Below are 54861 nucleotides of genomic sequence, written 5' to 3' on the forward strand. Positions count from 1 at the left end.
ACCGGCGATCAGGCGCATGTTCAGCGCTGCCGCCTGGCTGAACAGCGTATCGACCGACTGCGGATGCACGGTGCCGAACACCAGCGCGGTGGTAGTGCCGTTGCTCAACAACTCCCGCAGAAAGAAGGCCGACATCGCATCGGCGTGCTGCTCGCAGCCGTAACGGCTTTCGGTCGGGAAGGTATAATTGTTTAACCAGTCCAGCAGTTGATCGCCATAGGCGCCAATCATTTCGGTTTGCGGATAGTGGATATGGGTATCGATAAACCCCGGTACGATCGGTTTGTCGCGATACTCCGTGACCGCGAAGCCCGGTGGCAGCAGCGCCTCGCCCTGCTGCCAGCTGCCGAACCAGACGATGACGCCGTCGTTCAGCAGCAGCAAACCGTCGGGAACATGCCGCAGGCGTTCCTCGAGCTGTTGCGGCGCCTCCACACAGGCGGCGATATCAAAAAAATTGCCACGAATAGCCGTGGTGAATTGCAGTGCCATTATTTTCTTCCTTGTGACGGCCGGCCAAGCTCACCCGCATAATAACTTGCGATGATGAAACAAGGCCTTTTTTACCCAAACATAAAGACCGGATTAAGCATAGCAAGCCGTGTGCCAATAGGCGGTCATAAAATATATTTTTATTCAAAAACAGAGTGATACTAATTCAACCAAAGAAAACCAACCGATAAAAAAGAATAAAACGCGTGGCGGTCTTCAACGGCAGACGAATAGCAACCGTTTGCTTGCCGAAATAACACCGCGCCGCTGCACCTTTATTGGGCAAGCGGATAATTTCGCGGCCGTGACGTTTATTCCAACACGATGCAAAGCGGTCTGGCCCATTCCGCAGGCCACCCGACAAACTTGAAACGATAACCATTCTCAATTATCATCCGCGCATCTTTTTGACCAGCAATGCGAAAACCATGTCCGCCACCGCTTCCGCCCCGCACACCGCGCTGTCGCGCCTTTACGCCACCCATCATGCCTGGTTGCAGGGATGGTTGCGCAGGCGGCTGGGCTGTGCGTTCGACGCGGACGATGTGGCGCAGGACACCTTCATGCGCCTGCTGAAAAGCGACGCCGCGGCGACCCTGCGCGAGCCGAAAGATTTTCTGGTCACCGTCGCCAAGCGGGTGATGGTCGATCTGTTCCGCCGCAGAACGCTGGAACGCGCCTATCTGGAGATGCTGGCGCTGATCCCGGAAGGCTACGCCCCGTCGCCGGAGCAGCGCCAGAGCCTGCTGGAAAGCCTGCAGCAGATCGACGCCATGCTCGATGGCCTGGGGCCGAAGGTAAAACAGGCCTTTCTGTTGTTGCAGCTCGAAGGTCTGGGCTATGCGGACATCGCCGCGCGCCTTGGCGTGTCGGTCAGTTCGGTTAAAAAATACATGGCCAAGGCCACCGAGCATTGCCTGCTGTTCAGCCTCGAAAACGACATTTATTCATGAGCAACGCCATCACCCCCGAGCAGCGCCAGGCGCTGAAAATGGCCGCACACTGGTATGCCCTGCTGTGCGATGAGCACGTCACCGAACGCCAGCGCCAACAATGGCAAGCCTGGCACCAGCAGCATGACGATCACCGCTGGGCCTGGCAGCGCGTCGAAGCGCTGCAGAGTCAGTTGCAGGGCGTGCCGGGCAAGTTCAGCTACCGTGCGCTCGATCGCGCCGACCGCCAGTCGGCGATCGATCGCCGCACCCTGCTGAAGAGTCTGCTGTTGCTGCTCGGCGTGGGCGGCGGCGGATTCTTCTACCAGTCGCCGCTCGGCCGGGAGCTGCGCGCCGACTACCGCACCGCCACCGGCGAAATCAAACCCATTGTGTTAAGCGACGGCACCCAACTGGTGTTGAACACCGCCAGCGCGGTAGACGTGCATTACGACGATCGCCAACGGTTGATCCGCTTGCACGCCGGAGAAATCAGCCTGGTGACCGGACGCGATCCCCGGCCGCTGTGGGTACAAAGTCCGCAGGGGGCGATGCGCGCGCTCGGCACCCGCTTTTTGGTGCGTGAGAGCGGCGGCGAGACGCGCCTGACGGTGCTGGAACACGCGGTCGAGGCGCAGCTGGCGCAAAACGCGCAACAAAAGCGCCGGGTGAACGCCGGAGAACAGATCAGCTTCAGCACCACGGCCTTCAGCGACAAACAACCGGCCACGACGGAGGACGGCTGGCTGCGCGGCGTGTTGAGCGTCAGCCAGTGGCGGCTGGACCGGGTGATCGCCGAACTGGCGCGCTACCGGCGCGGCCACCTGAGCTGCGATCCGGCCATCGCCGGCCTGCGCGTCAGCGGCAGTTTCCCGCTCAACGATACCGATCGCGCCCTCGCCCTGCTCAGCCAGACCCTGCCGGTGCGCCTGCAGAGCTTTACCCGCTATTGGCTGCAAATCGTCCCCGCCTGAATCTTTTTAAATAAAAATGATAAAAAATCGCATTCTTGATTGTCCCTTTTGCTTCGCTCATCCGACTCCCAGGAAAACACTGCAGCAATAAATAAAAAATGATTCAGGAGAAGGTATGAACAACGCTTGGGGAAAGGTCGCTCCGGCTTCGCTTTGGGGAAAACGGGCCACGCCGCTGGCCGTGGCCATTGGCCTGGTCTTCGCTGCACCGCAGATGGCGAGCGCCGCCAGCGCCGCTGCCGCCTATCACATTCCGGCCGGTGAGCTGGACGGCGCGCTGAATGCGTTCGCCGCGCGCGCCGGCATCGCGCTCTCGGTGGACGGCGCACTGACCGCCGGTAAACGTTCGCCGGGCCTGAGCGGCAGCTACGGCGTCGATGACGGCCTGAACGCCCTGCTGGCGGGCAGCGGCCTGCAGGCTAAAGCGCTCGGCAACAACGGCTACACGCTGGCCAAACTGCCGCAGCCGCAGAAAGAAGAGGACATCACCGTGGTCGGCGACTGGTTGGCGGAAGGCCGCCAGATCGACGTGTTCGAACATCCCGGTGCACGCGACGTAGTGCGCCGCGAAGACTTCGTCAAAACCGGCACCACCACCGTGCGTGAAGCGTTGAACCGCGTGCCGGGCGTAGTGGCGCCGGAGAACAACGGCACCGGCAGCCATGACATGGCGCTGAACTTCGGCATTCGCGGCCTCAATCCGCGCCTCGCCAGCCGCTCCACCGTGCTGATGGACGGCATCCCAGTGCCCTTCGCCCCTTACGGCCAGCCGCAGCTGTCGCTGGCGCCGGTCTCGCTCGGCAATATGGATGCGATTGACGTGGTGCGCGGCGGCGGCGCGGTGCGCTACGGGCCGCAGAGCGTCGGCGGCGTGGTTAACTTCGTCACCCGCGCCATCCCGAAAACCTTCGGCATGGAGGCCGGCATGCAGGGGCAGCTCAGCCCGACCTCGCGCCAGGATCACCCGAAAGGCACCGGCAACCTGATGATCGGCGGCACCGCCGACAACGGCTTCGGCGCGGCGCTGCTCTACTCCGGCACCCGCGGCAGCGACTGGCGCGAGCACAGCGCGACCAAGATTGACGACGTGATGCTGAAAAGCCGCTACGCCCCGAACGAGGTGCACACCTTCAACAGCCTGCTGCAATACTACGAAGGCGAAGCGGACATGCCGGGCGGCCTGAGCCGGGCGGACTACAACGCCAACCCATTCCAGTCGACGCGCCCGTACGACAAGTTCTGGGGCCGCCGCCAGTTGGCCAACTTCGGCTATCAGTATCAGCCGGATCAACAGCATAAGTTCGACGTGCAGAGCTTCTACACCTACACCCTGCGCAGCGGCTATCTGGATCAGGGTAAAAACCTGACGCTGTCGCCGCGCGAATACTGGGTACGCGGCGTGGAACCGCGCTACAGCCAGAGTTTCCGCTGGGGCGATTCGGCGCATGAGGTCGGCGTCGGCTACCGCTACGTCAGCGAATCCACCCACGAGCTACGCTACACCAGCAAGGCCAGCACCGGCAGGCTGCCGTCCACCGCCAGCCCGTACGATCGCGACACCCAGTCCGGCACCGAGGCGCACGCCTTCTATATCGACGATCGCATCGACATCGGCGACTGGACTATCACGCCGGGCATGCGCTACGAGTACATCAAGTCGTATCAGAACAACTACATCAAGAACAACCGCCTCGACGTTAGCTATAACGCGCCGCTGCCGGCGTTGAACGTGATGTATCACCTGAACGAATACTGGAACCTGTACGCCAACACCGAAGGCTCCTTCGGCACCGTACAGTACAGCCAGATGGGCAAAGCGGTCGACAGCGGCAAGATTGAACCGGAGAAGGCGCGCACCTGGGAGCTGGGCACCCGCTACGCCGGCGATGCGCTGACCGGCGAGATCGGGCTATTCCTGATCAACTTCAACAACCAGTACGACTCCAACCAGGTGACCGACAGCGTGACCGCGCGCGGCAAAACCCGCCACGCCGGGCTGGAAGGCAGCCTGCGTTACGATCTGTCGCAGCTGACGCCGAAACTGGACGACCTGACCGCCTACGCCAGCTACGCCTACGTCAACGCCACCATCCGCGAAGACGGCGGCTACAAGGGCAACCAGGTGCCGTTCTCGCCTAAGCATAAAGGCACGCTGGGGCTGGACTACACGCCGGGCAACTGGGCGTTTAATCTTAACGGCGAGTTCCAGTCCAGCCAGTTCGCCGACAACGCCAACACCGTGGCGGAAAGCGCCGACGGCAGCACCGGCCGCATTCCCGGCTATATGCTGTGGGGCGTGCGCGCCGCCTATGATTTCGGCCCGGAAATGGCCGGTCTGAATCTGGGCGTCGGGGTGAAAAACCTGTTCAACCACGAGTATTTCACCCGCGCCTATGACGACAACAACAAAGGTCTGTACATCGGCCAGCCGCGCACGATCTATCTGCAAGGTTCGGTGAAGTTCTGATCTTCAGCGGCGGGTGCGGTTAACCGTGCCCGCCGCCTTTCCCATCAACGTGACGATGTCACATAAAACCACTCCTCCGCGCCGCCGCAACGGCGAAAAATAAGTCGCTTCTGACGCCAATACGCGTAGTATCGACGATCCGCCCCGATTTATGGGCGCGGATTTTTTGCCGTTCTGGCCTGAAAAGCGAGGGAATAAGATGAATCATAATGACCTTTCTCAGTGCCGCGTGGACACCGACCGTTTGTTGATTGCCCCCTTTACCGCAGCAGACGCCGACGATGTTTACCAGGCGATCACCCCCACTCTGACGCGCTTTATGACCTTTGAGCCGGAAGCGTCACCGGAAGATTTCGCCAACGTCTGGCAAGGCTGGCTGCCGCTGATGCGCGAAGGCGAAGAAGTGATCTTCGTCGCCCGCCGGCGCGAAGACCGAGAGTTCGTCGGCGTCGGCGGCGCACACAACCTGCGCAGCCACACCCCGGAGCTGGGCATCTGGGTCAAAGAGAGCCTGCATGGCCAGGGTTACGGCCGCGAAATCGTTGAGAGCATCGCGCGCTGGGTCAGCGAACGCTTTCAGCCGCAGCACCTTATCTACCCGGTGGCCGAACAGAATACCGCCAGCCGCCGCCTCGTCGAGTCGCTGGGCGGCGTGCTGGCCGGCCGCTGCGAACGCATCAAGTATGACGCCGTGGTGTACCACCTGCCGCCTCAGCGCTAATCAGCATCGGGCCGCCGGCCCGGTGTGACCTTTTTTTCTTTCCGCCGTGATAACCGCTGCCACTGCCTGCGGCTTTGTGCTAATGATAGAGGTATGTAGGGTAAAAACAGTTGAGGAACAGCAACATGATTATTTTTGTTACCGGCGCCACCTCCGGTTTCGGCGAGGCCATTGCGCGCCGTTTTATCCGTGAAGGCCACCAGGTGATCGCCGCCGGGCGCCGCCTTGAGCGTCTCGAAGAGCTGCAGGACGAATTAGGGCAAGCGCTGCACATCGTGCGGCTCGACGTGCGCAACCGCGCCGCCATTCAACAGGCGATCGAGGCACTGCCGGCCGAGCTGCGTCAGATCGACGTACTGGTGAACAACGCCGGGCTGGCGCTGGGGCTGGAGCCGGCGCACAAGGCCAACGCCGATGACTGGGAAACCATGATTGACACCAACGCCAAAGGGCTGGTGAACATGACGCGCGCACTGCTGCCGGCCATGGTCGAGCGTAACGTCGGCCATGTGATCAACATCGGCTCCACCGCCGCCAACTGGCCTTACGCCGGCGGCAACGTGTACGGCGCCACCAAGGCATTCGTCAAACAGTTCAGCCTGGGCCTGCGTGCCGATCTGCACGGCACGCGTATCCGAGTGACCGATATCGAGCCGGGCCTGGTGGGCGGCACAGAGTTTTCCAACGTGCGCTTCAAGGGCGATGACGGCAAGGTCAATAAAACCTACGAAGGCGCCGATGCGCTGACGCCGGAAGACATCGCCGAGTCGGTGTTCTGGGTCGCGACCCTGCCGGCGCGCGTCAACATCAACACGCTGGAAATGATGCCGGTCAGCCAGTCCTTCGCCGGGCTTAACATCCACCGCGGCGCCTGATCCCTGGCGGCGGGAGGCGACTCCCGCCCTATTTCCTCAGGCCGCGCGCCAGCCGGAAACGATGATCAGCATGCCCACCAGCGCCACCCCGGCGCCCACCCAGTCCAGCGCAGACAGCTTCACCCCGTCCACCACCCGCAGCCACAGCAGCGCCGTCGCCACATACACGCCGCCGTAGGCCGCGTAGACCCGCCCGCTGGCCGCCGGATGCAGCGTCAACAGCCAGACAAACAGCATCAGGCTCAATGCCGCCGGCAGCAGCAGCCAGGCGCTGCCCTGTTTCTTGAGCCAGAGATAAGGCAGGAAGCAGCCGATAATTTCAGCCAGGGCAGTGGCGAAAAACAACAGCGTAGTTTTTAACATCGGTCGCAGTTTTCTCTCGGTAAATTAAACGAATCGGCGCTTGGCTGGTGAATTCCAGGAGCGCGGTGGTATATTTGTCACCACGCCTGCGGGCGAGGTAACGCCAGTGTCGCCATCATCAGGCGCACTCACTCATAAGGATGAAACGATGAAAACATTTTCGACCCAACGACTGCTGCGCGGGATGCTGCCGGTCGCCATGCTGGCCGTCATGGGCGCCTGGCAGGCGCCGGCGCTGGCCGCCACCTGCACTCAGGGCAGCACCTGCGTCACCGTCGATGGCAAAGGCAGCGGCGCGATGAGCACCGAAGAAGCGCGCCAGAGCAAAGAGCAGTGGAATGATACCAAAACCCTGCGCCACAAGGTTAACACTCGCGTCGAGAAAGAGTTCGACAAGGCCGATCGCGCGGCGGATGACGAAGACCGCTGCAACGACAGCAACAACGTTAACGCGTACTGGGAGCCGGACACCCGTAAATGCCTGGATCGCCAGACCGGGCGTCGGATTATTCCTTAATCCGTCTGCGGCGGGCGGGCAAGCGTGAAACCCGGCCGCCGTTGCTGCTATCCTGTTACAGGAAGTCCATTGTCTAAAAGGATGACGTGATGAAAAAAACGCTGATATTAACCGCTGTATTGCTGGCCGGCGCGCCGTTAGCGGCCCTGGCCTCCTGCGAAAGCGTGAAAGCGGACATTTCGCAAAAAATCGTCAATAACGGCGTACCGGAGTCCGGCTTTAAACTGGAGATCGTGCCCAACGATCAGGCCGATCAAGCGGGCGGCCAAGTGGTCGGCCACTGCGAAAACGACACCCAGAAGATCGTCTATACCCGCCTGAGCAACGGCGACGATCGCGGTGACGCGGCGCAGACCGGCACCAGCCAGGATACCTCCAACACGCAGTAAGCCACACCGGCTATCCCGGGCGCTCTGCAGCAGCGCCCTTTCCTTATCCCTTACGCCTGCTCAGCCTCTTCTTCTTCGCCCTGCGGCCGACAACGCGCCGGGATCAGCATGGCTGCCGCCAGCGCCAGCAAGGACACCAACGCCGACACCAGAAATACCCAATGCAGCGAAGCCGCCACCTGCTGGGTCAACTGCGCCAGCGCCTCGCCCCCCATGCTCTGCCGCACCGCCGGCTCCATCAGCCGCTGCACCGGATCGTCGATTTCCGGCAGACGCCATTGCAGGTTGAGGTTCAGCGTGGCGCCCAGAATCGCGGTGCCGATGGCCGACCCCACCATGCGGGTAAACACCGTACAGGCGGTGGCGATGCCGCGAATGCTGTAATGGGCCGCGTTCTGCACCGACACTAAAAATGTGGTGTTGCACAGCCCCATGCCGGCACCGACCATAAACGCCGCTACCCGGCCCCACAGCAGGCCGCCGTTCGGCTGCAGCATCAGCAGGATCAGGCCGCCCGCCACCAACAGCAGCGCCCCCAGCAGCGCCGTGGCGCGATACGAGGTCATCAGCATCAAACGGCCGCTCAGCGTGCTGGCCAGCGGCCAACCGATCGACATCAGCGCAAGCGTGGTGCCCGCCTCCAGCGGCGAGCCGCCCATCACGCCCTGAATGAAGGTGGGCAGGAAGGCGCTGATGCCCATCATCGCCGCGCCGATCACCAGCCCGCCGATGTTACCGGCGACGATCACCCGGCTTTGCCACAGCGCCAGCGGGAACAGCGGTTCGACCGCGCGCCGCTCCTGGCGGACAAGCAGCGCCAGCGACGCCGCCGCCAGCGCCAGCAACGGCGCCACCCACCATCCCAGACTTTCCATCTGCAACAGCGCCAATAGCAGCGCCGAAACGAACAGCGTCAGCCAGGCGGTGCCCGCCAGATCCAGCGCGTGCCGCCGCAGCTGCTGATGCGCCGGCAGATAGCGCCAGAGGAAGAACATCGCCAGCAGGCCGATCGGCAGGTTGACCCAGAACACCAGCGCCCACGGCAGATGCTGGACGATAAACGCGCCCAGCAGCGGACCGATGATCGCCGACACGCCCCATACGCTCGACAGGTAGCCCATCACCTTCGGCCGCTCGGTGGCGCTGTAGATATCGCCAATGATGGTGGAAGCGATCGGCATGATGGCGCCGGCGCCCAACCCCTGCAGCAGACGAAAGCCGATCAGCCAATACATGTCGGGGGCGAAGCCGCACAGCACCGATCCCAGCAGGAACAGCGTGGCGCCGAAGAAGAACACCCGCTTGCGGCCGTAGAGATCCGCCAGCCGCCCGTAGATGGGGATGGTGATCGCCTGCGCCAGCAAATAGACCGCGAATACCCACCCCAGCAGCGAGAAGCCGCCGAGATCGCCGATAATGGTGGGCATGGCGGTGGCGACAATGGTGGCTTCGATTGCCGACATGAACATCGCCAGCATACAGGCGATCAGAATCAGCGGCCGGTGGGCGATGGGTGCGGGTGAAACGTTATTTGTCATGGCGTTATGCAGCTTTCCTGGCGTTTTTATTTTCTCTGAGTATATCAGCAAGCGCCTGCGCCGAGTCTATCCGCCCTCACATCCTGTCTTTGCCGGCGGCGAATCGCACCATTTGCGACTCATTGTTACGGCGTAACGTTATGCGGCGGATTTTTTTCACTTTCCATGCATCCCAGCGCTGACGCGGGCTGAGGCGCAGATCGGCGTAAACTCAATCACCTGATTTTGTTCATAAAACTTGGCACGACCAACGACAGGGTGCTATACCTTCCCTAGCCGACGCCTTTGGGCTTCGTGCTTTCTTGGGTTTAAATATCAGTATCTTATGCTGATTAACTCACGTATTGAGCCTACGTTCAGCACGCTGTGCCGAACGCACCCTTCGCTCAATGTCGCTAACCTCATGCGAAACGCCCGTTTTGTACCGCCACGCCCGCCGGGCCGTGGGTAACAATCAGAGCGGAATGCGCCGTCTCGTCGGCCGCTCCGCGCAACGGAGGACGCAACATCATGCACAAGTCAGCGCCATACCGGCGCCTGCTCCTCGGGAGCCTGCTGTTTATCGCCGTCATCGCGCTGCTGGTTTACGGCATCGGTTGGGACACCCTCAAGTCGCGCCGGGAAGATTTGATCTATCTCGGCCAGCAACACATGTTCCTGGTGGCCTGCTCCATGCTGCTGTCGCTGCTGGTCGGCATTCCCAGCGGCATCCTGCTGAGCCGCCCCTTTGCCCGCCGCTGGGCGGAACACGTGATGCAGATCTTCAACGTCGGCAACACCCTGCCGCCGCTGGCGGTGCTGGCGCTGGCGATGGTAATCATCGGCATCGGCGATCGGCCGGCGGTGGTGGCACTGTTCCTCGCCTCGCTGCTGCCCATCGTGCGCAATACCTATGCCGGCCTGCGTTCGGTGCCACCGGCGCTGGTCGAGGCCGCCAACGGTATTGGCATGACCGCCGGGCAGCGACTGCGGCAGGTTGAACTCCCTAACGCGCTACCGGTGATCTTCGCCGGGGTGCGCATCGCGATGGCGATTAACGTCGGCACCGCGCCGCTGGCGTTTTTAATCGGTGCCAGCAGCTACGGCGAGCTGATCTTCCCCGGCATCTACCTGAACGACTTCCCGACGCTGATCCTCGGCGCCGCCGCCACCGCGCTGATCGCCCTGTTGCTCGATCTGGCGCTGGCCGGTCTCGGCCGCCGGCTCAGCCCTCATACCGCATCTTGACGGGAGAAACGCGATGACTCGATGGTTACAACGCCTCCGCCACGCGCTGCTGTTCTCCTTGCTGATGACCGGCGCGGCCGTCTGGGCCGCCCCGCTCACGCTGGCGAGCAAGAACTTTACCGAACAGCGCATTCTGTCGGCGATCACCGTGCAATACCTGCGGGCCAAAGGTTTTCAGGTCGAACCCAAGACCAATCTGGCCACGGTGATCACCCGCAACGCGATGATCAACAAACAGATCGACATGACCTGGGAATACACCGGCACCTCGCTGATCATCTTTAACCACATCAATAAGCGCATGACACCGCAGGAAACTTACGACACGGTGAAAAAGCTCGACGCCAAACTCGGGCTGGTTTGGCTGCAGCCGGCGGACATGAACAACACCTACGCCTTCGCCATGCAGCGACAGCGCGCGGAAAAAGAGCAGATCCGCACGATGTCGCAGCTGGTGGCCAAAGTGGAGCAGGTGCGTAAAACCGACCCTAAACACAACTGGCTGCTGGGGCTGGATCTGGAGTTCGCCGGCCGCTCGGACGGCCTGAAGCCGATGCAGGCGCTGTACGACATGCCGCTCGATCGCCCGCAAATCCGCCAGATGGACCCCGGCCTGGTCTACAACGCCATTCGCGACGGCTTCGTCGACGCCGGGCTGGTGTACACCACCGACGGCCGGGTGAAAGGGTTCGATCTGCAGGTGCTGGAAGACGACAAAGGCTATTTCCCGAGTTATGCGGTCACGCCGGTGGTGCGCGCCGACGTGTTGCAAAACACGCCGGGGCTGGAAGCGGCGCTGAACACGCTGTCGAAACAGTTCAATAACCAGGTCATCACCGAGCTTAACGCCAAGGTAGATATCGACTACCAGACGCCGCAACAGGTCGCCGACGCGTTCCTCAAGCAGCGCGGCCTGATTTAGGAGACATGATGAATACCTTACTTTACGCCTGGCAAAACTGGGCCTATATCGCCGGCTTGACGCTGGAGCACCTGCTGCTGGTCGGCGTCGCCGTCGGCCTGGCAATCCTGATCGGCGTGCCGCTCGGCGTGCTGATCGTCCGCCACAAATGGCTGGCGACGCCGGTGCTGAGCCTGGCCACGCTGGTGCTCACCGTGCCCTCCATCGCCCTGTTCGGGCTGATGATCCCGCTGTTTTCCTTAATCGGCCACGGTATCGGCTACGTGCCGGCGATCACCGCGGTGTTCCTCTACTCGCTGCTGCCGATCGTGCGCAACACCCACACCGCGCTCGACAACCTGCCCGGCGGGCTGCGCGAAGCCGGCCGCGGCATCGGCATGACGTTCTGGCAACGCCTGCGCTGGGTGGAGATCCCGGTGGCGCTGCCGGTGATTTTCGGCGGCATTCGCACCGCCGTGGTGATGAATATCGGCGTGATGGCGATCGCCGCGGTGATCGGCGCCGGCGGTCTCGGCCTGCTGCTGCTCAACGGCATCAGCAGCAGCGACATCCGCCAGTTGATTACCGGCGCCGTGATGATCAGCCTGCTGGCGATCGTCCTCGATTGGTTATTGCACCGCTTGCAAATTGCGCTTACGCCCAAGGGGATCCGCTCATGATTAAATTGGAAAATCTGACCAAACAGTTTATGCAGAAGAACGGCACGCCGTTCAACGCCGTCGACAACATCGATCTGGACGTGCCGGAAGGCGAAATCTGCGTGCTGCTCGGCCCTTCCGGCTGCGGCAAAACCACCACGCTCAAGATGATCAACCGCCTGATCGAACCCACCGGCGGCACCATTCTGATCAATGGCGAAGACACCAGCGCGCTGGATACCGTCAGCCTGCGCCGCAAAATCGGCTACGTCATCCAGCAGATCGGTCTGTTCCCCAACATGACCATCGAGGAGAACATCACCGTGGTGCCGCGCATGCTGGGCTGGGACAAAAAACGCTGCCACGATCGCGCCGAGGAGCTGATGAGCATGGTGGCGCTGGATCCCAAGCGCTTTTTGCACCGCTACCCGAAAGAGATGTCCGGTGGGCAGCAACAGCGCATCGGCGTGATCCGCGCGCTGGCGGCCGATCCGCCGGTGCTGCTGATGGATGAACCCTTCGGCGCGGTGGACCCGATCAACCGCGAAACCATCCAGAACGAATTTCTCGACATGCAGCGCCAGCTGAAAAAGACCGTGATGCTGGTGAGCCACGACATCGACGAAGCGCTGAAGCTCGGCGATCGCATCGCGGTGTTCCGCCAGGGCAAAATCGTACAGAACGCCAGCGCCGATGAGCTGCTGGCACGGCCGGCGAACGACTTCGTCGCCTCTTTTGTCGGCCAGGATCGCACGCTGAAGCGCCTGCTGCTGGTGCAGGCCGGCGACGTGGCCGATCAACAGGAAACGGTGACGGTGCGACGGGAGACGCCGCTAGTGGAGGCGTTCGGACTGATGGACGATATCGATGCCCGCTCGGTGACGGTGGTGGACGCCGACGGCAAACCGCTGGGGTACGTCAAACGCCGTGAGGCGCGCGGCGCGCCGGGCGTCTGCGCCGACAGCCTGCACCGTTTCCGCGTCACCGCCCGTGCGGAGGAGAACCTGCGCGTGGTGCTGTCGAAGCTGTACGAGCATAACACCTCCTGGATGCCGATCGTCGATGAAGACGGCCGCTACAGCGGCGAAATCTCGCAGGATTACATCGCCGACTACCTCAGCTCCGGCCGCACGCGCCGGGTGCTGACGCCGCAATAACTCACCCAGGGGCGCCGACCGCCCCGCCCATGCCGCAGTTTGATAAAGATTCACTGGTCATCGGCCGGAGCGCCAAGCACAATGCGCTGATGACCCTTTGATTTTTCTCACGACGCCGCCCACGCATGAAAAGACTGGTCCACCTGCACCACTATCGCGCCCTGTTGCGCAGCCTGTTTATCGCCGTGTTCATCGGCATCGCCGCCGCCCTGGCGGTGTGGCTGTTCCACCGTTCGATGATTGGCCTCGAGTGGCTGCTGCTCGGCAATGCCGACGGCAGCCTGGTGGCCGCCGCCGCCGCGCTGCCCGGCTGGCGGCGCGCCCTGACGCCGGCGCTGGGCGGCCTGGCGGCGGGCCTGCTGCTGTATATTCACCAGCGCTACCGCCACCAGCGCCCGGCGGCGCCCACCGACTATATGGAAGCGATCGAGACCGGCAACGGCAAGCTGGACACCGGCGCCAGCCTGGTGAAGTGCCTGGCGTCGCTGCTGGTGGTATCGAGCGGCAGCGCCATCGGCCGCGAAGGCGCGATGATCCTGCTGGCGGCGCTGGTGGGCTCGCTGTTTGCCCAGCGCTTTACGCACGAGAAAGAATGGAAACTGTGGGTGGCCTGCGCCGCCGCCGCCGGGATGGCCAGCGCCTATCATGCGCCGCTGGCGGGCAGCCTGTTTATCGCCGAGATCCTGTTCGGCACCCTGATGCTGGCCTCGCTCGGCCCGGTGGTGATCGCCGCGGTCAGCGCGCTGCTGATGACCAACCTGCTCAACGGCGGTCAGGCGCCGCTCTATCTGGTGACGCCGCTCGCGGCCCCCCTGCCGACGCAATACCTGCTGATGGCGCTGGTCGGCGTGGTGGCCGGCGCCGGCGGGCCGCTGTTTTTATGGCTGATGACCGCCACCGGCCATGCCTTCCGCTCGCTGCGGTTGAAGCCGCCGTTGCAGCTGGCGCTGGGCGGCCTGATCGTCGGGCTGCTTTCGCTGTTATTCCCGCAGGTGTGGGGCAATGGTTACAGCGTGGTGCAGGCGCTGCTGATCGCGCCGCCGGGGGTGCTGCTGCTGGGGGCGATCCTGGTATGTAAACTGTTGGCAATCCTCGCCAGCAGCGGGTCGGGCGCACCCGGCGGGGTCTTCACCCCGACGCTGTTCGTCGGCGCCGCGCTCGGCTCGATCATCGGACAGCTGTTTGGCCTGTGGCCGGGCATGGATACGGCGGTGCCGCTGCTGCTGGCGCTGACCGGCATGGCTACGCTGCTGGCCGCCACCACCCATGCGCCGATCATGGCGGCGCTGATGGTGTTTGAAATGACCGGCGAATACGCGCTGCTGCCCGGCATTCTGCTGGCCTGCGTGATCGCCACCACCGTGTCGCGCGGCCTGCGACCGGTGTCGGTGTATCATTCGGCGCCGCCGCCCAAACGCGAAGCTTAAAACTCGCCCTGCTGCAGGATTTTCCTGAACTGCGGGCACTGCAGGTGCTCGGGTTCAGGGCAATCGGCCATGTGCCGCAGCCCGTCGCGCACCTGCATCAGGCGTTGGATATGACGATCCAGCTCATCCGCCCGCGCCGCCAGCAGCCCGCGATCGATCGCTATCTTGCCCCGTTCGTCAAACAAGGCGTTCATCTCGTCCAACGTAAAACCGGCCAGGCGCGCCAGCGCGATCAGCCGCAGTTGGTCAAGTACCCCGGCGTCGTATTGGCGGCGCAAACCGTGGCGGCCTATCGACGCGATCAGCCCCTTTTTTTCGTAATGCCGCAGCGCGGACGGCGCGATCCCGCTCAGGCGCGCCACCGCGCCGATATCCAGTTCTTTTGCCATTGACTTGAAGCCGACTTTAAGTTGCACACTGTGCGCACATTATCACGTCACTGCGTTAAGGACACCTGTATGACCCCCGATCTGTTAGTGCGCATCCTGTTAACCGGCGCCGGCGCCACCCTCTGCATGGATCTGTGGGCGCTGCTGCTGAAGCGGCGCTTCGGCATCCCTTCCCTCGATTATGCGCTGGTGGGCCGCTGGTTTCTCGGCATGTCCGACGGCCGCTGGTTTCACGCCACCATCGTTACGGCGCCGCCGCGCCGGGGGGAGAGAGCAATCGGCTGGATATTGCATTACGCCATCGGCATCGCGTTTGCCTTTATCCCGATCGGTTTGGCGGGCATCGGGTGGTATGCGGCGCCGGAGCCGCTCATCGCGCTGTTGAGCGGCTGGCTGAGCCTGGCGGCGCCGTTTCTGGTGATGCAGCCCGCGCTGGGTTTTGGCGTAGCGGCAGCGAAAACCGCCTATCCGCGAAGAGCACGGTTGCTCAGCTTGCTCACCCACACGGTGTATGGACTGGGCCTGCTGATCGCCGCCCGGTTGTTGGCGGCGCTTTGCGCCTGATCGAGCTTACAGCAGCGTGGAAATATCGAGGTAGTGCGCCAGTTCGCGCTGCTCCGCACGCGGCAGGTACGGAACTTCACCCAGCAGCGGCGCGGGAATGCGCTGCTGCAGTGCCTCGATGGTTTCGGCGTAGTGTGCCAACCCCGGATTGATGCGGTTGGCCACCCAGCCCAGCAGCGGCAGGCCGTCGTTGATGATCGACTGCGCGGTCAGCAGCGCGTGGCTGACGCAGCCCAGCTTGATGCCCACCACCAGCACCACCGGCAGCTGTTCCTGCACCACCCATTCGGCGTAAGGCCGCAGGTCGTTCATCAGCACGCGCCAACCGCCGCTGCCCTCCACCACCACCGTATCGGCCTTGGCGGACAGATCCCGCAGGCCGCTGCTCATCAGGCCGTAGTTGATATCCTCGGTCGCATGCGCGTGAAACACCTCATCCAGGCAGGTGATGGGATTGATCTCCTCGTAGGACAGCGGCAGGGTTGAGGATGCCTGCAACACCAAAGCGTCTTTATTGCGGATGCCCTCGCTGGTTTCCTGGCAGCGTGCGGCGATCGGCTTGTAGCCGGCCACTGAACGGCCTTCGGCGGCCAGCGCCTGCATCAACCCGCGGGAAACCACGGTTTTACCGACGTCGGTATCCGTGCCTGTCACAAATAAACGCTTCAACATGAATAAAATGCCCCAGAATGCCCCGTTAACAATGTGTCGCCGCATCGGCGGCGAAGAAGTCTTTCGGAAAAATTCTAGGGGATGCGCCCCCATAGGGGCTTGAGGTAGCTCAATCTTTTGCGGAATTAATAAGAAGTTCTGATGTTAGCCTTGCAGCAATTGCACCAGCAGCGAACCGTTGTACAGCGCCTCTTTCACCAGCGCCGCACCGGGCATGGTGCCCTGATTGAAGAACTGCGTGGATTCGACCTTGACCTGCTCGCTGTAGGCCGGCAGCGCCTGCTGGCGAATGCAGGAGGCGATGGCCGGGTGGAGGATCTCCGCCGCGCGGTTGAGCGGCGAGCCCACCAGGATCTTCTCCGGATTGAACAGGTTGACCATGATCGCCAGAATGCGCCCCACGCTGTGCCCAACGCCAAGAATGATGTCCCGCGCCAGCTGATCGCCCGCCAGCGCGGCATCGCACAGCGATTCAACGGTCAGCGGCGCGCCGTGCAGGCTGGAGCTCATCGAACCGCTCAGCCGCTGCTGGGCAATCTCCAGGATGTTCTCAATGCTGGCCACGGTTTCGAGGCAGCCGTGGTTGCCGCAGTAACAGCGTTTGCCGTACGGATCGACCTGGGTGTGGCCGATCTCCACTACGCTGTGGCTGCCGGCGTGCAGTACGTGGCCGCCGGTGATCACCCCGGCGCCGACGTTGTGGTCGATCACCACCTGAATCACGTTCTGGCTGCCGCGCGAGGCACCATACAGCGCCTCGGCCATGGTCCAGGCGCTGATGTCATGCTGCAGGTAAACCGGCAGGCCGGTGCGGGTTTCCAATGCCGGACCGAGCGGCATCTCCAGCACGTCGTAAAACGGCATGCGATGTACCACGCCGGACTGCACGTCGATCATGCCCGGCAGCGTAATGGCGATCGCCGTCAGCCGCTCCAGCTTGCTTTGGTGGCGGATAAAGAATTGGTCGACTTCGGTCAGGATGCGTTTCAGCAGCGGTTCAGGGTGTTCGGCCGCCAGCGGCAGCAGCTCCTCCACCACCAGTTTGCTGCTGAGATCGCGCAGCGCCAGCGTGATGCTGCCACGGCTGATACGGGCAGAAAGGTAATGCCAGGCCTCGGTATCCAGCACCAGCCCCACCGCCGGGCGGCCCCGGCTGCCGATTTCCTGGTACTCGGTTTCCTTGACCAGATGGGCTTCCAGCAGTTCGCGCACGATCTTGGTGATGCTGGCGGGCGCCAGCTGTGCGCGTTTTGACAGTTCGATGCGCGAAATCGGGCCCAGTTGATCGATTAGCCGATAAACCGCCCCCGCATTGGTCTGCTTGATTTGATCGATATGCCCAGGCTGCCCAACCGCAATCACAAACCTGCTCCTACTATTTTTCGCGCTTCTAAATAAAGACTAGGGGTTATGGTGGGGCTTTTGTCATACAGCGTCAACTATTTGATTCGTTATGTGATTTGCTGCACAAATTCCTCGCAATTTCAGCGTGAATTGATTTTTATTTGCCCAAGTTCAACGTCATTTCAGCATCAACGCCATCAGCGCCTGCGCGGCAGCGGTCAGCGGCCGCCGGCGGTGATGCACCAGCCACACTTCGGTGGTGGCGTCCGGCTCCGCCAGCGGCAAATAGCGCACGCCGTCCACCCGCACCCGGGCGAAAGAGGCCGGCAGAATCGACACCCCTAACCCGGCGGAGACCAGCCCGATGATGGTCATGGCTTCCCCCACTTCCTGGGTGATGTATGGGGTAATGCCGGCCTTGCCGAGCAGCAGCAGAATTTCGTCGTACAGCGCGGTGCCCACTTCGCGCGAGAAGAACACGAACGGCTCCTGCGCCAGATGTTGGAACCGCAGCGCGCCGCCGGGCGTTTCCGCCAGCGGATGCCCTTCCGGCACCACCGCCACCAGCGGTTCGCGCAGCAGCAGCTGATAGTGGAGCGCCTCCGGCAGCCGAGTGTTGCGCATCACTCCCAGATCCAGCTCACCGTTCAGCAGCGGTTCGATCTGCTGTTTGGTGTTGATTTCGCGCATTTTGATATGCACCTGCGGGGACTGCTGACGAAAGGCGCGCAGGCTGCGCGCCACCACGCCGATAAAGGGTGCGGAAGAAGTAAAGCCGATGGTCATTTCCCCCAGCTCACCGCGATCCAGACGCGCCGCCTTTTCCGCCGCCCGCCCAACCTGATCGAGCACCTGGTAGGCTTCTTTGAGGAACATCTCCCCGGCCTGGGTCAGGCTGACGTTACGATTGTTGCGCGCCAGCAGCCGTGCGCCGACCATCTCTTCCAGCGCCTGGATTTGCTGGCTGAGCGGCGGCTGGGAGATCCGCAGCCGCTCGGCGGCGCGGCCAAAATGCAGCTCTTCCGCCACGGCGATAAAGTAACGCAGGTGTCTCAGTTCGATATTCATATTTAAAACGTCTTAATTTGAATTATTAATATATTAGACAAAAAACTCGCCGCTCCCTATCATTTTGTTATCTGTAAAGTGTCTGTTTATCTCCCCGAAGTTCGGTAAGGAAACGCTGTGACAACCCCTGTGCGTTCTGCGGCCGTGATGCCGTCGACGCTGGCCGCCAACGATGACGCGGCCGCTGCGCCAAACGTAAAACGCTCCACCCTCAACAACAAACTCCCCTATATCGAACGCGGCACGCCGCAGTTTATGCGCGTAACGCTGGCGCTGTTTTCCGCCGGGCTGGCGACCTTCGCGTTGCTCTACTGCGTGCAGCCGATCCTGCCGGTGCTGTCGCAAGACTTCGGCGTATCGCCGGCGGAAAGCAGCCTGTCGCTTTCGGTCTCTACCGGCCTGCTGGCGATCGGCCTGATGTTCACCGGGCCGCTGTCAGACGCCATCGGCCGTAAATCGGTGATGGTGGTAGCGCTGCTGCTGGCGGCGGTCTGCACGCTGATCTGCGCCTTTATGACCAGTTGGCACGGCATTTTGCTGATGCGCGCGCTGATCGGCCTGTCGCTGAGCGGCGTGGCGGCGGTCGGCATGACCTATCTCAGCGAAGAGATCCATCCCAGCTTCGTCGCCTTCTCGATGGGGCTGTACATCAGCGGCAACTCGATCGGCGGCATGAGCGGCCGCCTGGTGACCGGGGTATTGACCGACTTCTTCTCCTGGCGCGTATCGCTCGGGGTCATCGGCCTGTTCGCCCTCGCCGCCGCCTGCATGTTCTGGCGTATCCTGCCTGCCTCGCGACATTTTCGCGCCAGCTCGCTGCGCCCGCGCACCCTGCTGATCAACTTCAAGCTGCATTGGCACGATAAGGGCCTGCCGCTGCTGTTCGCGGAAGGTTTCCTGCTGATGGGCAGCTTCGTCACCCTGTTCAACTATATCGGCTATCGCCTGCTGGCGGATCCTTACCACCTGAGCCAGGCGATTGTCGGCCTGCTGTCGGTGGTGTACCTCACCGGTTCCTACAGCTCGCCCAAGGCCGGCGCGCTCACCTCACGCTTCGGACGTGGCCCGGTGCTGCTGGCGTCAATCGTGATTATGCTGATCGGGATCCTGATTACCGCGCTACCGCAGGTGCCGGCGATCTTTATCGGCATGATGCTGTTCACCGCCGGTTTCTTCGCCGCCCACTCGGTGGCCAGCAGCTGGATTGGCCGCCGTGCGCGCCGCGCCAAAGGCCAGGCGTCGTCGCTGTATCTGTTCTGCTATTACGTCGGCTCCAGCGTGGCCGGCACCCTCGGCGGCGTGTTCTGGCACAGCTTCGGCTGGAATGGCGTAGCGGCGTTTATCAGCCTGATGCTGTTGCTGGCGCTGCTGGTGGTGCATTACCTGAAACGCCTGCCGGAAGCCGCTCGTCTTTGAAAAGAAAAAGCCGCGGCGATTTGCCGCGGCTCGTCCTGCCAGTGCCTGTGATTATTGACCGGTTTTCCAGCGGGTGCGCAGGTACTCCACGGCCTTATCCGTTTGCGGCTCGGTCAGATAGCGTTGCCGGAACAGGATGGTTCCCCCCATCCCCGGCAGGCTCTCGTTGAGATCCAACTGCCTTTTCAGCTCGGGAACGCCGCCATCGACGGTCCAGGCCGGCTCGCTGGCCGATGGCGTGCCCACTTTATACAGCGCCACCCCGGCATAGAGCCGAACCGGCGTGCCTTTCACCACCTCGGCCCACCAGTTGGCCAGCACGTCGTAGCGGACAATTTCACGATCAAAAGGCCAATACAGCTGTGGTGCGATATAGTCGAGCAGCCCCAGTTTTACCCACTGGCGCGTATCGGCATAGGCCGTATCGTACGATGGCGCCCCTGCCCGCGTCGCCGAGCCGGCAGGATCGTCCGCTTGGTTTCGCCATACGCCCGCCGGGCTGACGCCAAACGCAACCGCGGGTTTCAACGCTTTGACGGTGGCTGAAACCTGTTTTATCAATTGCAGCGTGTTGTCCCTGCGCCAGGCGGCTTTGTCTGCAAACCCTTTGCCGTAGGCGCGATACGTCTTCCCATCATCCAGCGGCGATTGCGGCGTTTCGTAATAGAAATAATCGTCAAATTGAATGCCATCGACATCATAGTTTTTGACTATTTCAGCCACTACGCCAGTGATCCAGTTGCGCACGTCGGGTAAGCCAGGATCGAGCACGAAGCGGTCGTTGGCCGTGCGGATCCAGTCAGGATGCAGCGCATAGACGCTGGCCGGTGGGGACTGCAACGTCTGATTAAGTGCATCAATCGTTTGCTGTAGGGTATTCATGGAAACCCGATAAGGGTTCAGCCAGGCGTGGACCTTGATACCGCGCCGGTGCGCTTCTTGCAGCATAAAGGCCAGCGGATCATAACCCGGATCCTGGCCCACGGTGCCGGTCAAGACCTCAGACCAAGGCAAGATGTCAGAACGCCACAGGGCCGTTCCGTCCGGTTTAACCTGAAAATACACTGTGTTAATCCCGGTTTTCACCATGTCGTCCAGCGCATCCGTCAGCCCCTGCTGCTGCAGGCGCACCCGCTCTTGCGCCGTTTCCGCTTTCAGGGAGGCCGCCGGCGGCCAGTCCAAGCCAATGACCGTGGCCAGCCAGATGCCCCGCATCGGTGTAACCGGCGGTGTCGGCTGTGCAGGTTTCTCCGGTTCGGGGGGCTTGGCGCATCCGCTCACGCCCAGCATGGCGGCCATCAACAGCCATCCGCCTAGTTTTGTTGCGCCTGTCGGCATAAATATTCTCCTTCCGTGAGTGACGGTTATCCCATGTCGTTTCGTGCAGAGCAAGAAACCGCCCGCTTTCTCAACGCGAGCAAGCTGCCGGCGTCGCCCTTTCTGACGACGCCGGTACTTGTCCCATTACCAGCTCAGCCCGGTCCCGCGAGGGAATGCGATCTTGCCCGTGTTGGTCTCCACATCGTAGTCATGCCAGGTGTTGACCGGCAGTTTTCCGTGCGGTGTGATTTTTCCCGTCAGCACCTGTGCCAGAGATATCATCGAGGGACCGCGCCACACGCCGCTGTCATACCCGTAGTAAGAATAGGTGGCGACGGCCGCCTCCACGTCTGCGGCATAGTTCACGATATCGTAAGGTGCGCGCAGTGAGAGGTGAACGCGCTTTTTCCCCTGTTCGGCGGCGTATTTCAACCAGCCCAGATAAGGGCTGCTGTCATTACTCGCTCCGGTTGCGGAGGTAATGACCCCATCCTGTTCAGCAGGCGTAAAGCGGGTCGAAAGCGTGCCGAGCAGGAACACGTCGCAATCGGCAATATGCGCCCTGACCTGAGCATCGCTCAGTTCCGTTTCCTTCGCGGCAACGACGTTCTGGTAGCCTTCCTGTGCCATCACGTTAGCGATGCCTTTGGCCTGCTCACCCCACGGGGTCAGGATAAAATAGCGCAGCGCTTTGTCTTTCAACGGCAGCAGGCTGTGACGGTTGATAACCACGGTAATGGAGCGATCGGCAATGCGCTTTTCCAGCTTGTGCGCTGACAACGCGACGTCGTTGGAACAAGGTTTATCGCTATGCCCCATCAAGCCATGGCGTAATTTCAGGCGCAAAATGCGCTCGACCGAGGCATCGATATCAGCCTCGCTGAGATGCCCCGTTTTCACCCTTTCCGCAAGATAACGAATCAGGTCCGGCAGCAGGTTAGCCTGGGCCGGCGAAGCGATGCTGACAGGCATCAGGGCGATATCCACCCCGGCGGCAAAGACGTTTTCAGCCGCCCCCTGTTGGGTGAAGTGCTCAGCAATCGCGCCCATATCCAGCGCGTCTGAAATCGTTACGCCGGCATACCCCAACTCATTGCGCAGAATCTGTGTCTGAATTTCATGCGACATGGTGGCCGGCACCGTGATTTTTTCGCCGCTGCGGGTAGCGATCTGGCGGTTGTCCAGAGCCGGATACTGAATATGCGCGGTCATGACCATGTCCGGCGCCGCGCAGCGATCGATAGCTTGCTTATAGGGGGCGATATCGATGGCAAAAGCCTCTTCCCGCGTGCGATCGACGCGCGGCAAACCGGTATGCGAGTCGGTGGAGGTGCTGCCATGGCCAGGGAAGTGTTTGTAAGCGGTGATCAGCCCTTGCTGCTTCATCCCCGCCACTATTTTCTCGGCCAGGCGGGACACGGTGTTCTTATCATCGCTGAAGGCGCGAACGTTAATCACCGGGTTGAACGGGTTGGTGTTGACGTCCACGACCGGGGCAAAGTTGGTATTGATATGCAACGCGCGCATATCCTGGGCCATCAGCTTGCCCTGTTCAACGGCGAGCTGTTTATCCGCACCGTCCTCAATCGCCGCCGCCAGCGCCATATTGCCGGGGAATGAGGCATAGTCGCCGCGCGGCAGCCGGAAAACGTTACCGCCCTCATTATCCGTGCCGATAAACAGGCGAATGCCGGCGTGCGTTTTCATCGCGGCATACCAGGCCGTCAACGTTTTGATCTGCTGCTTGTCTTTAAGATTATTGGCGAACAGGATCACCCCGCCCACGTGGTTATCGGCGATCAGCTTGCCAATGGCTTCATCGGGAACGGTCATATCCTGATTGCTGCTACCGTTCCGATCCCAGTAGCGAAAATCCAGCATGATTTTTTGCCCGATCTTCTCTTCCAGCGTCATGTTTTTGACTTTCTGTTTAATATCCACAGTAAATCTCCTGTTAAAGCACCCGTTAATGACAGAAGAAAAGATAACCCCAAGGGCTCATAGCGTCCTGCCATTCTGTTTGTTCCAGCGATTGGACAACGGCAAACAAGAAATGGATTAAACAGAAGACAAACGAACAGCAAAAAATCCATCAATGAATCAAAACTATAAGAAGACCAGGTTTATTTTCGACAATCACGCTTACCCGCATGTGTGGCAGACGAGCGAGAGAATTCCCCCTGCTGCCCGCCCTATTTCCCCCTGGTAAGCCGGGCGGGCAGTTAAGCCGAGTATTTCCCCATCGCCGATGTTGCCCCCAGCCTGCTACTCTCCTATAGTATGTTGTAACTAAAATAGGAGCGTACGATGAGCAGATACGATGTGATTGGCCGAATGAATGCCTGCTTTGTCGAGCTAGAGCAGGCGCTGGGCGCATTGCAGCAGCAGATCACCCCGCTGCGCTTGCTGGCAGCGCGGGTGTTCAGCCTGCCGGAGGTTGAAAAAGGCCAGGAACATCAGGCTATCTCGCATATCGCGGTCGAACAGCATGTGGGACAAGCGGCGCGCGATCTGGCGCTGGAGCATTATCAGCGGCTGTTCATCCACCATAACCGGGAGAATGTCAGCAGCAAGGCCGCCGTGCGGCTGCCCGGCGTTATCTGTCTGGCGGTGGAGCAACCGGAATATCTGACGCTGCAGGCGCAGCTGGCGCTGGTCAACCGCCTGAAGGGCGAACTGGAGCAGATTATCACCGTCGATTCCGGTCTGGCGCCGGAGCAGCGTTTCGAGTTCGTACACACCCATCTGCACGGGCTGATTACCCTCAGCGCCTACCGCACCCTCACCGCCCTGACCAACCCCGACTCGGTGCGCTTCGGCTGGGCCAACAAGCACATCATCAAAAACGTCAAGCGGGACGACATCCTGGCGCAGCTGGAGAAAAGCCTGAAAGCCGGCCGCGCGGTGCCGCCGCACAGCCGTGAACAGTGGGCCACCCTGGTCAGCCGCGAAATAGACGATGTCAGCCGTCTGCCGCAGCACGCGACGCTGAAAATCAAGCGGCCGGTCAAAGTGCAGCCGATCGCCCGGGTGTGGTATCAGCAGCAGCAAAAGCAGGTGCAGCACCCCTGCCCGCTGCCGCTGATCGCCCTGTGTCAGGTAGAGAGTGGCGCCGCAGTGCCGAAGATTGGCGAGCTGCTCAACTACGACGTCGACGCGGTGAAACACCGTTACAAACCCGACGCCCGGCCGCTGCGGCTGCTGGTGCCGCGCCTGCACCTGTATGCCGATGACGCTACTCGCTGAGGGCATATACCCGCAGGCGATGGCCGTCCGGATCCCGTGCGACGAAGGTGTAACCGAATTCCATCTCGGTCGGCGTTTGCTCGATAGGCAGCCCGAGTTCGCGCCACTGGTTATAGCGCGCCTCGACCTCTTGCGGATCCTGGCACAAGAAGCCCAGCTCACCGCCGCCGCCGGTCAACGTGGCAGCGGGTTTTACCCCCTGTTTGGCCCATATCCCCAGCTTGAAGCCGTTGTTGAGCACAAACAGGGCGAAGCCGGGAGAAAGCTCTACCGGCGCCTGTCCCAGTAAACGTTGATAAAAGGCGGCACTGTTCAGCGGGTTGTCGACGTAAAGCAGGGTCATGCTGGGAAGGGTCATCGGTCTGTCCTCTGGATGATAGGAACCGGCTGGTTCCCGATAGGCACAGACTAAGGCGCGCGACTGACAGTTTATGGCAGCAGCGTGCCGCTATTGCTCCGCAATGCCCTCGCTGAGGCGCCACTCTTTCAGCAGCCGCCGCCGTCCGCGCGGATAGCGCGGTTCCAACGGCGTGGCGGCCTGGATGCGATCGAGGCGAAAATGACGAAAGGCCTGGCGCAGCTCGCACCAGGCGACCAACATCTGGAACTGGTCGAAAAAGCCCAGTGCAAAGGGCCACAGCAGGCGTTCGCTGCGCTGCCCCGCCAGGTCAAGATAGTCGATATGCAGCTTGCGCTCGCGGCGGATGGTGTCACGGATCAGCACCCGCAGCTCATCCGCCACCGGCGGCGCCTGAACCGGCGCTATCAACAGCGTGTTGGCCTCAAGCTCCTCCCGCAGTGCCGGCGGCAGCACGTCGGCGATCTTGGCCAGCGCCTGGCCCGCCGCACTCGCCAACTGACTGTCGCCGTGGCGGCTGACCCAGCGCATCCCCAGCACCAGTGCTTCTGTCTCCCCCTGCGAGAACATCAGCGGCGGTAGCATGAAGCCGGGGCGCAGCACATAACCGACGCCCGCCTCGCCGGCGATCTCCGCCCCCTGCTGCTGCAGCGTGGCGATATCGCGGTACAGCGTGCGCATGCTGATGCCCAGCGTCTGCGCCAGCGCATGGCCCGCTACAGGATAACGGTGGCTACGCAACAGCTGCATCAGATCGAGTAAACGTTGTGCGCGCGACATATCACGGCTCCCTGCATAACGCGATTTGGACAAAATCGGCAAAGGCCCGCGCCTTGGCCGAAACGAAATGGCCGCCGGGGAACACCGCCCACAGCGCCAGCGGCGGCAGTTGCCAGTCCGCTAAGGCCGCAATCGCCGCCCCGCTTTGCAGCTCGTTGCGAAACATGCCTTCGCTGGCGACGGTAGCACCGAAGTCCGCCATCACCAGCTCGCGCACGCACTCCGCCGCGTTGACCCGCATGCGCCCTGGCAGCCGCAGCATGCGCTGTTCCTCTCCACGGCTGAAGCGCCACTGCTCGCCGCCGCCACGGTGATGGTAAATCACCATCTCATGCTGCAACAGATCTTCCGGCCGCTGCGGCATACCGGCAGCGGCAAAATAGCCGGGCGTGCCGATCACGCATTGCTTTACCTCACCCAGCTTGCGGGCGGTAAAGCCGGAATCCTCCAATTCGCCAATACACAGGGCAATATCGATGCCCTCTTCAATCAGCGACAAATTGCCGTCATCCAGCAGCAGATCGACGTTCAACCGCGGATTGGCGCGCATAAACGCCGTCAAATCAGGCAAGGGAACGATGCGGGCGAACACCGCCGCCGAAGCGACCCGAAGCCGGCCGCTCAGGGTCTCGCCAGCGCTCTGCACCAGCGCTTCGGTCTCCGCCAGCTCGTTAAGGATACGTCGGGTGCGTTGATACAGCTGCTGTCCCGCATCCGTCGGCTGCAGGCCGTGGGTCGAGCGCAGCATCAGGCGCGTGCCGAGCTGCTGTTCCAGCCGCGCCACCGCTTTTGAGACCGCCGGCTGCCCCACGTGCAGCCGCCGCGCTGCCGCGGTAAAGGAACCGCTCTCGTAAACGCAGGCATAGGTTTCGTAATCGGCAAATTTACCCATGACATTCCTTGATGGAATAACGGTTAGCATTTATTGCAGTCTACACGCGCCATTTAGGAATGGGCAAGATGAGCGTTCCCCCTCATTCCCATCAGGAGAACGCATGACACTGCAAGACAAACTCGATGCCTTCAAAGTGGCATTCGAAGCCGACCAACTGCCGTTCAAACTCGCGGCGCAAGATCACGCGCTGATGCGTGAGGCGATCCAGGCGCAGATCGCGTCGGGCATTACCGAACGCGCGCTGACGGTCGGCGACGCCGCGCCCGGCTTTATCCTACCGGACAGCGAAAACCGGCCATGCTCTTCCGCGGCGCTGTTGGCGAAGGGCCCACTGGTCGTCAGTTTCTATCGCGGGGTCTGGTGCCCTTACTGTACGCTCGATCTGCAGGCGCTGCAGGCCGCACTCCCCGCCATCACGCATCACGGCGCGCAGCTCGTGGCCATTTCACCGCAGAGCGCGGTGCATAACCGCCAGGCCGCGCGCGATCACGCTCTCACCTTTCCGCTGCTCAGCGATGCAGGCAATCGCCTGGCGGCTCAATTCGGCCTGCGTTACCGCCTGCCGGACGCGCTGATCGCCCTGTATCAACAGCGGCTCGGCCTCGATCTGGCGCAGTTCAACCAGGATGACAGCTGGACGCTGCCGCTGCCGGCGCGGTTCGTCATTACTCCCGATGGCCGTATTGTCTACGCCGAAGCGCACGCCGATTACACCCGGCGGCCGGAGCCGCAGGCGCTGTTGTCGGTGCTGGAAGGATTAGCATGAAAAGACGGGGCGCAACCGCGCCCCGTTAAGAGATGGTGATGAACGCGGTTACTTCTGCATGCTGCCGACCATCGCCTCCGGGCGTACCCATTCATCGAACTGCGCTTCGGTCAGGTAGCCGAGCTTCAGCGCCGCGGCTTTCAGCGTCAGCCGTTCCTTGTGCGCTTTCTTGGCGATTTCCGCCGCTTTGTCATAACCGATATGGGTGTTGAGCGCCGTCACTAGCATCAGCGATTCATTCAGCAACTGGGTAATGCGATCGCGGTTCGGTTCGATGCCCACCGCGCAGTGCTCGTTGAAGCCCTGCATACCGTCGGCCAGCAGGCGGATCGACTGCAGGTAGTTGTGGATCACCATCGGGCGAAACACGTTCAGCTCGAAGTTGCCGGAAGCCCCGCCGATGTTCACCGCCACGTCGTTGCCCAGCACCTGCGCGCACAGCATGGTCATCGCTTCGCACTGGGTCGGGTTGACCTTGCCCGGCATGATGGAGCTGCCCGGCTCGTTCTCCGGGATCGAGATCTCGCCGATGCCGCAGCGCGGGCCGGACGCCAGCCAGCGCACGTCGTTGGCGATCTTCATCAGCGAAGCCGCCAGCCCTTTCAGCGCGCCATGCCCTTGCACCAACGCATCGCAGGTCGCCAGCGCTTCGAACTTGTTCGGCGCGGTGACGAACGGCTGATGGGTCAATTCCGCCAGCGCTTTAGCGACGCGCACCGCGTACTCCGGATGGGTATTCAGGCCGGTGCCGACCGCCGTGCCGCCCAGCGCCAGCTCGGCGATGTGCGGAATACTGTCCTCGATGTGTTTCAGATTGTGCGCCAGCATCGCCGCCCAGCCAGAGATTTCCTGCCCCAGGGTCAGCGGCGTGGCGTCCTGCAGGTGGGTGCGGCCGATTTTAACGATGTCGCGGTAGGCTTCGGCCTTGTCGCTCAGCGTCTTGTGCAGCACTTTCAGCTCGGGGATCAGGTGCTCGCGCAACGCAATCACCGCCGCCACGTGCATCGCGGTGGGAAACACGTCGTTGGAGCTCTGGCTTTTATTGACGTCGTCGTTCGGATGCACCTTGCGCTCTTCACCGCGCACGCCGCCCAGTAGCTCGCTGGCGCGATTGGCCAACACTTCGTTCATGTTCATGTTGGTCTGGGTACCGGAGCCGGTTTGCCAGATGGACAGCGGGAACTGGTCAGCATGACGATCCGCCAGCACTTCGTCGGCGGCGTTGATGATGGCGGCACCCCGCTCGGCCGGCAGCAGCCCCAGATCCACGTTCACCTGCGCGGCGGCGCGCTTGGTCAACGCCAGCGCGTGGATCAGCGCGGTCGGCATCTTTTCGGAGGAAATACGGAAATGCGCCAACGAACGCTGGGTTTGCGCGCCCCACAGCTTGTCGGCCGCGACTTCGATGGGGCCCATAGAGTCTTTTTCGATACGAACGCCTGCCATCATGATCTCCTTAGCATAATTCCTAAAATTGTAGGGTTAGGCCGACGCGCTACCCCCCCGTCGGCATGCACTCCCAGTATAGTGACATAATAACTATTCGCATTAAGAGAGTTATCTCACAGCACGTTTCATCTCTTTTACCCATCAATGACGCGGTTATTTTCCGCCGGTTAACCCGCGCCGAAATAAACGGCCGGAAATGAGTCCGGAGAATAAAAATGTGGGTAGCCATTAACGCGGATGACGCGAATTAAAATTATTGATGCGTTGCGCCTGTAAATGATTGAGCTCATCGATACGTTGTTGCTGCAGATGATTGATCTCGTCATAGGCGTCCTGCCGTTCATTATGCCGATACGCCCCGGTCGCCACCGCGCCGGCGGTAAGTGCCAGCGGGTGCGCCACGGGTGCGATCGCGGTGGGAACTGCTACCGGCGCGGGTGCAACGACGATCGGTGCCGGCGCGATCACCACGGCGCGCGGAGCCGCGTAGGGATAGGCGACAATCACCGCCGCCTGAGCTGCGCCGGTGCAAAAGCCCAACAACAACAACAGTTTTTTCATGCAACAGACCTCTTGTTTCGTTAAATCGACTCGTTGGCCGTTACGGTAAAGGGGTCTGACGCGCCGGTTTAAGCTCGGCGTGTGATCGCCCGGCGCAGCGCGAAAATAATAATAAGGGAATGGCTCAGACGGTAAAAAATAAATTCAGCCGACATAGTTTGACATGTTGAAGAATAAATAATGACGCAGGATAAGCGGGCTATCGGCAATAACCCATTCTCCCAAAGAATAATCTTGCGACGGATTTTCTGGGCCGCGTTGAGACTTGCGCACCAATTGAGACGCCGATCGTTATCACGCTATACTTTGGCCCCGTTGCCGGGCGCGACGTTATCCGGCGATGTTTTGATCGCGCCCATGATTTTTCCTGCCGACGCGAGGGTATGATGGTCGTCGGCATAGATTGAGTTAACCGTATAAAATCAGAAGGTTAATTGCCAATAGTGCGGCAATGACGCAGAAGGACGTTTATCGACATGCAAAAAATGACCAACGCGGTACAGAATTACGCTTGGGGCAGCCACGACGCGCTGACCCGTCTTTACGGCATCGCCAACCCGGATAATCAGCCGATGGCCGAACTGTGGATGGGCGCCCATCCCAAGAGCCCTTCCCGCGTGCCGGGCGCCGACGGTGAACTGCGTTCGCTGCGCGATCTGATCGACGAAGACCAGCCAAAACAGCTGGGCGCCAACGTCGCCAGCCGTTTTGGCGAGTTGCCGTTCCTGTTTAAAGTGCTGTGCGCCGATCAGCCGCTGTCGATCCAGGTCCACCCGAGCAAAGCGGCGGCCGAGGTCGGATTCGCGAAAGAGAACGCCGCCGGCATCCCGCTGAGCGCCGCCGAACGCAACTACAAAGATCCCAATCACAAGCCCGAGCTGGTGTTCGCGCTGACGCCGTTCCTGGCGATGAACGGTTTTCGTGAATTGGCCGATATCGTTTCCCTGCTGCAACCTATCGCCGGCGCGCACCACGATATCGCTGCCTTCCTGCAGCAGCCGGACACCGCCCATCTGTCTACCCTGTTCGCCAGCCTGTTGACGATGAGCGGCGAGCAGAAGTCGCTGGCACTCGGCGTGCTGAAAGCCGCGCTCAACAACCAGCAGGGTGAACCCTGGGATACCGTGCGGTTCATCGCCGGTTTCTATCCGGACGACAGCGGCCTGTTCTCACCGCTGCTGCTGAACGTGGTGCAGCTCGCGCCGGGCGAAGCGATGTTCCTGTATGCCGAAACGCCGCACGCCTACCTGAAAGGCGTGGCGCTGGAAGTGATGGCCAACTCGGATAACGTGCTGCGTGCCGGCCTGACGCCGAAATTTATCGACGTGCCCGAGCTGCTGGCCAACCTGCAGTTTCGCCCGCAGCCGGCTTCCGGCCTGCTGACCCAACCGGAGCGGCGCGGCAACGAGCTGTTCTTCCCGATCCCGGTGGAAGATTTCGCCTTCTCACTGCACGATTTGACCGCCGCGCCGCAGGCGCTGGCACAGCGGAGCGCGGCTATCGTGTTCTGCGTCAGCGGCGAAGCAACGCTGGAAAAATCCGGGCAGCGCCTGACGCTCAAACCGGGTGAATCCTGCTTTATCGGCGCCTTCGAATCCCCGGTCAACGTCAGCGGCAGCGGCCGCATCGCCCGGGTTTATAACCAACTGGCCTAACCGTTGATAAATTTCAGCAAATTGCTTGCTGAAAGCGAGAGCTGCCCCCACAATTGAACGCCTGCGGGCGTTTTTTGGCGGCCCCTATTTGCCCCTCCCACGCAACGGAGGGTGATAAGAAAAAAGGATGAAACAGAGCTATGAAAAAATCGTTAGTCGCTGTCAGCGTCATTGTCGTTCTTGGCGCAGCATGGACCGGGGCATCCTGGTACACCGGGAAACAGATCGAGCAGCACATGGGCGAAGTCGTCGACAACGCCAACGGCCAACTGAAAGCCTACCTGCCGAAAGCCGGCGTCAAGCTGAGCTATGAAAATTACCAGCGCGGCCTGTTCAGCAGTAAAGTGCGTTATGTGCTGCGTTCCGACGGCACGGATACCAGTGAAAACGCGGCGCTGAAAGCCGGTGAAGAAGTGGCGTTCCTGGAAACCATCGATCACGGTCCGTTCCCGTTCGCGCAGCTGAAAAAATTCAACCTGCTGCCGAGCATGGCGTCGGTGCATACCGAGCTGGAAAACACCCCGGCGGTGAAAGGCCTGTTTGAAACCACCAAAGGCAAATCGCTGTTTACCGCCGATTCGCGCATCTCGTACAGCGGCGATACCGCGTCCACCATCGACTTTATCCCACTGGACTACCAGAAGGATAAATCTTCGTTGAAATTCAGCGGCGCCACCATTGACGCCGACGTGTCCCGCGATCTGAAAAAATTCGCGCTGGACGCCAATAGCGACACTATCGTGTTCGCCAGCCCGAACGAATTCGGCCAAAACGAGCAGATCACCTTCCAGGGCTTCAACCTGAAAGGCAACAGCAACGAAAGCAAGTTCGGCGTGAAGCTCGGCGATCAGACGATGACCCTGAAACAGTTCAAACTGACGATCGACGGTAAAGACACCGTGGCGTTGGACGGTTTCAATCTGGTGAGCAAGTTCGGCGAGCAAGGCAGCAGCAACATCGGCGGCCAGATCGATTACACCATGGACGCGCTCAAGGTGCAGGGCAACGACTTCGGCGCCGGTAAACTGACGCTGAAAATCGACAACGTCGACGGCAAGGCGCTGAAAGACTTCTCCGACAGCTACAACCGCCAAACCATGGCGCTGCTGCAGCAGGGCGAGAACCTGGATCCGGACGTCTACGAACAGCAGACCTCCGAGATGCTGCAAAAGAACCTGCCGATGCTGCTGAAAGGCAACCCAAGCCTCAGCATCGCCCCGCTGAGCTGGAAAAACAGCAAGGGTGAGAGCCTCTTCACGCTGGATCTGGCGATGACCGATCCGAGCAAGGCCGCCTCCCCGGCACAGTCGCCGGATCAAGTGATCGCTCAGGCGGTCAAAAAGCTGGATCTCAGCCTGACCATTCCAGAAGCGATGGCCACCGAAGTGACCGCGAAGACCGCTCTGTTGCAGGGTTACAATGAGGAAGACGCGCAGAAACTGGCGCAGCAGCAAGTGCAGGGCCTGGCGGCCATGGGCCAGATGTTCAAGCTGACCACCCAGAAAGACGGCGTGATCGCGAGCCAGTTCCACTACGCTGACAATCAGGTTGACCTGAACGGCAACAAGATGTCGCTGCAGGAGTTCATCGGCCAGTTCGCCATGCTGGGCGCCCCGGCGGAAGACGCTGAACCGGCGCAGGAAGCGGAACCCGCTCCGGCACCGGCGCAGTAATCGCCTGAAAGCCTGACAAGGGCCCCCTGCGGGGCCCTTTTTATTTACCCCTGCAGCGCCGCATACACCGCATCGCGAATCTGCTGCGGATAGCGGCCGCACATGCCCTCAAACGCGGTGTTGGTCAGTATCACCACGCTCAGCTGCGCCTGTGGATCAAAGAACCAGCTGTGGCCATAAACGCCGCCCCAGGTCAGCGTGCCGACATGCTGCGGCGTCTGCGCCGCTTCTGCGTCCACCAGCAGCGCGCCGCCGAAACCAAATCCCCAGCCCGGCCCTTGCGTTTGCGCCTGCGCCCCCACATGCGGACTGCGCAGCAACGCCACCGTGTCCGGCTGCAAGATGCCCTGCCCGCCGCTGCGCAACGCTTCCACCAGCTGCAGCACATCGTCGGCATCGCCGACCATGCCCGCGCCGCCGGAAGGATAAGCCTCCGCGTTAAGCGCCCGTGCGGGTGAAAACAGCACCTCGCCCCCCGCCATCTCCTCCGGCAGCGCCACCCGCAGGCCTTCATGCATGCGCTGCGGCCCTTGCGGCGTGTTGTAATACGGCGTCGCCAGATTCGCGGCGTCCGTCGTATAAAACGCGGTATTGCCGAGCCCCAGCGGCCGCGCCACCCATTCGACAAACAGCTGCGGCAGCGGCATGCCCGTCACCCGCTCCAACACCGCGCCAAGCACGTCGATAGCCAGCGAATAATTGAAGCGCTCTCCCGGTTGCGACAGCAACGGTGCCTGCGCCAACAGCCGCAGGTTTTGCTCCAGCGTCAGCGTCGACAGCTCCACGCCGTCCTGGATCCCCAACTGATGGTAAACGCCTGCCGGCGGTTGGTTCAGCCGATAGTCCAGCCCGGCGGTATGACTCAGCAAATGACGGATCTTGATCGTCGGGCGCCGGCCATCCGCCAGCGCCGGGGTAAACCACGGCAGCCAGTCGCTGACCGCATCGTCCAGGCTCAGCTTGCCCCGTTCAATCAGGCGCAGCGCCGCCAGCGTGGTATAGGGTTTGGAAACCGACGACAGCCGAAACTGCGTTTCTCGCCGCATCGGCCGCCGCGCTTCGCGATCGGCATAACCGGCCGCGCCGGCGTAACAAATCTCGCCCTGCCGCGCCACCAGCACCACGCTACCTACGATGCGCCCTTCGGCCATCGCCTGTTGATCGATCGCCGCGATCCGTTCTGTTAACGCCCGTTGTGTTGCCGACATGATTTTTATCTCGCTGAGGGAAAGTAAAACCAGTCTAAAACGTTCTTCATAAATTAAAATAAGGCATAATTTAATGAATCATTAAGCACAGGTTATTAATAGATGAGTTCACTCCTGCAACTGCTGCCCTATTTCGAAGCCGTCGCACGCCTGGGCAACTTTACCCGCGCAGCCAACCAACTGGGCGTCACGCCGCCGGCGGTGTCACAAAACATTCAGGCGCTGGAGAATCAGCTGGGGGTGCGCTTATTTCACCGCACCAGCCGCTCGGTGCGCCTCAGCGACGAGGGCCGGTTGTTCTATCAGAAGGTCTCGCCGGCCATGAGCCAGATCGACGTAGCGGCAGACGACGTGCGCACCCTGGGCGCACAGCCGGCGGGCCTGCTGCGCATCACGCTGCCGCAACTGGCCGCTTCGCTGCTGGTGATGCCGCATCTGGCGGAATTTCAACGGCGCTATCCCGAAGTACAGCTTGAGCTGTTTACCGAAGACCGCTTTTCCGATCTGGTGCTGGGCAGTTTCGATGCCGGCATTCGCATGCACGCGATGCTGCAAAAGGACATGATCGCCGTGCCAATCGACAACGGCCAGCGCCGGGTGCTGGTCGCCTCGCCCGACTATCTGACGCGCTGCGGCGTACCGGCCACGCCGGACGATCTGCCAGCTCACCACTGCCTGCGCTACCGCTTTCCCGGCAGCGGAAAAATGGAGCCCTGGTATTTCAGCCTGGGCGACGATGAACGCGCGCTGGACGTCAGCGGCAGTTTGATCTTTAACGAGGATCGGTTGATCAAGGATGCGGCATTGGCGGGCCTGGGTATCGCACAGCGTTTTCAGGGCACGGTGGTGCAAGAACTGGCGCAGGGGCAACTGGTGGAAGTGCTGCCGGAGTATGCCAGCGAGGCATCGGGATTTTTCATCTACTTTCCCGCCGGCAGGCATCTGCCGCTCAAGCTGCGCGCCTTTATCGATTTCATGCGCGAGCGGCGTGAACGGCAGCATCGGTGGTAGGGGCGCCTCGCCGGCGCCCCTGAGCGTCAGTGCTTCTCCAGCGCCTGGATGATGTGGTAAGCCGCCTCGACGCGATCGTCATTCGGGAACCACTTGTTGGCCAACATCACCACGGCGATATTCTTCGCCGGGATAAACACCGCGTAGGTGGAGAAACCGCCGGTAGAGCCGGTTTTGTTATACCAGCCGGCGCGCAATTCCGGCTGCGGCGGCGTGATGGCGGTGGCCGGCGTGCCGTTCATGATCATCCCGGCGTTGTTGCCTTCAACCAAACGCGACAGCTTCACCGGATACGGGTAGTTCTCCCACATCAGATCCTGCGTGAACGCACCCGCCTTGTAATAACCGACGTGCGTGGCGGCCAGCGCCTCGCGCCACGGCTGCGCCACCTTCACCTGCTGCAGGTTGGCGTCCAGATAGCGAATCAGATCGCGGGCGTTGGACTTGATGCCGTAAGACTCGGCGTCCAGCGGGCCGGGATTGACCCGCACCGGTTTATCGTCCTTGCTGTAGCCCTGCGCATAGTTGGCCATCTGCGCAGCCGGCACCTGAACGTAGGTGTGGCTCATGCCCAACGCCGGCAGCATCCCCTGTTCCATCGCCTGGATAAACGGCTGGTCGAGGCTCTTGGCGGCGATCATGCCCAGCATGCCGATGCCGAGGTTGGAATAGACGCGGTAGCTGCCCGCCGGGTGTTTCGGCTGCCAGGCCCGGTAGTACGCCATCAGTTGGGCGTTGTCGGTTACGTCGTCCGGCACGAACAGCGGCAAACCGGAGGTATGCGTCGCCAGATTCAGCAGGCTGACGCCGTCGAAGGCGCTGCCGCGCAGCTCGGGCAGGTAGCGGCTGGCCGGGTCTTTAAACGACAGTTTGCCCTGCTGCTGCGCATAGACCGCCAGCGTCGCGGTGAAGGTTTTGCTCAGCGAGCCCACTTCGAACAGCGTCTGCTCGGTGATCGGTTTGCCGGTCTGCTTCGAGGCAACGCCATACGGGTAAATCTGCTGTTTGCCGTCGACCGACACGGCGATCGCCATGCCCGGCACGCCATATTTTTTCATCAGCGGCTGAATAACGGCGTCGATATCCTGCTGCTGCGCGGCGTGCGCGGTCGGCAGGATCAGTGCGGCGATCAGCGCGGCCGCCAGGCGGTTCATTTTCGTCATGATAGAAGCTCTTAGGTTGCAGGGCATCGGCCGCGGCCAAAAGTTTTTGTTGGCGTTATACACGGCGCTTTCCCTGATTGATGATGTCATTCCTTTACGGCTGCCGCGACGCTCTCAGCAGCCGCGCCAAATATCGGATTTTGCCGCCGGGTTGACAAGCGATAATAATTTCAGCCAGCATAAAGAAAAACTTATGGCTATCGACAATGCGCAATCGACTTCCCCTCAACGCCCTGCGGGCGTTCGAATCCTCCGCCCGCCACCTGAACTTCACCCGCGCCGGCCTGGAGCTGCGGGTGACCCAGGCCGCCATCAGCCAGCAGGTACGCATGCTGGAAGAACAGCTGGGCATCCAGCTGTTCCGCCGCCTGCCGCGCGGGCTCGATTTGACCGAAGAGGGTCAGGCGCTGCTGCCGGTGTTGAGCGACGCCTTCGACAGCATTGAGGCGGTGCTGCAGCAGTTCGAAGGCGGGCATTTCCACGAGGTGCTGACGGTGGCGGTGGTCGGCACCTTCGCCGTCGGCTGGCTGATGCCGAGGCTGGCGGCGTTCCGCACGGCGCACCCGTTTATCGATCTGCGGGTGCTAACCCACAACAATCTGGTCAATCTGTCGGCCGACGGTATGGATTTCGCCATCCGCTTCGGCGAAGGCCTCTGGCCCGCCACCTGCAATATTAAGCTGTTCGACGCGCCGCTGACGGTGCTCTGCCCGCCGACGGTCGCCGCGCGCCTGAGCACGCCGCAGGATCTGCAGCACGAGCAGCTGATGCGCACCTACCGCAAGGATGAATGGGAGCGCTGGTTCACGGCGGCGCAGGTGACGCCGTGGCGGATCAACGGCCCGGTGTTCGACTCGTCAAGGCTGATGGTGGAAGGCGCGATCCAGTGCGATGGCGTAGCGCTGGCGCCGGTCAGCATGTTCCGCCGCGAACTGGCCGCCGGCGCGCTGCAAAGGCCGTTTGCCACCGAGGCCGCGCTCGGCGCCTATTGGCTGACCCATTTGAAGTCGCGGGATCTGACGCCGGCGATGAAAACCTTTATCGGTTGGATCCGCCGGGAGGCGGAAGAGGAGCAGCGGCGGGACTAGGCGGAGCCGCGCCGGATCAGCGTCGGCGGCAGAATGACGTTCTGCGCCGGCAGGTCGGCGTCACCGATACGCTGCAGCAGGCGCGCAGCGGCGCTGCGCCCCACTTCCCGCGCCGAGCTGGAGACGAAGGTCAGCGGCGGTTCGGTCAGCTCGGCCTCCGGCACGTCGCCGAAACCGATCAGCGCTACCTGCCGACCGTAGTAGGCGTCGACCCCGTCCGAGCCGATGCTGCGGCCGCTGCGCGTCAGGCCAAAATAGGCGCCGAGCGCGACCGACGCCTTGTGGCAAACGATGGCGGTAATGTTCGGGTAGTGGCGCAGCAGCTGTTCCGCCGCTTCCGCCGCCTCACGCTGCCGGCAATCACACTCGACGATCCATTCGCTGCGAAACGGCAGACCGTACTGTACCAGCGTGGCGCAAAATCCGCCCAGCCGCTCGGCGCGCGTCAATGAGTCGCTCTGGCCGCCGAGGTAAGCAATTTGGCTGTGGCCGCGTTTGATCAAAAATTCGGTGGCCAGCTTGGCGGCCTGCATATTGTCCGGCCGCACCACGTCCACGCCCTCGAGACCGCTGGAGCGCGCCACGCACACCAGCGGCACGCTCTGCTCGGCCGCTTTTTCCTTCAGGCCCGCCGCCGCGCGAATGCCGCCCGCCAGCACGATGCCGTCAACGCCCTGCGCCAGCAGCGCGTCAAACGCCCGCTGCAAGCCTTGGCCATCGCGCCCGCTCTGGGTTAAAAACAGCAGCTTGTCGTGCGCCTCCAGCGCCTCGCTCAGCCCGGCGGTCATTTCGGCATAGAAGGGTTCGCAGATGTCGCGCAGAATAAGGCCAATCACTCCGGACTCCGCGCCGCGCAGCGTCGCCGCCTGGCGATTGCGCACATAACCCAGCTGCTCTATCGCCTGATTGACCTTCTCGACGGTGGTCGGCGAAATACGCCCCTTGCCGCTCAACACCAGGGAAACCGTGGTGACCGACACGCCCGCCTGCTGCGCCACATCGGTGATGGTGATTTTTTTGATGCTCATAGTCTCTGCGAACCCGTTCCTGGGCAACCCGCGCCGTAATGATCAAGGGTATACCGAATCCGTTAGCTCAGTAAAACGTTTTACTGCCTGCCGCATTGTCGCCAAAAACCGGGCGGCAGATTTGTGATTGGCGGCGCATTTTTGCTAGGTAAAACGTTTTATCTTATTTTTACCTAATCAGAAGTCCCCTTTTTGCTCGTCTTTTCGCCAGGAGAAGTCGGTTATGTCAGCAGCCAACAAACCCAAAATCACCCTCTGGGAGTTCTTCCAGAGCCTGGGCAAAACCTTCATGTTGCCCGTCGCCTTGCTCTCTTTCTGCGGCATCATGCTGGGGATCGGCAGCTCGCTGAGCAGCCGCGACGTGATCACCCTGATGCCGTTTATCGGCCACCCGATCTTCCAGCTGATCTTTACCTGGATGAGCAAGGTAGGCTCCTTCGCCTTCAGCTTCCTGCCGGTGATGTTCGCCATCGCCATTCCGCTGGGCATGGCGCGTGAGAACAAAGGCGTCGCCGCTTTCTCCGGCTTCGTCGGCTTCGCCGTGCTGAATCTGGGCACCAACTTCTACCTGACCGCCGCCGGCGTGCTGCCCACCAGCGATCCGCTGGTGCTGAAAGCCAACAATATCCAGAACATCCTCGGCATTCAGTCGATCGATACCGGTATCCTCGGCGCGGTGATCGTCGGCATCATCGTCTATCGCCTGCATGAACGCTTCCACACCATCCGCCTGCCGGACGCACTGGCGTTCTTCGGCGGCACGCGCTTCGTACCGATCGTCACCACCGTGGTGCTGGGCCTGTGCGGCCTGGTGATCCCGCTGATCTGGCCGTGGTTCGCCGCCGGCATCACCGGGCTGGGCTGGGTGATCAACAGCGCCGGCGCCTTTGGCCCGATGCTGTTCGGCACCGGCGAACGCTTGCTGCTGCCGTTCGGCCTGCAGCACATTCTGGTGGCGCTAATCCGCTTTACCGAGGCGGGCGGTACCATGGAGGTGTGCGGCCACAGCGTCAGCGGTGCCCTGACCATCTTCCAGGCGCAGCTCTCCTGCCCAACCACCACCGGCTTCGCCGAGAGCGCCACCCGCTTCCTGTCGCAGGGTAAAATGCCGGCGTTCCTCGGCGGGCTGCCGGGCGCGGCGCTGGCGATGTATCACTGCGCTAAACCTGAGAACCGCCATAAAATCAAAGGGCTGTTGATTTCCGGCGTGGTGGCCTGCGTGGTCGGCGGCACCACCGAGCCGATCGAGTTCCTGTTCCTGTTCGTCGCGCCGTTCCTCTACCTGATCCACGCGCTGCTCACCGGGTTGGGCTTTACCGTGATGGCGCTGCTGGGCGTGACCATCGGCAATACCGACGGCAATATCATCGACTTCGTGGTGTTCGGCATTCTGCACGGCACCGCCACCAAGTGGTATCTGGTGCCGGTGGTGGCCGCCGTCTGGTTTGTCGGCTATTACGCCATTTTCCGCTTCGCCATCCAGCGCTTTAACATCAAAACGCCGGGCCGCGAAAGCGACAGCGCCGTCAGCCAGAGCGCGCCGGCCGGTGCGGTGGGCAAATCCGGCTACAACGTGCCGGCGATTTTGGCGGCGCTCGGCGGCCCGGACAACATCATCACGCTGGACAACTGCATCACCCGCCTGCGCCTGTCGGTCAACGACATGAGCCGGGTGGACGACGCGGCGCTGAAGGCCAACCGCGCCATCGGCGTAGTGCATCTCAACGAGCATAATCTGCAGGTGGTGATCGGCCCACAGGTGCAATCGGTGAAGGATGAATTAGACTCACTGATAGCCACGGCGCAACCTGCCGCGGCGCTGCAGGGAGCCACCCATGTTTGATTTCGCCACCCCGATCGACCGCCACGGCACCTGGTGCACCCAGTGGGACTATATCGCCGATCGCTTCGGCAGCGCCGATCTGCTGCCGTTCACCATCTCCGATATGGATTTCGCCACCGCGCCGTGCATTCTCGAGGCGTTGCAGCAGCGCCTGCAGCACGGCGTGCTGGGCTACAGCCGCTGGCAGCACGAGGATTTTCTCGGGGCGCTGCGCCACTGGTATCAGCAACGTTTCAACGCCGCCATCGACACCGCAACGGCGGTGTACGGCCCTTCCGTTATCTACATGGCGGCGCAGCTGATCCGCCAATGGTCCGTACCGGGCGACTACGTGGTGACCCATACTCCGGCCTACGACGCCTTCTACAAGGTGATCCTCGCCAACCAGCGCCAGCTGTTGGCCTGCCCGCTGCAAAAAGCCGGCGACGACTGGCGCTGCGACATGGCGCACCTTGAGGCCTTGCTGGCGCGGCCGCAGACCAAGATCCTGCTGCTGTGCAGCCCGCATAACCCCACCGGCAAAGTGTGGCGCCGCGACGAGCTGCAGCAGATGGCCGAACTGTGCGAGCGCCACGACGTGCGCGTCATCAGCGATGAGATCCACATGGACATGGTCTGGGGGGAACACCGCCATACGCCGTGGAGCCAGGTGGCAACCGGCGGCTGGGCCCTGCTGACCTCCGGCTCCAAGAGTTTCAACATTCCGGCGCTGACCGGCGCCTACGGCTTCATCAGCGACAACGCCAGCCGCGAAGCCTACTTCCAGCAGCTCAAAGCCCGCGACGGCCTCTCCTCGCCGGCGGTGCTGGCGGTCGCCGCGCACGTGGCCGCCTATCGCCACGGCGAACCCTGGTTGGATTCCCTGCGCGACTATCTGCAGGATAATCTGACCTACGTCGCCGAGCGGTTGGAACAGGCGTTTCCGGCGCTGGGCTGGCGCCCGCCGCAGGCCACCTACCTGGCCTGGATCGATCTGCGGCCGTTGGCCGTTGACGATCGGGCGCTGCAGCAGGTGCTGATCGAGCGCGAAAAGGTGGCGATCATGCCGGGCTTTACCTACGGCGAGGAAGGTCGCGGGTTCCTGCGCCTCAACGTCGGCTGCCCGCGCAGCAAGTTGGAGGCCGGCATGGACAAGCTGATCGCCGGATTGCGGTTGGTGCTGGGCGAGCAATAGCGCGAGGGGGCGAGCCTCTGCCCGCCCCTCGATTACCCCTGAACAGGCGGAATGTCCTCCAGGCGGCGATAGACCGTCAGGCCCCACTCGTTGGCCAACCGCACGTCGTTATCGGCTCCCGCAGACGCCCCTTCGATGCGATACACCGCCTGACACTGCGCAATCAGCCGATGCGCCACCGGGTAAAGAAACGCCTCGCTCACCGCATCGCCAACCTGAGTGGAACCCGCCGCCGCCGCCAACGGCAGCGCCAGCCACTCGCCGATCACCGGCACGTGCCCCCGCAGGTAAACCGCCAGCGCCGCCTGTTCCAGGCGCGCCAGATTGGCGGCGATACGCTGCGGATCGCCATCGGTGCCGCTGCGATAGGGGCCGGCGATCAAGATTTGTTGGGCTTTCATCGTTCTTCCTCCAATGTCCGGTTCAAGGCGACAAACTGCAGCAGCATGATGGTCTTGGCGTCAACGATCGTGCCCTGGCGAACCGCCTGCAGGGCTTGCGCCAGCGGCAGCTCGAGCACCTCCAGATCTTCCCCCTCCGCCGCCACCCCGCCGCCCTCGTTGATGCGGTCGCCCGCCTGATATTCGCCGACGAAAAAGTGCAGCTTCTCGGTAACCGAGCCTGGGCTCATGTAGGCTTCGAACACCTTTTCCACGCTCTGCACGAAATAGCCGGTTTCCTCTTCCGCTTCGGCGCGGATGCGCGCCTCCGGCGACGCGTTGTCCAGCAAACCGGCGGCGGTCTCAATCAACATGCCGTCATGGCCGTTGACGAACACCGGAAAACGGAACTGGCGCGTCAGGATCACCGTTTGCGCCTGCCGGTTGAACAGCAAAATCACCGCGCCATCGCCGCGATCGTAGGTCTCACGGCTTTGTCGCTGCCAAACGCCGTCGCGCCGCAGAAAATCAAAGGTGGTTTTTTTCAGCAGGTACCAGTCATCGGACAACACCCGGGTTTCGACAATGCGAACCCTGTCTTTGGTGGCTATCATCGGTTTACTCCGCCAGAGGAAGGAAATTGATACTATCGTGCAGTTTCGTGTATGATCAAGGAATTTCGTGCAACCCAAATTTGAGAGGAAAATGGCCATGTTGACCATCCAGCGCAAGAAGATCATCCTGGAAAAACTGGTCCAGGACGGCCAGGTGTTGGCCAAGCAGCTCAGCGAAATGTTTGGGTTGTCGGAAGATACTGTCCGGCGCGATCTGCGCGAACTGGACGCCGAGGGGTTGCTGCAGCGGGTGCATGGCGGCGCCCTGCCGGTTTCCTCTGCCATTGCCAGCTTCGCCGAGCGCAATCAGTTGGAATCCGGCGCCAAACGCGCGATCGCCAAAGCCGCAGCGGCGCTGATCGCCCCCGGCCAGGTAGTGATTATCGACGGTGGCACCACCTCTGCAGAACTGGTCCGGCAGCTGCCGCTCAACCTGAACGCCACCATCGTCACCCACAGCCCCAGCGTCGCCGTGGGCCTGGTCGATCACCCCACGGTGGAGGTGATCCTGATCGGCGGCCGGCTGTACAAGCATTCGATCGTCAGCGTCGGCGCCGCCGCGGTGGAGGCGATGTCGCATATTCGCGCCGATCTCTATTTTATGGGCGTGACCGGCGTGCACCCCACTGCAGGGCTGAGCACCGGCGATCTGGAAGAGGCCTACATCAAGCGGGCGCTGGCGGCCCGCGCGGCGGAAACCGTGGTGCTGGCTTCCGCCGCCAAGCTTAACGCCGCCTCGCAGTATGCGATCGGTGACATTACGCTGGCGCATACCATCATCGTTGAACGCGCCACCGACGACGCATTGATCGCGCCGTTGCAGCAGGCGGGCGTCAGCGTGTTGAAAGCCTGATTCACGACGATAATGCGATATATCTCGCATTATTTGTGATTCACGTCACTTTTTTATGCAACGCGATGGCAAGTTTCATCCATTTGTTTTTATACTGTTCTGCACTTTACCTACGATAATTAGCGAGTGCCCAGCATGATCGATCCCCGCCTACCGCTTACCGATATTCACCGCCATCTCGACGGCAACATCCGCGCGCAGACCATTCTCGACCTCGGCCGCCAGTTCAATCTCTCCCTGCCGGCCAACGATTTGGAGAGCCTGCGCCCGCACGTGCAGATCACCCATGCCGAACCGGATCTGGTCAGCTTCCTGCAGAAACTGGACTGGGGCGTGGCGGTGCTGGGCGATCTGGACGCCTGCCGCCGGGTGGCATACGAAAACGTCGAGGACGCCGCCAACGCCGGCCTGCACTATGCCGAGCTGCGTTTCTCCCCTTACTACATGGCGATGAAGCATCAACTGCCGGTCGCCGGCGTGGTGGAAGCGGTGATCGACGGGATCCGCTCGGGCTGCCGCGATCGTGACATCGACATTCGCCTGATCGGCATCATGAGCCGCACCTTCGGCGAGGCCGCCTGTCTGCAGGAACTGGAAGGATTACTGGCGCACCGCGACGGCATTACCGCGCTGGATTTGGCGGGCGATGAGCTGGGCTTCCCCGGCAGCCTGTTCCTCAGCCACTTCAACCGCGCCCGCGACGCCGGCCTGCGCATCACCGTGCACGCGGGCGAAGCCGCCGGCCCGGAAAGCATCTGGCAGGCGATCCGCGAGCTGGGCGCCGAACGTATCGGCCACGGGGTGAAAGCGGTCGAAGACCCGGCGCTGATGGACTTCCTGGCGGAACACGGCATCGGTATCGAATCCTGCCTGACCTCCAACATCCAGACCAGCACCGTGCCGTCGCTGGCGCAGCATCCGCTGGCCACCTTCCTGCGCCACGGCGTGCTGGCGTCGATCAACACCGACGATCCGGCGGTTCAGGGCATCGAGATCGAGCATGAATACCGCGTCGCCGCGCCGCAGGCCGGGCTAACGCCGGAAGAAATCCGCACCGCGCAGGAAAATGGCCTGAAGCTGGCCTTCCTCAGCGAGCAGGAAAAACAGGCGCTGCGCGCCAAAGTTCAGGGCTAAATCCCCCCAGGCGCCAAACGGCGCCTTCTTCTCATCCCTCTCCCCGCCGTCTTCTTCCGACTGCTCGTCTTTATCGCTGTGTTACCCCATGACTCTGCCGCAAGAGAGGAATTTCGCATGTCTGACAAAACACGCCGCATCGTGCTGACCGGCGGCCCGGGTTCGGGTAAAAGCACGCTCATCGACGTTCTTCATCGCCGCGGCTTTCCGCACTCGCAGGAAGCCGGCCGGGCGATTATTCAGGATCAGGTGAGTATCGGCGGCCATGCGCTGCCGTGGGGCGATCGCCAGGCCTTCGCCGAGCGGATGCTCGATTGGGAACTGCATTCATGGCACGAAGCGACGGGGGAAACATGCTGGTTCTTCGATCGCGGGCTGCCGGATATCGCCGGGTATCTCACGCTGTGCGGGCTGCCGATCCCCGCGCATTTGACGGCGGCGATCGGCACCTTCCGCTATGCCGAAAGGGTGTTCATCGCCCCGCCGTGGCAAGCGATCTATGCGCAGGACAGCGAAAGAAAGCAATCTTTCGCCGAAGCCGAGCTGACCTACCGGGCGATGGTGGCCGTCTATCGCCGCTATGGCTATCAGCTGCAAGAACTGCCGCGCGCCTCACCGGACGAGCGCGCCGACTTTCTGCTCGACGCGCTGGGCCGCCGTTAGCGGTCTGCGGCCTATTTGGCCGCCAGCGCCTCCGCCTCGGCCCGCTGTTTGGCGGTTTTACGCGCATAGCGCTGCGCCAGCACCGCGCACACCATCAGTTGCACCTGGTGGAAAATCATCAGCGGCAGCACCATCGCGCCCACCGCCGCGGCCGGGAACAGCACGTTGGCCATCGGGATGCCGTTCGCCAGGCTCTTTTTCGAGCCGCAGAAGACGATGGTGATTTCATCGGCGGTGTTAAAGCCCAGCCAGCGCGCCGCGTAGGTGTTGATCACCAGCACCACCGTCAGCAGCACCAGCGACATCACCAGGATGGTCAGCAGCGACCAGCCGTCGATGCGATGCCAAATCCCTTCCACCACCGCCGCACTGAACGCGGTATACACCACCAGCAGGATCGACGAACGGTCGGTCAGGTTGATCAGTTTGCGATGGCGATCGATCCACTTGCCGATCAATGGCCGCGCCAGGTGGCCGATCACGAACGGCACCATCAATTGCAAAATGATCGAACCGATGGCGTGCAGCACGTCGGTATTGCCGCCCTGAGTATGCATCAGCGCCCCCACCAGCAGCGGCGACAGGAACACGCCGAGAATGCTCGACGCCGAGGCGCTGCAAATCGCCGCCGCCACGTTACCGCCTGCCGCCGACGTAAAGGCGATGGCCGACTGCACTGTGGCCGGCAGCGCGCACAGATAGAGGAAGCCGAGATAGACCGTCGGCGTCATGATGCCCGGCACCAGCAGGTTCATCGCCAGCCCGAGCAGCGGGAACAGCGCAAAGGTGCTGAGGAACACCAGCAGATGCAGCTTCCAGTGACTCATGCCGGCGATGATCGCCTCACGCGACAGCTTGGCGCCGTGCATAAAGAACAGCAGCGCGATGGCGGCGGTAGTCAGGTGTTCAAAGAAGGTTTTCCAGATGCCTTCGCAGGGGAACAGCGAGGCGACGATCACCACAAAAATCAGAACCAGCAAAAATTTATCAATGCGCAAACGCTGCAACCAGGACATGAAACGGATTTCCTTGCACGTAAAGTCGTAAAAAGGCCCGACGTTGCGCCGGGCACAGAGGAATGAACGGGATCAGACCACCGGCAGCGCCTGCTGCAGCCGGGCCGATTCCAACCCCAGTTCGATCAATGCCATTACCGCGATGGCGTCGGCGGCCGGCACCGGATTTTCGCCTATGCCGGCAATCGCGTCGCGCACCGCCGCGTAATAAGCCGGGTAATTGCCGGGAATATTGAGCAGCGGTTTCTCAGCCAGCAGATCGTCACGTGACAGCGTCACTACACCATCGCGCATGTCATAGCCCCAATCGGCCTGTGGCAGGCGCTCACCGGCCTTCAGTCGGTCTTCCTGCGGATCCAGGCCATATTTGACATAGCTGCCACGGGTGCCGTGCACCACGTAGCGCGGGCTCTCTGCCGCAGCCAGCATGCTGGCGTGCAGCACCACACGGCGATCGCCATAGCTCAGCAGCGCGTGGAAATAGTCCACCGCCTGCGCCCCCGGCCGCAGCTCACCCAGATCGACAAACAGCCGTTCGGGTTTGCCGAAGAGTTGCAGCGCCTGATCGAGCAGATGCGGCCCCAAATCGAACCAGATACCGCTGCCGACGCCGCCCTGTTCGCGCCAGCGCTGGCGCACCTGCGGCCGATAGCGATCGAAATGTGACTCGAAATACACCACCTCGCCCAGCGAACCGTCGTTTAACAGCGCTTTAAGGGTGAGGAAATCGCTGTCCCAGCGGCGGTTGTGGAACACCGACAGCAATAAACCACTCTGCTGCGCCTGCTGTTGCAGTGCCTGCGCTTGTGACAATGTCACGGTAAACGGTTTATCCACCACCACGTGCTTGCCGGCGGCCAACGCCTGCTGCGCCAGCGGGAAATGGGTATCGTTGGGGGTAGGAATGACGATCAGATCGAGGGCCGGATCGGCGAACAGCGCCTGCGCACCACCCACCACCGTCATCGACGGCCAGTCGGCGTGCACTTTGCCGGCATCGCTGCTGGAGACGGCGGCCAGCTCCAGCCCCGGTGTACCGGCAATCAGCGGCGCATGAAAGGTTTTGCCGGCGTAGCCGTAACCGACCAGCCCGACACGAATTTTCTCAGCCATGGGATTTCCTCTTGCTGGCTCACGACAGACCCTTCCGATTTGACACCATGCGGCCGGATGGAACAAGAAGTAAATGAGATGTTAATTCGAAGCGAGGCCGGCGTAGCCAAACGTGCGGCCCGGCGTCGCGATGCCGAGCTATCCGGTTGATAGAGATGACGAAGCCTATATTACCCGCTAAGCTATGCCGCCTGTGATCCCCGTTTCAATCAGGAAGCCTTTATGTCTCAAGCTGAATACACTCGTATCGGCGGTTGGTTGCTGGCCCCGCTGGCCTATCTGATCGTCACCCTGCTCAGCGCCAGCCTGATGCTGCTCCTGTACGCCATGGCGATCTTCATGCCCGAGTCGCGCGACTATCTGTTGACCAACGCCCAGGCATTTACCCTGCAATGGTACTTTTCGGTGCTGACCACGCTTTTGATGTGGGGCTTCACCCTGTGGCTGGTGTTTCTGTTTTGCCAGCGCTCGCAGCGCTTCCCCAAGCTGTTCTTGTTATGGCTGCTGATCACGGTAATTCTGGCGGTGAAAGCCTTCGCCTTCGCGCCGGTGCCGGATGAAGTGGCGGTGCGCAGCCTCGGCTGGCCGCTGCTGATGGCGGCGCTGCTGGTGCCTTACATCAAGCGTTCGCAGCGGGTCAAAGGGACCTTTACCGAACGTTAAAGGGAGTTGCAGCACGTTTTATTGGGTGATTTGTGTAAATTTTCACCAAAAAAGGCAATACCCCTGCGATTCATATGTTGTCGTCCGGCCGCCGATTCCCGATAATAGGCGGCTTTTATTTTTTTAGGCATCGCAATGACCGAATACCTGCTCCTGTTTGTCGGCACCGTACTGGTGAACAACTTCGTTCTGGTGAAGTTTCTTGGCCTGTGCCCGTTCCTCGGCGTTTCCAAGAAGCTGGAAAGCGCCATCGGCATGGGAATGGCCACCACCTTCGTTATGACGCTGGCCTCCGTCAGCGCCTGGGTGATCAACACCTTTATTCTGGTTCCGCTGGATCTGGTGTATCTGCGCACGCTCTCCTTCATTCTGGTGATCGCCGTCGTCGTTCAGTTCACCGAGATGGTGGTGCGCAAGACCAGCCCGGCACTCTACCGCCTGCTGGGCATCTTCCTGCCGCTGATCACCACCAACTGTGCGGTGCTGGGCGTAGCGTTGCTTAACGTCAACCTCGGCTATAACTTCCTGCAGTCCGCCGTTTACGGCTTCAGCGCCGCCGCCGGTTTCTCGCTGGTTATGGTGCTGTTCGCCGCCATTCGCGAACGTCTGGCGGTCGCCGACGTCCCAGCGCCGTTCCGCGGCTCCTCGATCGCGCTGATCACCGCCGGGCTGATGTCGCTGGCCTTTATGGGCTTTACCGGGCTGGTGAAATTCTAATGACTGCGTTGTGGATAGCTATCGCGGCTTTAAGCGCGCTCGGGCTGCTGTTCGGACTGGTGCTGGGTTACGCCGCGCGCCGTTTTGAGGTGGAAGAGGATCCGGTCGCCGAGCAGGTCGACGCAATCCTGCCGCAGAGCCAGTGCGGCCAGTGCGGCTACCCCGGCTGTCGCCCCTATGCCGAGGCAGTGGCCAACGGCGAGATGATCAACAAATGCGCGCCAGGCGGCGAACAGGTGATGCTGAAACTGGCGGAGCTGCTCAACGTAGAGCCGCAGCCGCTGGGTAGCGAAGCCGCCGCCGAGCCGGAGCGTAAGGTGGCCTATATCGACGAGGCCAACTGCATCGGTTGCACCAAGTGCATTCAGGCCTGCCCGGTGGACGCCATCGTCGGCGCCACCCGCGCCATGCATACCGTCATTACCGACCTCTGTACCGGCTGCGATCTGTGCGTCGCCCCTTGCCCTACCGACTGTATTGAAATGAGACCGGTCGCTACCACCACCGCCAACTGGAAGTGGGACATGAAGACGATCCCGGTGCAAGTGATCCACGTGGAGCAACATGCTTAATCTGTTCGCCGCCTTTAAAAAAGACCGGATCTGGGATTTCGACGGCGGGATCCATCCACCGGAAATGAAAACGCAGTCCAGCGGTACGCCGCTGCGTGTCGCTCCCCTGCCCAAGACCTTTATCATTCCGCTGCAGCAGCACCTGGGGCCGGAAGGCGAACTGTGCGTCAACGCCGGCGATCGGGTGTTGAAAGGCCAACCGCTGACCGTCGGCCGCGGCCGCACCGTGCCGGTGCATGCCCCGACCTCGGGCACCGTCAGCGCCATTACGCCGCACATCACCGCCCATCCGTCCGGGCTGACGGAGCTGTGCGTGATAATCGAGGCAGACGGGGAAGACCGCTGGTGCGAGCGAGATCCGGTGGCGGACTATCGTCAATCCCCTGTCGCGGAACTGATTCAACGTATTCATCAGGCCGGCATCGCCGGTCTGGGCGGCGCTGGCTTCCCGACCGCCAGCAAACTGCAAGGCGGCATGAGCGGCGTGGAAACGCTGATCCTCAACGCCGCCGAGTGTGAGCCTTACATCACCGCTGACGACCGCCTGATGCAGGAACATGCCGATCAGATCATTGAAGGCACGCAGATCCTGCAACACATTCTGCAACCCAAGCTCACGCTGATCGGCATCGAAGACAACAAACCGGAGGCAATCGCGGCGCTGAAACAGGCGTTACGCGGCCAGTCCAGCATTGCGCTGCGCGTCATCCCGACCAAATACCCGTCCGGTGGCGCCAAGCAGCTGACCAAAATTTTGACCGGCAAGGAAGTGCCGCACGGCAAACACTCCTCCGCTATCGGCGTATTGATGCAAAACGTCGGCACCGCCTTCGCCATCAAGCGAGCGATCGTCAACGGCGAACCGCTGATTGAGCGCGTAGTGACCCTGACCGGCGAGGCGATCGAGCGCCCCGGTAACCTGTGGGCGCGCATCGGCACGCCGGTGCAGCACCTGCTTGACTTCACCGGTTTCCGCCCGCAGGCGCAGCAGATGGTGGTCATGGGTGGCCCGCTGATGGGCTTCACCCTGCCCGCGCTGAACGTGCCAATCGTCAAGATTAGCAACTGCATTCTGGCGCCGACGGTCGATGAAATGACGCCGCAGGAACCCGAGCAATCCTGCATCCGCTGCGGCCTGTGCGTGGACGCTTGCCCCGCCGGGCTGCTGCCGCAACAGCTGTACTGGTTCAGCCGCGGGCAGGAGCACGACAAGGCACGTAACCACAACCTGTTCGATTGCATCGAATGCGGCGCCTGCGCGTTCGTCTGCCCCAGCAACATTCCGCTGGTGCAGTACTACCGGCAGGAAAAGGCCGAAATCAAGGCTATCGATCTGGAGGCGGCGCGCACCGCCGAGGCCAAGGCCCGTTTCGAAGCCAAACAGGCCCGTCTGGAGCGCGAGAAACTGGCGCGCGAAGAGCGACATAAAAAGGCCGCCGTGAAACTGACCGACGACGATCAGGGCGCGGTGCAGGCCGCGCTGGCGCGCGTACGCAGCAAGAATGCCGAAGCGGCGGTTACGCCGGTCGACGGCCAGCAGCCGGACAACAGCGAGATGATCGCTGCCCGCGAAGCACGTAAAGCGCAGGCGCGCGAACGACGTGCCCAGCTGGCTGCCGAGGTGGAAACGAAAGCACCGCCGGCGGCCACCGGCGATGACGCGCGTAAAGCCGCCGTGGCCGCGGCGCTGGCCCGCGTGAAAGCGCGTAAAGAAGCGCCGGCCGCAACAGAGGACGATCCGCGGAAAGCGGCCGTTGCTGCCGCCTTGGCGCGCGTGAAGGCCAAAAAAGCGGAGCAACAATCTGACGCCCCTGCAGCGGCGGAACCGGCTCCGGCAACCGCCGAGGAAGATCCGCGCAAGGCCGCGGTGGCAGCGGCTATCGCCCGCGCCAAAGCCAAAAAAGCCGCGCAGCAGGCCGATGCCCCTGCAGCGGCGGAACCGGCTCCGGCTGCCGCCGAGGAAGACCCGCGCAAAGCCGCGGTTGCCGCGGCACTGGCACGTGTAAAAGCCAAGAAAGCCGCGCAACAGGCGGATGCCCCTGCAGCGGCGGAACCGGCTCCGGCTGCCGTCGAGGAAGACCCGCGCAAGGCCGCGGTTGCCGCGGCACTGGCACGTGTAAAAGCCAAGAAAGCCGCGCAACAGGCGGATGCTCCTGCAGCGGCGGAACCGGCTCCGGCTGCCGTCGAGGAAGACCCGCGCAAAGCAGCGGTTGCCGCGGCACTGGCACGTGTAAAAGCCAAGAAAGCCGCGCAGCAGGCGGATGCTCCTGCAGCGGCGGAACCGGCTCCGGCTGCCGCCGAGGAAGACCCGCGCAAGGCGGCGGTGGCAGCGGCTATCGCCCGCGCCAAAGCCAAAAAAGCCGCCAGGGAATCGCTGACGGCGGAAACGGAAGACAAATGATGACAGCGGCGCCTGGCCGCCCCCGGGTGCCGTTTAATCGATAGAAATCAGGTAGGTGTAATCCACTTCAATCTGGCGCAGTTTGGACTCGGGGTTCCACTCTTTGGTTTGAATGATCTCCATTTCCATACTGCCGCGCACCTCATCCTTCAGCCCCGGCATCACATGCGACATCAGGTAGCCGAAAAACTGCAGACACTCTTTCGCCGTGCCCTTATGGTTGATGGAGATAAACTCGCGGCTCGGCAGATGGAAGGTGTCGATCTGATGGTTGGAAAGAATATCCTTTTTGTGTTCAGGATCGACCGCCATCACCAACGTGGACGAGAGCTCGTCGCCCTCCCCGGCATGAGGAGAATAAATGCTGTAAATTCGCCGACAGTCAACGTGCAACCCCTTGAAGAAGTCGTTGAAAATCTCGTCCTTCATCGCCATGCAGGAAGAATATTCCAGCTCCTGTTCGGAGGCGAAATCCAACCGACGCGTGAAACCGACCAACTGCATGTCGGGCAGCGTCAACCGCTTCACTTCCGGATAATAACCGGCACCGTAGCTGGCTTCGAAGTTAAAGCGCGGCATCAGGTTTTTCACGTCCCAGTGCGCCATCGAGCGGTAGCGATTGGGCGTGGTGCCGAAGCGCTGCTTGAACATGCGGGTGAAGGTCTGCTGTGAATCGAAGCCCAGCTCATCGGAAATGTCGATGATGGAGCGGCGAGTAATGCGCAGCGCCACCGCGGCGCGCGTCAGGATGCGCGAACGGATATAGGTGGCGAGTTGAATGCCGGTAATACGCTTGAATTTACGCTGCAGATGCCACTTGGAATAGCCCGAAATACGCGCGACTTCATCCAGGTTTGGCCGTTTCTCCAGATGTATCTCCACCCACTCAATTAGCTCTTCAATAAAAAAAATGTCTTCATTTGTCATTATTATGGATTCACTGACTCAATAATGTTCGCGATAGTAACCTACACGGATTATGTGAAAGTTGTTATTTTGTGCGGAAATCTGGAGAAAAATGATATCTCATTCAGACGCTTAACCCATTTTCCGCGGTCGATGGCGGCACAAGTTCCACTGATAATTCCTCACGTTAGCCCATTTACCGGCCAAAAAAAAATCAAATCGCGCCGTCCCGATCGCCAGATGTGCGGAAAGCCGAATACCCCTACCATTAAGGCGTATTACCCTCGCATCGAATCAGGTAGAATACTCGGCTATTATTTTTTGCCGCGCCCGCAATTCGGCGCATCGAAACTGCCGCAGGCGCGGCGCAGAAGGTATCGTTACTCTATGAAGTTCAGGCCGGTATCACCCACAGCCGCCAAAGGCTTACACATCGCCAGCTCGCCGTTCACCCACAACCAGCAAAGCACCAGCCGCATTATGCTGTGGGTGATGTTGGCGTGCATTCCCGGCATCGCGGCGCAGATTTGGTTTTTCGGCTACGGCGTGTTGATCCAGGTGGCGCTGGCGGCGATCGTCGCGCTGGCGGCGGAAGGCGCGATCCTAAAACTGCGCAAGCTGCCGGTGCGCAGCCGGCTGGCGGATAACTCCGCCCTGCTGACCGCGCTGCTGCTCGGCATCAGCCTGCCGCCGCTGGCACCCTGGTGGATGATCGTCATCGGTACGTTCTTCGCCATCGTCATCGCCAAGCAGCTGTACGGCGGCCTTGGGCAGAACCCGTTCAACCCGGCGATGGTCGGTTACGTGGTGCTGCTGATCTCCTTCCCGGTGCAGATGACCAGTTGGCTGCCGCCGGATGAGCTGCGCGCCACTGCGCTACCGTTCCACGACACACTGCTGGCCATTTTCAGCGGCCATACCTCGCAAGGCGCGACGCTGCACGAACTGCAGATGGGCGTGGACGGCATCAGCCAGGCCACGCCGCTCGACGGCTTCAAAACCGGCCTGCGCAGCGGCCACAGCGTGGAACAGGTGTTGCAGCAGCCGCTGTTCGGCGGCGCCCTGGCCGGCATCGGCTGGCAGTGGGTCAACCTCGGCTTCCTGGCCGGCGGCCTGTTTATGCTGGCGCGCCGCCTGATCCACTGGCAGATCCCGTTCAGCATGTTGGCCGCCATCGCCTTCTGTTCCGGCCTGGCCTGGTGGATCGATCCGGCGCATCAGGCTTCGCCGCTGATCCACCTGTTCTCCGGCGCCAGCATGCTGGGCGCGTTCTTTATCGCCACCGATCCGGTCAGCGCCTCGACCACGCCGAAGGGCCGTTTGATCTACGGCGCGCTGATCGGCGTGCTGGTGTGGCTGATCCGCGTCTATGGCGGATACCCTGACGGCGTGGCCTTCGCCGTGCTGCTCGCCAACATCACCGTCCCGTTAATCGACCACTACACGCAGCCGCGCGTGTACGGCCATCGCTAAGGAGCCGCCATGCTGAATTCCATGAGAAAGCACGGCACCACGCTGGCGGTGTTTGCGGCGGTCACCACCGGCCTGACCGCCGTGGTCTACGCCCTGACGAAAACCACCATCGCCCATCAGGCGGCGCTGCAGCAAAAAGCGCTGCTCGATCAGGTGGTGCCACCGGAAAACTACGACAACATCATGCAGAACGAATGCTTCCTGGTCAGCGATCCGGCGCTGGGCGACGGCGCGCCGCACCGTTTGTACCTGGCGCGCAAAAACGGGCAGCCGACCGCCGCCGCGCTGGAAACCACCGCGCCGGACGGCTACTCCGGCGCTATCAAACTGCTGGTCGGCGCCGATTTCAACGGCACGGTGCTCGGCACCCGGGTGATTGAACACCACGAAACCCCGGGGCTGGGTGACAAAATTGAACTGCGCATTTCCGACTGGATTTCTTTCTTCAGCGGCAAGAAAATCGAAGGCCCGGACGATAAGCGCTGGGCGGTGAAGAAAGACGGCGGTATGTTCGACCAGTTCACCGGCGCGACCATCACCCCGCGTGCGGTGGTCAATGCGGTGCGCCGCACGGCGTTGTATATGGAAACGCTGCCGCCTAAACTTGAAAGCTTACCTGCGTGTGGAGCCAGCGAATGAGTGAAGCCAAAGAATTGATCGTCCAGGGGTTGTGGAAAAACAACTCCGCCCTGGTGCAGTTGCTGGGCATGTGTCCGTTGCTGGCGGTGACCTCCACCGTCACCAACGCGCTGGGCCTGGGGCTGGCCACCACGCTGGTGCTGACGCTGACCAACGCCTCCATCTCCGCGGTACGCCGCTGGGTGCCGAGCGAGGTGCGTATTCCTATCTACGTGATGATCATCGCCGCCGTGGTGAGCATCGTGCAGATGCTGATCAACGCCTATGCCTTCGGCCTGTATCAGTCGCTCGGCATCTTTATTCCATTGATCGTGACCAACTGCATCGTGGTGGGCCGCGCCGAAGCGGTGGCCGCCAAGAAGCCGGTCGGCCTCTCGGCGCTGGACGGCATGGCCATCGGCCTCGGC

Annotated in this window: 55 protein-coding genes (2 of these 55 running past the window's edge); 32 read left to right on the forward strand and 23 right to left on the reverse strand. The window is 61.7% G+C overall.

The features are described from left to right. Together guaD and ACJ8IL_RS06690 are read right to left on the reverse strand one after the other, a co-directional pair. Positions 1–492: the 5' portion of a guanine deaminase gene (gene guaD / locus ACJ8IL_RS06685; RefSeq protein WP_025302727.1), read on the reverse strand. Its footprint begins 825 nt before the window's first position; only the first 492 of its 1317 coding nucleotides appear in the window; its start codon is at positions 490–492; its stop codon lies beyond the left edge, outside the window. A 166-nt stretch (positions 493–658) separates the two neighbouring features. Beyond that, positions 659–874, reverse strand: coding sequence for a hypothetical protein (locus tag ACJ8IL_RS06690; protein ID WP_141997976.1), 216 nt, complete (start codon positions 872–874; stop codon positions 659–661). A 46-nt stretch (positions 875–920) separates the two neighbouring features. Between ACJ8IL_RS06690 and fecI the strand changes: the two genes are divergently transcribed. The 5 genes from fecI to ydfG all read left to right on the forward strand — a co-directional run bounded on the left by fecI (position 921) and on the right by ydfG (position 6461). Continuing rightward, positions 921–1445, forward strand: coding sequence for a ferric citrate uptake sigma factor FecI (fecI, locus tag ACJ8IL_RS06695; RefSeq protein ID WP_442516435.1), 525 nt, complete (start codon positions 921–923; stop codon positions 1443–1445). Continuing rightward, on the forward strand, positions 1442–2398 hold the full coding sequence (gene fecR, locus ACJ8IL_RS06700) for a ferric citrate uptake sigma factor regulator FecR (protein WP_141997972.1): 957 nt from the start codon (positions 1442–1444) through the stop codon (positions 2396–2398). The genes fecI and fecR overlap by 4 nt, the downstream gene beginning before the upstream one ends. Before the next feature lie 115 nt (positions 2399–2513). Further along, positions 2514–4865 carry a TonB-dependent Fe(3+) dicitrate receptor FecA gene (gene fecA / locus ACJ8IL_RS06705; protein ID WP_141997970.1) on the forward strand — a complete coding sequence of 784 codons (2352 nt, stop codon included), beginning with the start codon at positions 2514–2516 and terminating at the stop codon, positions 4863–4865. Positions 4866–5064: 199 nt separating this feature from the next. Beyond that, on the forward strand, positions 5065–5586 hold the full coding sequence (locus ACJ8IL_RS06710) for a GNAT family N-acetyltransferase (RefSeq protein ID WP_442516436.1): 522 nt from the start codon (positions 5065–5067) through the stop codon (positions 5584–5586). A gap of 125 nt (positions 5587–5711) precedes the next feature. After that, positions 5712–6461, forward strand: coding sequence for a bifunctional NADP-dependent 3-hydroxy acid dehydrogenase/3-hydroxypropionate dehydrogenase YdfG (ydfG, locus tag ACJ8IL_RS06715; RefSeq protein WP_025302722.1), 750 nt, complete (start codon positions 5712–5714; stop codon positions 6459–6461). Between the two features lie 36 nt (positions 6462–6497). On the opposite strand, the gene ACJ8IL_RS06720 is transcribed toward ydfG, so the two are convergent. Further along, positions 6498–6824: a YnfA family protein gene (locus tag ACJ8IL_RS06720; RefSeq protein WP_025302721.1), complete on the reverse strand. Its 327-nt coding sequence runs from the start codon at positions 6822–6824 to the stop codon at positions 6498–6500. Positions 6825–6972: 148 nt separating this feature from the next. Here ACJ8IL_RS06720 and ACJ8IL_RS06725 point away from each other — a divergent pair, with 148 nt between their 5' ends. Both ACJ8IL_RS06725 and ACJ8IL_RS06730 read left to right on the forward strand, forming a co-directional pair. Next, positions 6973–7341 (forward strand): DUF1283 family protein, encoded by a 369-nt coding sequence (locus ACJ8IL_RS06725; protein ID WP_038873959.1) that lies wholly within the window; start codon positions 6973–6975, stop codon positions 7339–7341. Positions 7342–7430: 89 nt separating this feature from the next. Further along, complete coding sequence (locus ACJ8IL_RS06730) at positions 7431–7730, forward strand: DUF1161 domain-containing protein (protein WP_060432992.1); 300 nt, start codon at positions 7431–7433, stop codon at positions 7728–7730. 50 nt (positions 7731–7780) lie between these two features. Here ACJ8IL_RS06730 and ACJ8IL_RS06735 read toward each other — a convergent pair whose 3' ends face one another. Then, the gene (locus ACJ8IL_RS06735) at positions 7781–9268 is read right to left on the reverse strand and encodes an MDR family MFS transporter (RefSeq protein WP_043143259.1); all 1488 of its coding nucleotides are present in this window, start codon (positions 9266–9268) and stop codon (positions 7781–7783) included. Positions 9269–9778: 510 nt separating this feature from the next. On the opposite strand from ACJ8IL_RS06735, the gene ACJ8IL_RS06740 reads away from it, so the two are divergent. The 5 genes from ACJ8IL_RS06740 (at position 9779) to clcB (ending at position 14639) form a co-directional block, all read left to right on the forward strand. Then, complete coding sequence (locus ACJ8IL_RS06740; RefSeq protein WP_043143261.1) at positions 9779–10495, forward strand: ABC transporter permease; 717 nt, start codon at positions 9779–9781, stop codon at positions 10493–10495. A gap of 64 nt (positions 10496–10559) precedes the next feature. Then, on the forward strand, positions 10560–11417 hold the full coding sequence (locus ACJ8IL_RS06745; RefSeq protein ID WP_169541220.1) for a glycine betaine ABC transporter substrate-binding protein: 858 nt from the start codon (positions 10560–10562) through the stop codon (positions 11415–11417). An 8-nt stretch (positions 11418–11425) separates the two neighbouring features. Then, complete coding sequence (gene osmW / locus ACJ8IL_RS06750; RefSeq protein ID WP_015377782.1) at positions 11426–12076, forward strand: osmoprotectant ABC transporter permease OsmW; 651 nt, start codon at positions 11426–11428, stop codon at positions 12074–12076. Continuing rightward, entirely contained in the window at positions 12073–13212 is a 1140-nt protein-coding gene (gene osmV, locus ACJ8IL_RS06755) for an osmoprotectant ABC transporter ATP-binding protein OsmV (RefSeq protein ID WP_351163866.1), read from the forward strand. Before osmW ends, osmV begins: the two co-directional genes overlap by 4 nt. Before the next feature lie 125 nt (positions 13213–13337). Then, a complete protein-coding gene (gene clcB / locus ACJ8IL_RS06760; RefSeq protein ID WP_141969031.1) occupies positions 13338–14639 on the forward strand; it encodes a voltage-gated ClC-type chloride channel ClcB in 1302 nt (433 codons plus the stop codon). Here the strand turns inward: clcB and ACJ8IL_RS06765 are convergent. Continuing rightward, a complete protein-coding gene (locus tag ACJ8IL_RS06765; RefSeq protein WP_442516437.1) occupies positions 14636–15028 on the reverse strand; it encodes a helix-turn-helix domain-containing protein in 393 nt (130 codons plus the stop codon). The two genes, clcB and ACJ8IL_RS06765, sit on opposite strands and share 4 nt — an antisense overlap. A 69-nt stretch (positions 15029–15097) precedes the next feature. Here ACJ8IL_RS06765 and ACJ8IL_RS06770 point away from each other — a divergent pair, with 69 nt between their 5' ends. Next, a complete protein-coding gene (locus tag ACJ8IL_RS06770) occupies positions 15098–15592 on the forward strand; it encodes a DUF2938 family protein (protein WP_442516438.1) in 495 nt (164 codons plus the stop codon). A gap of 6 nt (positions 15593–15598) precedes the next feature. Here ACJ8IL_RS06770 and bioD read toward each other — a convergent pair whose 3' ends face one another. The 3 genes from bioD to ACJ8IL_RS06785 form a co-directional block, all read right to left on the reverse strand. Next, a complete protein-coding gene (bioD, locus tag ACJ8IL_RS06775) occupies positions 15599–16264 on the reverse strand; it encodes a dethiobiotin synthase (protein ID WP_141969034.1) in 666 nt (221 codons plus the stop codon). A 144-nt stretch (positions 16265–16408) separates the two neighbouring features. Further along, positions 16409–17626: a sugar metabolism global transcriptional regulator Mlc gene (gene mlc / locus ACJ8IL_RS06780; protein ID WP_342095681.1), complete on the reverse strand. Its 1218-nt coding sequence runs from the start codon at positions 17624–17626 to the stop codon at positions 16409–16411. A gap of 159 nt (positions 17627–17785) precedes the next feature. Continuing rightward, positions 17786–18676, reverse strand: coding sequence for a LysR family transcriptional regulator (locus ACJ8IL_RS06785; protein WP_141969036.1), 891 nt, complete (start codon positions 18674–18676; stop codon positions 17786–17788). Positions 18677–18823: 147 nt separating this feature from the next. On the opposite strand from ACJ8IL_RS06785, the gene ACJ8IL_RS06790 reads away from it, so the two are divergent. Further along, positions 18824–20092 (forward strand): MFS transporter, encoded by a 1269-nt coding sequence (locus tag ACJ8IL_RS06790; RefSeq protein ID WP_192974108.1) that lies wholly within the window; start codon positions 18824–18826, stop codon positions 20090–20092. Positions 20093–20143: 51 nt separating this feature from the next. On the opposite strand, the gene ACJ8IL_RS06795 is transcribed toward ACJ8IL_RS06790, so the two are convergent. Together ACJ8IL_RS06795 and ACJ8IL_RS06800 are read right to left on the reverse strand one after the other, a co-directional pair. Further along, positions 20144–21430: a glycoside hydrolase family 10 protein gene (locus ACJ8IL_RS06795; protein WP_392396792.1), complete on the reverse strand. Its 1287-nt coding sequence runs from the start codon at positions 21428–21430 to the stop codon at positions 20144–20146. Positions 21431–21556: 126 nt separating this feature from the next. After that, complete coding sequence (locus tag ACJ8IL_RS06800) at positions 21557–23353, reverse strand: glycoside hydrolase family 3 N-terminal domain-containing protein (protein WP_442516439.1); 1797 nt, start codon at positions 23351–23353, stop codon at positions 21557–21559. 366 nt (positions 23354–23719) lie between these two features. Here ACJ8IL_RS06800 and tus point away from each other — a divergent pair, with 366 nt between their 5' ends. Further along, complete coding sequence (tus, locus tag ACJ8IL_RS06805; protein ID WP_197780521.1) at positions 23720–24658, forward strand: DNA replication terminus site-binding protein; 939 nt, start codon at positions 23720–23722, stop codon at positions 24656–24658. Here tus and ACJ8IL_RS06810 read toward each other — a convergent pair. The 3 genes from ACJ8IL_RS06810 to ACJ8IL_RS06820 all read right to left on the reverse strand — a co-directional run bounded on the left by ACJ8IL_RS06810 (position 24648) and on the right by ACJ8IL_RS06820 (position 26688). Then, positions 24648–25016 carry a VOC family protein gene (locus ACJ8IL_RS06810; RefSeq protein ID WP_197780523.1) on the reverse strand — a complete coding sequence of 123 codons (369 nt, stop codon included), beginning with the start codon at positions 25014–25016 and terminating at the stop codon, positions 24648–24650. The genes tus and ACJ8IL_RS06810 overlap by 11 nt on opposite strands. Before the next feature lie 90 nt (positions 25017–25106). Then, positions 25107–25796, reverse strand: a complete 690-nt coding sequence (locus ACJ8IL_RS06815) for a helix-turn-helix transcriptional regulator (RefSeq protein WP_197811013.1) — start codon at positions 25794–25796, stop codon at positions 25107–25109. Position 25797: 1 nt separating this feature from the next. Then, entirely contained in the window at positions 25798–26688 is an 891-nt protein-coding gene (locus ACJ8IL_RS06820) for a LysR family transcriptional regulator (RefSeq protein WP_197831960.1), read from the reverse strand. A gap of 103 nt (positions 26689–26791) precedes the next feature. Here ACJ8IL_RS06820 and ACJ8IL_RS06825 point away from each other — a divergent pair, with 103 nt between their 5' ends. Continuing rightward, the gene (locus ACJ8IL_RS06825) at positions 26792–27457 is read left to right on the forward strand and encodes a peroxiredoxin-like family protein (protein WP_060432986.1); all 666 of its coding nucleotides are present in this window, start codon (positions 26792–26794) and stop codon (positions 27455–27457) included. Positions 27458–27505: 48 nt separating this feature from the next. On the opposite strand, the gene fumC is transcribed toward ACJ8IL_RS06825, so the two are convergent. Together fumC and ACJ8IL_RS06835 are read right to left on the reverse strand one after the other, a co-directional pair. After that, entirely contained in the window at positions 27506–28903 is a 1398-nt protein-coding gene (fumC, locus tag ACJ8IL_RS06830) for a class II fumarate hydratase (RefSeq protein ID WP_197780527.1), read from the reverse strand. A 231-nt stretch (positions 28904–29134) separates the two neighbouring features. Further along, on the reverse strand, positions 29135–29467 hold the full coding sequence (locus ACJ8IL_RS06835) for a hypothetical protein (protein WP_025302702.1): 333 nt from the start codon (positions 29465–29467) through the stop codon (positions 29135–29137). A 476-nt stretch (positions 29468–29943) separates the two neighbouring features. Between ACJ8IL_RS06835 and manA the strand changes: the two genes are divergently transcribed. Both manA and ACJ8IL_RS06845 read left to right on the forward strand, forming a co-directional pair. Beyond that, positions 29944–31122: a mannose-6-phosphate isomerase gene (gene manA, locus ACJ8IL_RS06840; protein WP_025302701.1), complete on the forward strand. Its 1179-nt coding sequence runs from the start codon at positions 29944–29946 to the stop codon at positions 31120–31122. A 140-nt stretch (positions 31123–31262) separates the two neighbouring features. Then, positions 31263–32795, forward strand: coding sequence for a YdgA family protein (locus ACJ8IL_RS06845; RefSeq protein WP_089195836.1), 1533 nt, complete (start codon positions 31263–31265; stop codon positions 32793–32795). 44 nt (positions 32796–32839) lie between these two features. On the opposite strand, the gene ACJ8IL_RS06850 is transcribed toward ACJ8IL_RS06845, so the two are convergent. After that, positions 32840–34003 (reverse strand): serine hydrolase domain-containing protein, encoded by a 1164-nt coding sequence (locus tag ACJ8IL_RS06850; protein WP_049208133.1) that lies wholly within the window; start codon positions 34001–34003, stop codon positions 32840–32842. A 102-nt stretch (positions 34004–34105) separates the two neighbouring features. On the opposite strand from ACJ8IL_RS06850, the gene ACJ8IL_RS06855 reads away from it, so the two are divergent. Next, complete coding sequence (locus tag ACJ8IL_RS06855) at positions 34106–35014, forward strand: LysR family transcriptional regulator (protein ID WP_025302698.1); 909 nt, start codon at positions 34106–34108, stop codon at positions 35012–35014. Positions 35015–35040: 26 nt separating this feature from the next. Here the strand turns inward: ACJ8IL_RS06855 and blaSRT are convergent, their stop codons facing one another. After that, positions 35041–36177, reverse strand: a complete 1137-nt coding sequence (gene blaSRT / locus ACJ8IL_RS06860) for an SRT/SST family class C beta-lactamase (RefSeq protein ID WP_025302697.1) — start codon at positions 36175–36177, stop codon at positions 35041–35043. A 206-nt stretch (positions 36178–36383) separates the two neighbouring features. Between blaSRT and ACJ8IL_RS06865 the strand changes: the two genes are divergently transcribed. Beyond that, positions 36384–37265 carry a LysR family transcriptional regulator gene (locus ACJ8IL_RS06865; protein ID WP_043143290.1) on the forward strand — a complete coding sequence of 294 codons (882 nt, stop codon included), beginning with the start codon at positions 36384–36386 and terminating at the stop codon, positions 37263–37265. On the opposite strand, the gene ACJ8IL_RS06870 is transcribed toward ACJ8IL_RS06865, so the two are convergent. Then, positions 37262–38293, reverse strand: a complete 1032-nt coding sequence (locus ACJ8IL_RS06870; RefSeq protein ID WP_147823743.1) for a Mal regulon transcriptional regulator MalI — start codon at positions 38291–38293, stop codon at positions 37262–37264. The genes ACJ8IL_RS06865 and ACJ8IL_RS06870 overlap by 4 nt on opposite strands. A gap of 223 nt (positions 38294–38516) precedes the next feature. On the opposite strand from ACJ8IL_RS06870, the gene malX reads away from it, so the two are divergent. Continuing rightward, a complete protein-coding gene (malX, locus tag ACJ8IL_RS06875; RefSeq protein WP_049201912.1) occupies positions 38517–40136 on the forward strand; it encodes a maltose/glucose-specific PTS transporter subunit IIBC in 1620 nt (539 codons plus the stop codon). Next, the gene (locus ACJ8IL_RS06880) at positions 40129–41310 is read left to right on the forward strand and encodes a MalY/PatB family protein (protein ID WP_159317967.1); all 1182 of its coding nucleotides are present in this window, start codon (positions 40129–40131) and stop codon (positions 41308–41310) included. The genes malX and ACJ8IL_RS06880 overlap by 8 nt, the downstream gene beginning before the upstream one ends. A gap of 32 nt (positions 41311–41342) precedes the next feature. On the opposite strand, the gene ACJ8IL_RS06885 is transcribed toward ACJ8IL_RS06880, so the two are convergent. Together ACJ8IL_RS06885 and ACJ8IL_RS06890 are read right to left on the reverse strand one after the other, a co-directional pair. Next, complete coding sequence (locus ACJ8IL_RS06885; protein ID WP_442516440.1) at positions 41343–41711, reverse strand: NUDIX hydrolase; 369 nt, start codon at positions 41709–41711, stop codon at positions 41343–41345. After that, positions 41708–42304 carry an NUDIX domain-containing protein gene (locus ACJ8IL_RS06890; protein ID WP_442516441.1) on the reverse strand — a complete coding sequence of 199 codons (597 nt, stop codon included), beginning with the start codon at positions 42302–42304 and terminating at the stop codon, positions 41708–41710. Before ACJ8IL_RS06890 ends, ACJ8IL_RS06885 begins: the two co-directional genes overlap by 4 nt. 97 nt (positions 42305–42401) lie before the next feature. Between ACJ8IL_RS06890 and ACJ8IL_RS06895 the strand changes: the two genes are divergently transcribed. The 3 genes from ACJ8IL_RS06895 (at position 42402) to ACJ8IL_RS06905 (ending at position 44954) form a co-directional block, all read left to right on the forward strand. Next, positions 42402–43157 (forward strand): DeoR/GlpR family DNA-binding transcription regulator, encoded by a 756-nt coding sequence (locus ACJ8IL_RS06895; protein WP_442516442.1) that lies wholly within the window; start codon positions 42402–42404, stop codon positions 43155–43157. 135 nt (positions 43158–43292) lie between these two features. Then, complete coding sequence (gene add / locus ACJ8IL_RS06900) at positions 43293–44291, forward strand: adenosine deaminase (RefSeq protein ID WP_060447233.1); 999 nt, start codon at positions 43293–43295, stop codon at positions 44289–44291. 117 nt (positions 44292–44408) lie between these two features. Continuing rightward, complete coding sequence (locus ACJ8IL_RS06905; RefSeq protein WP_442516443.1) at positions 44409–44954, forward strand: AAA family ATPase; 546 nt, start codon at positions 44409–44411, stop codon at positions 44952–44954. A gap of 11 nt (positions 44955–44965) precedes the next feature. Here ACJ8IL_RS06905 and ACJ8IL_RS06910 read toward each other — a convergent pair whose 3' ends face one another. Beyond that, a complete protein-coding gene (locus ACJ8IL_RS06910) occupies positions 44966–45970 on the reverse strand; it encodes a bile acid:sodium symporter family protein (protein WP_060432976.1) in 1005 nt (334 codons plus the stop codon). A gap of 72 nt (positions 45971–46042) precedes the next feature. Then, positions 46043–47083, reverse strand: a complete 1041-nt coding sequence (locus ACJ8IL_RS06915; protein WP_025302687.1) for an oxidoreductase — start codon at positions 47081–47083, stop codon at positions 46043–46045. Positions 47084–47305: 222 nt separating this feature from the next. Between ACJ8IL_RS06915 and ACJ8IL_RS06920 the strand changes: the two genes are divergently transcribed. The 4 genes from ACJ8IL_RS06920 (at position 47306) to rsxC (ending at position 51436) form a co-directional block, all read left to right on the forward strand. Further along, complete coding sequence (locus ACJ8IL_RS06920; RefSeq protein WP_016927891.1) at positions 47306–47746, forward strand: DUF2569 domain-containing protein; 441 nt, start codon at positions 47306–47308, stop codon at positions 47744–47746. A 135-nt stretch (positions 47747–47881) separates the two neighbouring features. Continuing rightward, positions 47882–48463: an electron transport complex subunit RsxA gene (gene rsxA / locus ACJ8IL_RS06925; RefSeq protein WP_004938443.1), complete on the forward strand. Its 582-nt coding sequence runs from the start codon at positions 47882–47884 to the stop codon at positions 48461–48463. Then, positions 48463–49035, forward strand: a complete 573-nt coding sequence (gene rsxB, locus ACJ8IL_RS06930; protein ID WP_004938428.1) for an electron transport complex subunit RsxB — start codon at positions 48463–48465, stop codon at positions 49033–49035. Before rsxA ends, rsxB begins: the two co-directional genes overlap by 1 nt. Then, positions 49028–51436, forward strand: a complete 2409-nt coding sequence (rsxC, locus tag ACJ8IL_RS06935) for an electron transport complex subunit RsxC (RefSeq protein ID WP_264383926.1) — start codon at positions 49028–49030, stop codon at positions 51434–51436. The genes rsxB and rsxC overlap by 8 nt, the downstream gene beginning before the upstream one ends. 33 nt (positions 51437–51469) lie before the next feature. Here rsxC and ACJ8IL_RS06940 read toward each other — a convergent pair whose 3' ends face one another. Continuing rightward, positions 51470–52363: a helix-turn-helix domain-containing protein gene (locus tag ACJ8IL_RS06940; protein WP_025302685.1), complete on the reverse strand. Its 894-nt coding sequence runs from the start codon at positions 52361–52363 to the stop codon at positions 51470–51472. 366 nt (positions 52364–52729) lie between these two features. Between ACJ8IL_RS06940 and rsxD the strand changes: the two genes are divergently transcribed. The 3 genes in view from rsxD to ACJ8IL_RS06955 are tightly spaced (at most 9 nt apart) and all read left to right on the forward strand, a layout consistent with a single transcriptional unit that may run on beyond the window. Then, positions 52730–53815, forward strand: a complete 1086-nt coding sequence (gene rsxD, locus ACJ8IL_RS06945; RefSeq protein WP_060432974.1) for an electron transport complex subunit RsxD — start codon at positions 52730–52732, stop codon at positions 53813–53815. A gap of 9 nt (positions 53816–53824) precedes the next feature. Next, positions 53825–54454: an electron transport complex subunit RsxG gene (gene rsxG, locus ACJ8IL_RS06950; protein ID WP_025302683.1), complete on the forward strand. Its 630-nt coding sequence runs from the start codon at positions 53825–53827 to the stop codon at positions 54452–54454. Continuing rightward, positions 54451–54861, forward strand: partial view of an electron transport complex subunit E gene (locus ACJ8IL_RS06955; protein WP_038873082.1) — the 5' portion only. The gene runs 288 nt beyond the window's last position; the window shows 411 of its 699 coding nt (coding positions 1–411); its start codon is at positions 54451–54453; its stop codon lies off the right edge, out of view. Before rsxG ends, ACJ8IL_RS06955 begins: the two co-directional genes overlap by 4 nt.

The organism is Serratia sp. CY47444, assembly GCF_052168635.1.
GTDB classification, from domain to species: domain Bacteria; phylum Pseudomonadota; class Gammaproteobacteria; order Enterobacterales; family Enterobacteriaceae; genus Serratia; species Serratia bockelmannii.

Excerpts from the sequence above, each read along its gene's own strand:
- fecI (WP_442516435.1), top strand. The coding sequence starts at position 921 with ATGTCCGCCACCGCTTCCGCCCCGCACACCGCGCTGTCGCGCCTTTAC.
- ACJ8IL_RS06880 (WP_159317967.1), top strand. The coding sequence starts at position 40,129 with ATGTTTGATTTCGCCACCCCGATCGACCGCCACGGCACCTGGTGCACC.
- ACJ8IL_RS06770 (WP_442516438.1), top strand. The coding sequence starts at position 15,098 with ATGACCCCCGATCTGTTAGTGCGCATCCTGTTAACCGGCGCCGGCGCC.
- ACJ8IL_RS06865 (WP_043143290.1), top strand. The coding sequence starts at position 36,384 with ATGCGCAATCGACTTCCCCTCAACGCCCTGCGGGCGTTCGAATCCTCC.
- manA (WP_025302701.1), top strand. The coding sequence starts at position 29,944 with ATGCAAAAAATGACCAACGCGGTACAGAATTACGCTTGGGGCAGCCAC.
- ACJ8IL_RS06905 (WP_442516443.1), top strand. The coding sequence starts at position 44,409 with ATGTCTGACAAAACACGCCGCATCGTGCTGACCGGCGGCCCGGGTTCG.
- ACJ8IL_RS06940 (WP_025302685.1), bottom strand. The coding sequence starts at position 52,363 with ATGACAAATGAAGACATTTTTTTTATTGAAGAGCTAATTGAGTGGGTG.
- add (WP_060447233.1), top strand. The coding sequence starts at position 43,293 with ATGATCGATCCCCGCCTACCGCTTACCGATATTCACCGCCATCTCGAC.
- ydfG (WP_025302722.1), top strand. The coding sequence starts at position 5,712 with ATGATTATTTTTGTTACCGGCGCCACCTCCGGTTTCGGCGAGGCCATT.
- rsxC (WP_264383926.1), top strand. The coding sequence starts at position 49,028 with ATGCTTAATCTGTTCGCCGCCTTTAAAAAAGACCGGATCTGGGATTTC.
- ACJ8IL_RS06835 (WP_025302702.1), bottom strand. The coding sequence starts at position 29,467 with ATGAAAAAACTGTTGTTGTTGTTGGGCTTTTGCACCGGCGCAGCTCAG.
- ACJ8IL_RS06710 (WP_442516436.1), top strand. The coding sequence starts at position 5,065 with ATGAATCATAATGACCTTTCTCAGTGCCGCGTGGACACCGACCGTTTG.
- fecR (WP_141997972.1), top strand. The coding sequence starts at position 1,442 with ATGAGCAACGCCATCACCCCCGAGCAGCGCCAGGCGCTGAAAATGGCC.
- ACJ8IL_RS06690 (WP_141997976.1), bottom strand. The coding sequence starts at position 874 with ATGGTTATCGTTTCAAGTTTGTCGGGTGGCCTGCGGAATGGGCCAGAC.
- osmV (WP_351163866.1), top strand. The coding sequence starts at position 12,073 with ATGATTAAATTGGAAAATCTGACCAAACAGTTTATGCAGAAGAACGGC.
- ACJ8IL_RS06745 (WP_169541220.1), top strand. The coding sequence starts at position 10,560 with ATGACCGGCGCGGCCGTCTGGGCCGCCCCGCTCACGCTGGCGAGCAAG.
- ACJ8IL_RS06730 (WP_060432992.1), top strand. The coding sequence starts at position 7,431 with ATGAAAAAAACGCTGATATTAACCGCTGTATTGCTGGCCGGCGCGCCG.
- ACJ8IL_RS06885 (WP_442516440.1), bottom strand. The coding sequence starts at position 41,711 with ATGAAAGCCCAACAAATCTTGATCGCCGGCCCCTATCGCAGCGGCACC.
- ACJ8IL_RS06870 (WP_147823743.1), bottom strand. The coding sequence starts at position 38,293 with ATGAGCATCAAAAAAATCACCATCACCGATGTGGCGCAGCAGGCGGGC.
- ACJ8IL_RS06850 (WP_049208133.1), bottom strand. The coding sequence starts at position 34,003 with ATGTCGGCAACACAACGGGCGTTAACAGAACGGATCGCGGCGATCGAT.
- ACJ8IL_RS06785 (WP_141969036.1), bottom strand. The coding sequence starts at position 18,676 with ATGAATATCGAACTGAGACACCTGCGTTACTTTATCGCCGTGGCGGAA.
- ACJ8IL_RS06790 (WP_192974108.1), top strand. The coding sequence starts at position 18,824 with ATGCCGTCGACGCTGGCCGCCAACGATGACGCGGCCGCTGCGCCAAAC.
- clcB (WP_141969031.1), top strand. The coding sequence starts at position 13,338 with ATGAAAAGACTGGTCCACCTGCACCACTATCGCGCCCTGTTGCGCAGC.
- ACJ8IL_RS06920 (WP_016927891.1), top strand. The coding sequence starts at position 47,306 with ATGTCTCAAGCTGAATACACTCGTATCGGCGGTTGGTTGCTGGCCCCG.
- rsxG (WP_025302683.1), top strand. The coding sequence starts at position 53,825 with ATGCTGAATTCCATGAGAAAGCACGGCACCACGCTGGCGGTGTTTGCG.
- ACJ8IL_RS06765 (WP_442516437.1), bottom strand. The coding sequence starts at position 15,028 with ATGGCAAAAGAACTGGATATCGGCGCGGTGGCGCGCCTGAGCGGGATC.
- ACJ8IL_RS06815 (WP_197811013.1), bottom strand. The coding sequence starts at position 25,796 with ATGTCGCGCGCACAACGTTTACTCGATCTGATGCAGCTGTTGCGTAGC.
- ACJ8IL_RS06720 (WP_025302721.1), bottom strand. The coding sequence starts at position 6,824 with ATGTTAAAAACTACGCTGTTGTTTTTCGCCACTGCCCTGGCTGAAATT.
- osmW (WP_015377782.1), top strand. The coding sequence starts at position 11,426 with ATGAATACCTTACTTTACGCCTGGCAAAACTGGGCCTATATCGCCGGC.
- ACJ8IL_RS06855 (WP_025302698.1), top strand. The coding sequence starts at position 34,106 with ATGAGTTCACTCCTGCAACTGCTGCCCTATTTCGAAGCCGTCGCACGC.
- ACJ8IL_RS06915 (WP_025302687.1), bottom strand. The coding sequence starts at position 47,083 with ATGGCTGAGAAAATTCGTGTCGGGCTGGTCGGTTACGGCTACGCCGGC.
- fumC (WP_197780527.1), bottom strand. The coding sequence starts at position 28,903 with ATGGCAGGCGTTCGTATCGAAAAAGACTCTATGGGCCCCATCGAAGTC.
- ACJ8IL_RS06825 (WP_060432986.1), top strand. The coding sequence starts at position 26,792 with ATGACACTGCAAGACAAACTCGATGCCTTCAAAGTGGCATTCGAAGCC.
- rsxD (WP_060432974.1), top strand. The coding sequence starts at position 52,730 with ATGAAGTTCAGGCCGGTATCACCCACAGCCGCCAAAGGCTTACACATC.
- ACJ8IL_RS06735 (WP_043143259.1), bottom strand. The coding sequence starts at position 9,268 with ATGACAAATAACGTTTCACCCGCACCCATCGCCCACCGGCCGCTGATT.
- ACJ8IL_RS06910 (WP_060432976.1), bottom strand. The coding sequence starts at position 45,970 with ATGTCCTGGTTGCAGCGTTTGCGCATTGATAAATTTTTGCTGGTTCTG.
- ACJ8IL_RS06845 (WP_089195836.1), top strand. The coding sequence starts at position 31,263 with ATGAAAAAATCGTTAGTCGCTGTCAGCGTCATTGTCGTTCTTGGCGCA.
- ACJ8IL_RS06725 (WP_038873959.1), top strand. The coding sequence starts at position 6,973 with ATGAAAACATTTTCGACCCAACGACTGCTGCGCGGGATGCTGCCGGTC.
- ACJ8IL_RS06890 (WP_442516441.1), bottom strand. The coding sequence starts at position 42,304 with ATGATAGCCACCAAAGACAGGGTTCGCATTGTCGAAACCCGGGTGTTG.
- fecA (WP_141997970.1), top strand. The coding sequence starts at position 2,514 with ATGAACAACGCTTGGGGAAAGGTCGCTCCGGCTTCGCTTTGGGGAAAA.
- malX (WP_049201912.1), top strand. The coding sequence starts at position 38,517 with ATGTCAGCAGCCAACAAACCCAAAATCACCCTCTGGGAGTTCTTCCAG.
- ACJ8IL_RS06820 (WP_197831960.1), bottom strand. The coding sequence starts at position 26,688 with ATGGGTAAATTTGCCGATTACGAAACCTATGCCTGCGTTTACGAGAGC.
- ACJ8IL_RS06795 (WP_392396792.1), bottom strand. The coding sequence starts at position 21,430 with ATGCCGACAGGCGCAACAAAACTAGGCGGATGGCTGTTGATGGCCGCC.
- ACJ8IL_RS06895 (WP_442516442.1), top strand. The coding sequence starts at position 42,402 with ATGTTGACCATCCAGCGCAAGAAGATCATCCTGGAAAAACTGGTCCAG.
- rsxA (WP_004938443.1), top strand. The coding sequence starts at position 47,882 with ATGACCGAATACCTGCTCCTGTTTGTCGGCACCGTACTGGTGAACAAC.
- ACJ8IL_RS06740 (WP_043143261.1), top strand. The coding sequence starts at position 9,779 with ATGCACAAGTCAGCGCCATACCGGCGCCTGCTCCTCGGGAGCCTGCTG.
- ACJ8IL_RS06810 (WP_197780523.1), bottom strand. The coding sequence starts at position 25,016 with ATGACCCTTCCCAGCATGACCCTGCTTTACGTCGACAACCCGCTGAAC.
- tus (WP_197780521.1), top strand. The coding sequence starts at position 23,720 with ATGAGCAGATACGATGTGATTGGCCGAATGAATGCCTGCTTTGTCGAG.
- rsxB (WP_004938428.1), top strand. The coding sequence starts at position 48,463 with ATGACTGCGTTGTGGATAGCTATCGCGGCTTTAAGCGCGCTCGGGCTG.
- blaSRT (WP_025302697.1), bottom strand. The coding sequence starts at position 36,177 with ATGACGAAAATGAACCGCCTGGCGGCCGCGCTGATCGCCGCACTGATC.
- bioD (WP_141969034.1), bottom strand. The coding sequence starts at position 16,264 with ATGTTGAAGCGTTTATTTGTGACAGGCACGGATACCGACGTCGGTAAA.